The organism is Halonotius pteroides, assembly GCF_003605635.1.
GTDB classification, from domain to species: Archaea; Halobacteriota; Halobacteria; order Halobacteriales; family Haloferacaceae; genus Halonotius; species Halonotius pteroides.
Genome location: NZ_QMDW01000008.1, coordinates 54,743 through 110,559, shown reverse-complemented (window position 1 = coordinate 110,559; position 55,817 = coordinate 54,743). Strand labels below are relative to the sequence as shown.

Here is a 55,817-nt window from a genome sequence, read left to right as displayed (position 1 = left end):
CTGTAACCAGATTCGAGTGACAAGCAAGAGCGCGCTCACGGCGACAGCAACCCCGAAGCCAGGCACTTCGATCTGGGTAGGCACGTTGATCGGCGGCCGCGTTGTCGTTGCGTTCTCCGTTGCTGTCACACGAATCTCTTCGCCGCCGACAGCGATCCGGTAGCTGCCGGACTCAGTAAACCGCTGGTCAAAACGATGTGTTGTCGTCTCCCCCGGTGACAGCCGGCCCGTCTGTGTCGTCTCGTAGTCGCCGACATTGAAGGGAAGTTGATAGTCGCCGGTCGTCCCGCCGACGTTTTCGACGGTGACTCCCACCGAAACCGTCTCGTTGACAGCGACAGTGAGATTTTCGCCAGCCGCTGGGAGCGGGCGACTCGTTCCGTTAACGCTGAGCGGTGTGTCGTCAGCAAACCGGAAGGCAAAGCGAGCAGGCTCGCCCCCGAAGGCGGCGACGTGGGCGTCGCTGCCCCACATATCGCCGACGGTTGTTGCGGTCGTCGCCGCGTCAGTTTCGCTGGCGACCCCCTCGCCGGCGATGCGGTCGATATACCCCGAAACGTCTCGGGCCGTCAACTCGCCCTCGTGGCTGTTGATCGCCCGGATGACGGTATCGAGGCTGGCCTCGCCGTCGGTCGCCACCCTGATCCGGCGGTCAAGATCGCCGGCGACGAGGGAACCCTTGCGGTAGTTGGCGAAGTTTTCCCAGGTGTCAGGGTCGGTCATCACTGCTGATGCTTGGGGTTCGTCTTCTCCTTGGGCGAGAAACCGCTGGAAGCGATCGAACTCAACCCGGTCGGCCTCCAGCGTCAGCAACGCGGCGTAGTAGGTCGCTGTCGCCTCGGTGATCCACCGGGCATCTGCTGCCGCGCTGTAGTCCTGCCGGGTGTGGACGTACTCGTGAACCCAGTTGTTTGCCGGCGTGTCGAGTGGCTCGTCAGCCCGCACCCAAAAGTCGCTGTCGCCGGTCTGAATCCCCCGAACGGCCCACTCGATGTCGCCGGTTGGGGCGGCGATCATCAGCACCTCGTCGTCGCGGGCTCCGACCCGAAGTCGGTCGGAGGCGGCCGTCACCGACTCGAAGATCTCGCGTGGCTCAGCTTTGAGGTCGGCGGCTTCGGGAACGACGAGCGTGAACCGCTGGCCGTGGGCTGTCTGTGTCCGCTGCTCGGAGGGGCCGAGGAACGCGATCCGGTCGCCGGCGACGCCGGGGCCCGCAACGGTTGTTTTCCGGACGATCTCGGGGTCGTCGCCGACGATCCGGCCGCTGATGTCGCCGACCGATGGGATCTGGACGAGCGACCAGTTGGCGGTGTCGGCAAACCGGTAGCTCCCCTCCGCCCCAGGCTGGTCGGCCCCACTGCGGACGGTTGCATCGATCCGATAGGTGACCGTTGCCGGGTTGCTGTTGCTGTCCCACGCCACGTCGCCGTCGGCGGTGCGGGTGAAGCCGCTGGTCGCAACCACCTGCGCCCCTGCTGGCAATTCAAGCGTCAGTTCGGTAAACTGCGAGGGGATCTCGGCGGTGACAGTGGCGGTGATCTCGCCGACTCGATCCGGCGTTCGATCCAACGCTGTCGTCAACTCCAACTCGTTGTGTGTCGACAGCGGTGTTGGTGACGGCGTGTTGGTGGCCGGCACCGATTCAAGCGGCACCGACGCGCTTGATGTGGCTGTTGATGAAGCTGGTGTTGCTGTTGGACTCGTTGGAGCGACCACAGCCGGTGCTGTGAGCAGACTCGCAAGTATGAGGCAGACAACAGCTGAGGCCCGCCACGTCAACATAGCTGATACAACGCCTCGGAGCCGCATAACGGTTCCCGACGACGAGTGGCGGTACGTGGGAAGTTGGCGTCAGAACGGGGGCGGGGTTAGGTTGCGGTCACGCGACGGTAAATCCTTTATCGCGGAGGAAATCCTCCACGCGACCCTGGTGGTTGCCCTGGAGTTCGATGGCATCGTCCTCGATGGTGCCACCGCAGGCGAACTTGGATTTGAGATCCGACGAGAGACTGCTCATATCCACGTCACCGGGGTCGAATCCTTCGATGACCGTTACCTCCTTCCCGTAGCGGCGCTCGTCGATGCGGATGTTAATCTGTTGAGACTCTTTGGCGACGTCCTCGCAGACGCAGAGTTCATCAGGCAATCCGCACGTCGAGCAGACTTCCGACATTACAATCGGTTCTACAGCATAGTCATATTAAACAGTGTCGGGATTTCCAACCCCGCTGTGCCGGCCACTCTCGGTCACAGGCGTTTGATCGCGACCTCCTCGGGGGTTCTCTTTGCCGCTCCACGGCTGACATCCGAGCGATTATACCGCTCGCGGACGGCCTCCCGGCTATGACCGCGGTGACGGGGCTGCCACCGACGATGGCTGACCGCAAAGACGAGGTGACGCCCATGTTGGGCCAGTACGTCGAGTGCTGCGAGCAACACTCCGATGCACTCGTTTTGTTTCAGGTCGGCGACTTCTATGAAGCCTTCTGTGAGGCCGCCGCGGAAGTCGCCCGCGTTTGTGAGGTAACGCTGACCCAACGCGAGGATTCCACCGGCGAGTATCCGATGGCGGGGATCCCGATCGACAACGCGGCCTCCTATCTCGAAGCCCTCGTCGAGGCCGACTACCGCGTTGCGCTGGCTGACCAAGTCGAAGACGCTGAGGCGGCAAGCGGGCTCGTTGACCGCGCTGTCACGCGGGTTATCACACCCGGCACGGTCGTCGAAGACGCGTTGCTGGCGGCGGGATCGACGACCTACGTCGCCAGTGTCGTCGAACGAACTACAGCTGACAGAGTTCGGGACGGGTATGGTATCGCCGCCGTCGATGCCTCAACCGGCGCGTGTTTCGTCACGACGGTGCTGACCCGCGGCGACGTGCGCGAAGAACTCGACCGTATCCAGCCCAACGAACTGCTTGTCGCCGACGACGCGCCGACGGTCGCCCCTGACGGCGAGTGGATGGAAAGCGCGGTCGACGCCGAGTTGTTCGACCCCACCATCGCCCGCGATCGCTTAACCGAGTACGTCGCCGACCCCGACCGCCGCCTTGACAACGACGCCGAACAGCGGGCCTGCGGCGCGGTGTTGGCCTACGCCGAGTATACGCAGGGCGACGACGGCCCGCTCGAATACGTCTCGCGGATCCGGCGACACGACCAGCGCGACCAACTGCGGCTCGACGCCGCCGCGCTCCGGGGCCTCGAACTGTTCGACAATCGAGGCCCGGGCTCCGGCGAGACGGTCTTCGACGTACTCGACGAAACCGCAAGTGCGCTCGGTCGGCGGTGTCTCGACCGCTGGCTCCGCCGACCGTTGGTTGACCGTGCCGCCATCGAGGATCGACTCGACGCCGTCGAGGCACTTGTCGGCGACAGCGTCGTCCGCAGCGACCTCTCGGATCTATTAGCAGAAGCCTACGACCTCGAACGCCTCGCCGGCCGCGTTTCGCGGGAACGCGCCAACGCCCGTGACCTCCGCGCCCTGCAGGCGACGCTGTCGATCGTCCCTGACCTGAAGGAACGTATCGCCGACATCCCCGCGCTCAGTGATTACCATGACCGCCTCGACGAACTTCGTGACGTGGCGACGCTGATCGACGAGGCGATCAGCCCGGAGCCACCGATGGAGCTCACCGAGGGCGGTGTCATCAAACAGTCCTTCGACGACGAGCTCACTGATCTCAGAACGACCGAACAGCAGGGCCGTGAGTGGGTCGCCGACCTCGAAGCCGCCGAACGCCGGCGAACGGGAATCGACTCGCTGTCGGTCGGCCACAATCAGGTTCACGGCTACTACATCGAGGTGACGAACCCAAACCTCGATCAGGTACCCGACGACTACACCCGCCGTCAAACGCTGAAAAACGCCGAGCGGTTCTACACACCCGAACTGAAAGAGCGCGAAGACGAGATCTTCGGAGCCGCCGAGCGCGCCGACAGCCTCGAATACGACCTGTTCTGTGAGGTTCGTGAGACCGTTGCCGCCGAAACCGACCGGATTCAGGCGTTGGCGACGGTGATCGCCGAACTCGACGCGTTGTGTTCTCTCGCGACTGCCGCCGCCGAGAACGACTACGTCCGTCCGAACGTTCAGGCCGCCAGCGACGATGGCCGCATCGCGATCCACGGCGGTCGCCATCCGGTTGTCGAAACCACGCAAGCGGAGTTTGTTCCGAACGATACCGACCTCACCGGCGGCGACGTGGCGATCATCACCGGCCCCAACATGAGCGGGAAATCGACCTACATGCGGCAGGTCGCGCTGATCTGCCTGCTCGCCCAGACCGGGAGTTTCGTGCCGGCGGAGGCCGCCACCCTCCCGATCCTCGATCGAATTTTCACCCGGGTCGGCGCGAGCGACGACATCGCCGGCGGCCAGTCGACGTTCATGCGGGAGATGAGTGAGCTGACCGAAATCCTCCACGACGCGACCGATAGGTCGCTGGTTCTACTTGACGAGGTCGGCCGGGGGACGAGCACGGCCGACGGGCTGGCTATCGCCCAAGCGACGACCGAGTTCATCCACGACGAACTCGACGCGACGACGCTGTTTGCGACCCACTACCACGGCCTGACCAACCTCGCCGACGAGCGCGAGGGCGTCCACAACCTCCACTTTGCGGCGACCCGTGATGGCGACGACGTGACATTCCTCCACCGTGTTGCCCCCGGCGCGTCGTCGGCGTCCTACGGGATCGAAGTCGCCCGGATGGCCGGTGTGCCGACACCCGTTGTCGATCGCGCCCGCGACGTCGTCGCAACGACAACCGGTGACGCCAGCGACGGTACTGTTGTTGACGACGCTACCGGCAGCGCTGCCGCCCCGACCGCCTCCGACGATGATACCGCGACCGACCCGCCCGCGAGCGCGACGGCTGACGACGCTGTCTGCGACGCGCTTGACGAACAGACACTCGACGCGGAGGCCGTCGCAGCGGTCGCCACTGAACTCCAGGATCTCGACATTGCGACGATGACGCCGCTGGAAGCGCTCAATACACTGGATGAGCTTCGCTCACAGCTTGATGAAACGTGACCGGGATTCGCCCGAAGCGGCTAAACCGGTCGCGCGTTCACCCACGCTACAACAGTATGCCGCCACAACTCACCCGGCTCGACGACGCGACGGTCGCCGAAATCGCGGCCGGCGAGGTCATCAGCCGGCCCGCCCGCGTCGTGAGCGAACTCATCGACAACGCGCTGGACGCCGGCGCGAACCGAATCGATGTTGCGGTCGACGGCGACGGCACTGAGCAGATTCGCCTCAAGGATGACGGCCACGGCCTCTCTCGTAGCGACGCCGGACTCGCCGTCCAGCGGCACACGACGAGCAAGCTTCCAGCCGACGCCGGCGCGTCGCTGACGGCGGTCTCGACGCTTGGCTTTCGCGGCGAAGCGTTGGCGGCGATCTGCGATTGTGCCACCGTCGAGATCAGTACCAACGACGGCGACGCCGTCGGCACCAAACTCCGCGTCGAGAACGGCGAGCCAACCGTCGCCGACGCCGCCCGCGGGCAAGGCACCACCGTCACCGTCACCGACCTTTTCGCCGACCGCCCAGCCCGCCGAGAGTCGCTTTCGGGGCCGGCCGCCGAGTTCAGCCGGATCAGCGACCGCGTCGCGGCCTACGCGCTTGCCCAACCCGATGTCGGGTTCTCGCTGCGCCACGACGGGGCGAAGACGTTCTCGACCCCTGGCGGCGGCCTGCGCGACGCACTCCTCGGCGTCTACGACGCGGATGTCGCTCGCAACGCGACCGTCGTCGAACACGCGACAGATATCGATATCAAGGACGGAACCGGATCGTTCGATCTCCGCGGGATTCTCACCTATCCATCGGTCACGCGATCGACCCGCGACCATGTCCGGGTCAGCGTCGCCGGCCGGCCCGTCTCGGATTCCGGGCTCCGGCAAGCAGTTATCGACGGCTACGGATCGCTGTTGCCCGGCGACCAGTTCCCGATCGCCGCGGTCGATATCGAGCCGCCGACCGGTGCCGTCGACCCGAACGTCCACCCGGCGAAACAACGGGTCGGACTTCGGTATCGAGACGACATCGAAGCCGCCGTCGAAACCGCTGTTTCGGGGGCGTTGTCGACGGCCGACGCCCGCCGGGTTGAGGCGGCCGCGACCGATCTCACGACCGAACTCGATGGTGTCGACCGTAGCGATCCCTTCGCCGATCTGCAAGTTATCGGCAGCTTTCGAGACCTCTATCTGCTCTGTGAGGACGACGACGCGCTGCTCGTGATCGACCAGCACGCCGCCCACGAGCGGGTCAACTATGAGCGACTGCAGGCCGCCGTCGGCGACGACGCGATTCCGACGGCGACACTTGAGCCGGCGGAATCCGTGTCGGTGTCGCCAGCAGCCGCATCGCTCGCTGAGGAGTACGCCGACCTGCTTGCGACCCTCGGCTTCGATGTCGAACCGTTCGGCGGCGGGACGCTGCGGGTGTCGGCGGTGCCGGCCCCGTTCGGTCGCGTCGCCGACGCCGCGGCGTTGCGAACGACCCTCGACGAGTTGGCTGCCGGTGAGTCGCCGGCCGATCCACGCGAGACGTTGCTGGCGACGCTGGCCTGTCAGCCGTCGCTGAAAGCCGGCGCGGAACTGTCAACGGAGGATGCAATGTCGCTATTGGCACGGCTTGGCGAGTGCGAGCACCCCTTTGGATGTCCACACGGGCGGCCGACCGTCTGTTCTATCGAGGAATCGACGTTGGCCGCCGGCTTCGACCGCGAATCGACGCGTTTCGAATAAAAAGCGACGACGTTACCACGCTTTGCAGTCAGCACACACGAACCCGTCATCATCGCGCCACTGTCGTTCGGTTGTCGTGCCACAGCGAGCACACGCCGCGCCGTCAGGCTGCCAACGGTACGTGACAGTTGCCGGATCAGCCTCTGTAGCTGTCGGTTCATCATCAGCCGTCGGTTCGTCGTCAGTCGTCGGTTCGTCATCACCCATCGATTCGGTGCCAGTCGTCGGTTCGTCGTCACCAGTGGGTATCACACTGTCGCCGCTGTCACTCTCGCTGTCGCCAGAACCTCTCTCGGCGTCAGTAAATTCCGTCAGTGGCCGATCCTTACTCATCGGCTGCTGTTGGTCGGCGAGATAGTAAAGCCGGGCGATCAGCTGCCGTCACCGGCGACCACGCTCAGCGTTCGCGGCGGAGCCGCCCGACGACGAACTCCTGTTCGAGGTCGCCGAGGAACTCACCGAGCCGCGGCCCCTGTGTCTCATCGAAGAACAGCCGGTAGCCGGCCTCGAAGAGGGCACCGGGCTCGATACCGTGCTCGCGGGCGGTGTCGTAGATTTCGGACTGGATCGTCTCGCCGTCGTGGCCTGCGGCGACGACATCGGCCAGCGAATCGAGGGCGTCACTCGTTGGGTCGTCGAACTCGGAATCGGGGAGGTCGGCCTGTAGCCGGTAGTTGTAGGCGTTGTCCATCCGCTCGGCCCAGGTGCGGGCCTGCTCGACGCGAGCGAGGGCGGCCTCAACGGTCGCCGCGTCGGCATCGTCGGGGATGTGGCCCTCATCGCGGGCGAGCTTCTCCCGGAGTGCCTGATCCTCGACCATGCCGAGCACCGCGGCGAAGGTGTAGGGGAGTCGAACCGGCCGCTCGTCGGCAACCGCGTCGACGACGTAGGGGTAGGCCGCCTCGGCAAAGGCTGTCACCGATCTGTCGTTGACGCCCTGATAGTAGGCTTCCTCGAAGCGATCGAAGTCGTCGACGAGTTGGTCAAGCTGTGAGAGATCAAGATCGCGGGCCGTCTTCGGATGCAGCGCGAAGAAGTAGCGGATGACCTCGGGTTCCAGTAGCTCAAGCAGTTCGGGGACGGTGACGATGTTGCCGGCCGACGACGAGAGGGCCTCGCCGTTGAGCGTGAACCACTCATAGACCATCGGTTCCGGCGGCTCGATATCCAGCACGTTCTTGGCGATGTCGACACCGGAGGGCCACGAGCCCTCGGCGTGATCCTTGCCGAACGGCTCGAAGTCGACATCCAGCACCTGCCACTGGCCGGGCCACTCGAACCGCCAGGGAAGCTTGCCCTCACGGAAGGTGGCGGTGCCCTCGTGACCACAGCCCTCGATTGTCTCGTCGCCGACAGCCATATCCGTGCAGACGTAGTCGACGGTCTCGGCAGCAAGGTCGATGTCGGTCACCGTCTCGGTCAGTTTGCCACACGCCTCACAGATCGGATTAAACGGGACGTACTCGTCGTCGGCCTTTGCTTGGTACTCGCTGAGCACCTCGCGGGCGGTGTCGACGCGATCAAGCACGCGCTCGACAACCGGATCGAAGGCTCCCTTGCCGTAGAGCTCGGTGTTCGAGTACATCTCGATATCGACCCCAAGCCGATCGGCGTCGGCCTCAAGCAGCGCGGCGAAGTGAGCGGCGTAGGAGTCGCGCTCGCCGAAGGGATCGGGAATGTCGGTGTAGGGCTTGCCGAGGTTACGGCCGAGCGCGCCGGCGTCGACCTCGCCGAGACCGACGATGTTGCCGTCCGAGTCGGCCAACTTGCGAGGCAGTTTACGCAGCGGATCACGGTCGTCGCTGGTGAACACCTGTCGCACCGCATGGCCGCGATCGCGGAGGGCTTCGGCGACGAAATAGCCCCGCATAATCTCGTTGACGTTGCCGAGGTGAGCAACTCCCGACGGCGAGACGCCACCCTTGATCACGATCGGATTGTCGGGCTCCCGCTGCTCAATCTCGTCGGCGACACCTTCGGCCCAAAAGTCGTGGTGGGCACCGTCTGGTTCGTCGACCCCGGTGTCGGAATCAGTGTCGTCGGTGCTCATTCTGTCGTGATCCACTCCGCTGGTTCCTCGCCGCCTTCGGGGATGATATCGGTGCCGGTGTGGCTTCCGTTGAGTACCGCGTCGGTGACATCGCCCGGCTCGGTACCGTCGAAAACGATCGCCCGCATCCCTGCCCGCTCGATGAGTTTCGCGGCCAGCAGATCGACCGGTGCCGAGGAGCCCGCATCCCGGCTCATCGGGACGACCAACTCCACGAGTTCCGCCGGCGACATCGTCGTATAACGGATCGCCTCTGGATCCTCGTTGGGGTCGGCGTCGTAGACGCCGTCGGTGCTGGTCGCGTAGGCCAGCAGGTCAGCATCGACATACTCGGCGAGGGCGGCGGCGACGGCGTCAGTTGTCTGGCCGGCCATCACCCCGCCCATGATCGCCACGTCCCCGCGGTTGAGTGCCTCGCCGGCCTCGGCGTAATCGGTAGCCGGCGTTGGGTTTGTGCAGGTATCGAGGGCGGCGATCAACAGCCGAGCGTTCAGTCGGGTCGCGGCGATCCCGAGTTCGTCGAGTTCGACCTCGTTGCCGCCGAGCTCGCGGGCGGTCGTGATATAATCGCGGGCGACCTCGCCGCCGCCGACGACAACCCCGACCGCAAACCCGGCGTCGACAAGCGATTCGATCGCCGCGGCGTGGGCCGCCACCTGCTCGGCGTCGAGATCCGGCGCGAGAACGCTCCCGCCAAGTGAAAGGATGACCTTCATTGCCATCCGATACCCCCGAGTCGGCCTTAAGCGTTCTCACACGGGGAGCCGTGACCGGTTCACCGCGATTGTCAGCCGCTATGCGTCGTCGCCAAACCGATCGGCGAGGTCGCTGAACGCATCGATAACAAGGATCTCGATCGGGGTCGGCGCGCCGTCGGCACCGAGGCCGACGATGATGTGTTGGTCGTCGGTGTTGTCGACGGTGACACTCGCCTCTCGGTTGCTCGTCCCGTTGATCGCGCTGTCGAGGGCAACCGTGACAGTGTACTCTCCGGCGTCGGTAAACACGTCGTCGTAGGCCGGTGTCGACCGCTCTTCGTCCGTGCTTTCCTCGTTGTCGCTATCGCTTGGCGCGACCGTGAATGACTCCGAGAGCTGTGTCTCGCCGTTCGGATCGACGACGGTGACGCTGCCGCTCTGTTCCTGATTGGTGCCGTTGAGCACATTGACATCCTTGAGAATCGCCCCAGCGATGCTGTTCATGATGTCCATACAGCCGGCCACCCCCGCGAGAGCTGTCGCCCCGCCGGCCGCCAACAGCCGGCGACGGGTTGTGTGTGTTGCCGTGGGACTCTCGGTCGCTTGGTCGGTAGGTGGGCTGTCACTGCGCGGCGATCGGTTCGAATCCATTGGTGTTGTTGAGGCTCCCTCGGCTCAAAAACCGGGGCGGGGTGTTTCTCGGTGTGAAACAGTGGCCGTTGTGGCGGCGGGTCACTCAGGACACTAACACTCAAGCACATCGGGGGCGGTAGATGGCCCATGCAAACGCTCTGTGTGGTCGGCGGCGACGCCTCAGCGGTCGCTGGCGCGCTCGCTACCCGCATCGCCGAGACGCACGAGGGCCGGGTCGCCACCGTCGACTACGGCGATGCTGTTGACGATGTTGCTGTCGCTGAGGGTGCGTCCACTACCGCCGACGGCCGATTCAGTCTCACAAGCGACGGTCGGTGGGTCGGCCGCGGCGACGACCGCTCGCTTGTCGACCTCCTAGATTCGCTTGCGTCCGACTACGCGTACGCCGTCGTTGCCGGCACAAGCCATCATCGACTGCCAACGGTCGTCGTTGGCGACAGTACCCCCGAGCCAGCGAACGTCGTCGCCGAGGCACCGACCGCCGACGCCGCTGACATCCCAGACCTCGCTGCCCAGATCGATGATGTCGAGCCACACGTCACCCTGGAGACGCTCATCGACCGGGTTGAGGCCTCGCCGCTGGCCGAGCGATCCGGCGCGATTGCGACCTTTACGGGTCGGGTTCGCGTCAAAGATAGCCCCGAGGACGACCGCACCGAACAGCTCGCCTTCGAGAAATACGAGGGTGTCGCCGACGAACGGATGGCCGCCATCAGCGACGACCTCACCGACCGCGAGGGCGTTTTCGAGGTGGTGATGCACCACCGCGTTGGCGCCATGGGCCCGGGCGAGGACATCGTCTTTGTCGTTGTGTTGGCAGGCCACCGCGAGGAAGCGTTTCGCACTGTGGAAGATGGGATCAACCGCCTGAAAGCCGAGGTGCCGATCTTCAAGAAGGAAACAACCGAAGCCGACGAGTTTTGGCTCCACGAGCGGGGGGAGTAGACGGCGTCGCCGTCGGCAGGCATGGCGACGACGACAAGCGTTTATGCCTCTCTGCCACGTACTCGTTCGTAATGGGTGACGATGGCTGAGCCGGAGTCGATCCCCCGCCCGGAGGGGCTTGAAACGTGGTACCAGCTCAGTGATGTGCGGATCGACGGCGACCGGATTATCTACTACGGTGAGCCGTTGATCCCCGAACAACGACTTCACAAGGAGCTGTGGCCGGCGTTTCAGGAAGCCGGCTACGAGCTCAAGCTTGCGACCCCCAGTGGAGCCGATGGCACCGCTCTCGTCGCCATCGAGTCCGGCAGCGTCGGCAACGAGGGCGTGCCGTGGACAAACATCGCGCTGTTTGCCGCGACGATCATTTCGACGCTGATTGTCGGGGCCGTCGGCTGGTATTTTGTCCCGTTTTCGGAGATCGTTGCCAACCCGCTGGCGGTGCTGCAGGCGTGGCCCTTTAGTGCCGCCGTTCTCGGCGTGCTCATGACCCACGAGTTGGGCCACTACGCGATGGGCCGGTACCACGATGTGACCGTCTCGCTGCCGTATGTCCTTCCCTTCGTATTCCCCTTCGGCACGCTGGGGGCGATCATCAAGATGAAAAGCCGGATGCCGGATCGGAAAGCGCTCTTCGATATCGGCGTTGCCGGCCCGATCGCCGGCCTTGTCGCCACCATCGCTGTCACCGCTATCGGGCTCTCGTTGGGCCCGGTTGAACTACCGGCTCGCGTCGTCGAACAGTCCCAGTCTGCCGAGTCGATCGTGTTCAACAACCCGCCGTTGATGGATCTCATCGCGTGGGCGATCGGTGAGCCGGTGGTCTACAGCGATCCGGGCCTCAATCCCCACCCGGTCATCATCGGTGGCTGGGTTGGGATGTTTTTCACCTTCCTGAATCTGCTCCCGGTTGGCCAACTTGATGGCGGTCATATGGTACGCGCGATGGTTGGACAGCGACAGGAGACGATCGCCGCGCTGGTGCCGGCTGTTCTTGTGACAATCGCCGGCTACCTGTACTACGTCCGTGATCTTGGACTCAACGACTCGGTCGGACTCTGGGCGTTTTGGGGGCTGTTCTCGTTGGTTATCGCCTACAAGGGGCCCGCCGATCCGGGCGATGAGACGGCCATCGGGCTGCCACGTCTGGTGGTCGGCCTGCTGACCTTTGCCCTCGGCTCGCTGTGTTTCATGCTCGTGCCGATTCAGGTCGGCTGACGATCCAAGACTGGAACGATCAGCTTGGTGTTCGCAGAACAGATCCGTTCGGTACGTGATGCCGCTGCCCTACGCGTGTGTGTAACCACGATCGGCTAACGGCTCGCCGTCGACACCGACACCCTCGTCGTCGGCGACAACGCGACCGATCTCAGTCAGCGGTGTCGGCGAGGCCGCCCGCACATCGGCAACAGCGTCGGCCGGCACTGTCGCCACCAACTCGAAGTCCTCGCCGAAGTGGACGGCTGCCTCCCAGCGATCCTCGCGGTCGTCGGCAACCTCGCTGAGGGCGTCGGCGACGGGGACGGCCGCGCGATTGATCGCGAACCCACAGTCGCTGGCCTCGGCGAGCTGGTGCAGCGACCGCGCTAAGCCATCACTGGAGTCCATCATCGCCGTCGCTACGCCGGCAAGCGTGCGGCCGGTGTCGACCCGCGGGGTGAACTGAAAGAGATCGTTGGCGGTGTCGAACGCTTCCTGCTCGAAATACCGGAGGGCGGCCGCGCTCCGCCCGAATCTACCGGTGACGACGACCCGGTTGCCGGGGGTTGCCCCCGCGCGGTCGACCGACTCGTCGACGGCACCGATCGCCGTTGTCGCTATGGTGAACTCGCTGTGGGTATCGAGATCGCCACCGACGTATTCGGCATCGACAGCCGCACAGACTGCTTGCGCGCCGTCGATGAACTCGCTGAGTGTCTCACCGTCGAAGGCGGTGTCAGCGTAGGCGGCGACCGCCGCGGTCGGGCTTGCGCCGACAGCCGCGAGATCCGACAGCGAGGCGGCGACCGACCGCCAGCCAGCGGTGTAGCGTGTCGTTCCCGCGGGAAAATCCGTTGTCTCATGGAGCATGTCGGTCGTGATCGCCGTGTCGTCAACGACGGCGGCGTCATCGCCGGCATACGGGAGGGTCGCCGCGAGCTGTCGGAGCGCCGCACGTTCGTCCATCAGGTTATCTATCGTTTTCGCCTCGGCGACAAAAGCGTATGCTCTTGAGCCGCTCCCGGCCACGCGTCCGATCGGTGCGTTGATTGTCGCCCTGCCCGACGCCTCGGTATGGCACGCGACCGGTTGCGGACGACGCTGGCGGGCTTTCTGCTGGCAGCCGCCGTCATCACCGTCCTCGCGTGGGTTGTCGGCATCGACAATGTCGTGCAGTCGCTCAAGCAGGCTGACCGTAGCGGTGTCGCCACCGTCGCCGCCCTGATCGGTGGCTGGGTCGCCTGTTGGGGGTTAGGCATGCGCGCCGCGCTCCGGAGCTATGACGCGGTCATCTCGCCGTGGACCGGCCTGTTGTTGTCGGCCGGCGCGGGGTTTGCAAACAACGTTACCCCCTTCGGCAACGCTGGCGGCGAGCCGTTGACGACGTTGTTGGTCGCCGAGCGCACCAGCGTTCCCTACGAGCGCGGGCTGGCGGCAATGGCTGCTGTCGACGCGGTCAATATCGTTTCGTCGGTGGGCTTTGCGCTCGGTGGGCTGACATGGCTCGCGGTCGCCGGCTCGCTTGCGGGCCAGCTCACCGTTGCAGCCGCCGCTGTCGTCGCCGCGGTTGTCGTGGGGTGCGGTGGTGCGGTTAGGCTTTGGCGTCGCCGCCGCGGCATCACAACCCGATGTATCGATGGGCTGACCCAGCTTCTTTGCTGGCTTGCGGCGATCGTCCCGCGGCTCTCGGCCCCGGATCGGGCGACTGTCGCCGACCGCGTCGCGGGCTTTGTCGATGATCTCGAACACATCGCGGCTGACCGCCGATCCCTCCTGGCTGTTCTCGGCTACTCAGTGGCCGGCTGGCTGTGTCAACTGCTGGCATTGTGGGCCGCTTTCGCGGCCATCGGCACGCCGATCTCCGCGGTGGCCGCCTTCGTCGCGCTGCCGCTGGCGTCGGTCGCGTTGGCCCTCCCGTTGCCGGGTGGAGCCGGCGGCATCGAGAGCGCGCTGGTCGCCGTTCTCGTCGGAACGCCGTTGACGACGGTGTCGCCGGCGACGGCCGTCACTGGGGTCGTCTTGTTTCGAGGATTTGCCTACTGGCTGCCGACGACACTGGGTGGGCTTGTTTTCGCGGAGTCGGCCGTCGGCTGGTATCGTCAGTCGCGTCGCTGAGGGATGATGATGAACCCATCCACAAGATCCTATTAGATTAAGATTGAATTGTACGTAATAATTTAAGAATAGTGAGAGGCTGAGGGTTTCTGTTTGAGTACTTTGAGATGATTTTGACTACCCACTGTTTCATTATCGTGTGGTAGGTAGAGTCACTGTACAAGTAGTTAGCTTACGGTTAAACGACAACAATTAGGACAACCTCGGTATGGTAGTGACGGTGTTACATACTGAAGCCTATTTAGGAGTAATTATTATTATGTTTGGTCAGATATACTGCGGTGTTCCGGGCCATGAGTGACGATCCGTCAGAAGTAATAACCGAATCGGTGATTAGGGCGACGGGCAATCAAAACAGGGAGGCCATCGTGGTAGATGAGACTCTCACAGTGAGAGAGCGCAGTAATACCATAGATTTCAATATCGCTGTTGACGCTCCGCTGCCGGAACTGTGCCAATCGGGCCGGGTCTTCGAGTTGCCGTCAAATAGTGATCGGGAACCGAGCGAGGAACTAGATCTGTTTGATACGGTTCTCAAGGATAGAACCCCGCTGACCGGACAGTACGCCATCACCGGCGATAATGGATTGACTGAGTACGTGACGATCGACGGTGAACCGCTGACGGGCAAATCAGACGCCACACTTGGGTTGTTCATCGTTGACATCACAACCAGACAGGAAGGGCTAAGAGAAGCGCACAACAGACTAAATACGATCGTTAAGGCACTCGGTGATCCAGTTTATGTCTGCGACTCTGATCCGAAATTCACCTACGTCAACGATGCGTTCGCTGACCTCACCGGGTACACCAAAGACGAGCTGATGAACTCTCACCCACACCTGCTCAAGTCACACGAGTCACAAAAGCGGGTTCGAGAGGCTATCCGAGACATCCTCTCAGATGACGGCCCAGCAGACAAGACCGTTGAGGTGGAAATCAAAACAAAAGGAGGAGATGTGATCGTTTGTGAAGACCACATCGGAGTACTGCTGCAGGACGGGCTGTACAACGGTGCAGCGGGTGTTCTGCGTGACATCTCAACTCGCAAAAAGCAACGTGAACAGGTACGCCAACAAAAGGAGCAGTTAGAGCAGTTCGTCTCTATTCTCACCCACGACATCCGGAATCCGCTCAATATTATCGACGGCTACTCTCAACAGCTTAAAACAGAAGAGAATGCCAGTCAGGTGATGAAAATTGAGCGTGCTGCGGGTCGCATGCGAGCATTAATTGACGACACACTTGCGTTGTATAACGAATCAGGTGCTGCCGAAGATCTAAGTTATGTGTCTATTTCGGAGATTGCTGATAGAGCGTGGCAAAGCGTCGAGACAGCCGATGCTGACCTGCATATCAGAGATGAACTCACTATCGAATGCAACCCTGACCGAATGTGTCGAATGTTCGAGAACCTGTATCGAAACGCTATCGAACACAACGACGAATCGGTCACGATTGAGGTCGAGGAGTACTCCGCAATTGGGACGTCGACACGAAGCAACTGTGGCGGGTTTTATCTCGCAGACAACGGCACTGGCATTGATCCTGATGACCGCGAGAAAGTCTTCGAATATGGGGAGACATCCTCACAGAACGGCACAGGACTGGGATTGCCAATCGTGAAACGCGTTGCTGACGCCCATGGATGGGATATTAAGATAATGGATAGTTCAACTGGTGGGGCAAAATTTGTTTTCATGGGTGTTGAGGTGGGTAAGTCAAATACGAGTTGATAATAATATGACCTTCAGACATAGTACTAGCAACCACCTCAACTATCCATCAGTGAAGTGTAATTACTAGTGCTCTGTGTGATACTTATATTTTCGGTATCGGCCACTCAGCTACCTATCGGCTACTGGATAAAATGTTCTGCCGAGTTATGAATAGACAGCGCGTACCCTTCACGCAGTTCTACTCATCGGATTGCAGCGTGGATTAGCTCAGAGTAGTATATCTGGGGTAGTGTTAATCAGCTTATCGAATCCTTACTTCGACAGGACGCAACTGGATGATGTGGTAGATATAGTGTCGCTACAGGGGCTCTTAGCCGTTATTTTATGGGTAGCACTACTTATTTATCTCTTCTCATCAGCCTGGTGAATTGTTGAAGTGGCTCTGCTCTCACGTGGCTGGAAACGAGATACTGAGGAAGTCTGAGGGCTTGACGATATCTAAGTTTGTATCCTCACGATAGATACCGAGCCTGTTGTCCAACAGACCCTTAATGAAATCTCCGGTGGAATCGTTAATATACGTGTCATTTCCGAGGCACGGCCGTTCGGACTCATCTCTTCAAATCAAGTGGATTCGGATCTGAAAACAATCATAATGTCTGATATTTAACGGGTAAGGTCGTGTCAAACGGTTAGTTCGTCATGATAACGGACATTAGTTTATCGAAATAATAATGAATGATGCTACCGTGTGGTGACCAATGTCCGAAGCCGGAGATCTTCCTCCACAAGATGTCCACCAACGAATAGTGGAACGAGTATCTGATGCAATCGTTTCTATTAATCAAGAGTATCGGTGTACGTATTTAAACAAAAAGGCAGAAAAATTGCTAGAAAGATCCGAAGTGGAACTCCGCGGACAGACTATTTGGAAAGCATTTCCTAAAACCGTTGACACAATCGCCGAAGATAAAATCAAAAAATCGCTTACTGAACAGACTCAAACTAGTTATGAGCGATACAATACAGAACTTGACCGTTGGTTCGAGGTGCGGATCTATCCGAGCAACGACGGTGCTTCAATACTTTTTACCGATATAAGCGACCGAAAACAACGAGAGATTGAACTCACACGTTATGAACAGATAGTGGAGAATCTGCCGGTGGCAGTTGGCCAAAATGAGTTGGAAGCTGATGGCGAATTTAGTTTTGTAAATAGCGCCATGGTTGAGATGTTTGACGCTGAATCAAAAACTGAGGCAAAAAACCACTCGGTACAAGATTTGTGTGCAGACCCCAGCGATAGAGAAGCACTGCTCAAAGAGGTTCATGACTCTGGTTCAGTTCAAGATAAGGAGTTCAAACTAAAAACAGTAAACGGTGATACACTTTGGGGGTCGACTACAGCAAGCATTGAAACAATTGGTAACGAGAAATATCTCCTTGGTATTATCCAAGATATCACTGAAAGGAAACAATATCAAGATGCGCTAAACGCCTTGTTAGATGCAACCCACCAGATGGCTTCCGCGACAACAGTACAGGAGGTTGCTGAGGTGGTTACGACCACGATTAGAGAGTCGATCGGCTTTGCGATGAATGGTGTTCATTTGTATGATGAAACCGCCGGGGGGCTGGCTCCTGTAAGCGTCTCCCACAAGAGTAAACAAGTTATTGAGGAGCCACCAGTTCTCAATGAGGGGATTGGCTGGCAGGCATACAAAACAGGGGAACCACAAATCTATCACGACCTCCAAGCCGCTGACGAGATCTACAACGATCAAACAGAGATTCAAAGTGAGATCGCATTTCCGTTAGGCGATCAAGGCGTGCTCTTGGTTTCGTCTACCGAAACTGATGCATTCTCTGATCGAGATATAACGTTAGCTAATACGTTAGCTACGAACGCAACAGCGGTGCTCTCACGAATCCAAACGCACGAACAATTGCAACAACGTGAGAAAACAGTTGAAGAGCAGCGAGACAATCTCAGAATCGTCAACAAGATCGTTCGCCATGACATTCGGAACGACCTACAATTAATCTCCGCGTACGCAGACCGATTGGCAAACAGAACAGATGAATTTGAGGAGCCACAGAAGATCAGTAAGTGTGTCACCAATGCGGTTGAAGTAACAGAAACCGCAAGAGACGTGACAGACATGGTTCTTCAGGCAGGGCAACCTGATGAGTTTGTAAATCTTAATAACATTCTACCCCAACAGATCAAGAACATAAACAACAGCTACCCAAGATCCCAAATTGAAACCCGTGGTCAGATTCCTAATATCGATGTCGTAGGTAGTGACATGCTGGAATCAGTCTTCAGAAATCTATTGAGCAACGCAATTCAGCATAATACCAAAGAAGTTCCTGAAGTAACCGTCTCGGTGAGCCAAACAGCGTCAGATGCAATAATTGAGATTGCTGATAATGGCCCGGGGATTCCTGATCGTCATAAAGAGGCCATGTTTGAGGAAGGCAATAGCGGGCTAGAAAGTGACGGAACCGGTCTAGGCCTCTATTTGGTGAAGAAAGTTGTCGGACGGAATAATGGAAGAGTCGAGGTAGTTGACAACGAACCAGAGGGATCCGTGTTTGTTGTTAAGCTTCCCAAGCTGAATAGCTAATAGCCACTTTCAGTTTTCAAACTGACACACTCTGCATCTTCTCTGCCTCCCGCTGATACCTGTATAAGATGCAATCTCTGTCTTTTGGAGCGTTCGATCTCTCAGCCTCGAGATAGCCATCAGCGTTTCACTGTCCTTGGTAAGGGTCGCGCTTGTGACCGTCTCGCACGAAATCGGCCGGCAGACGGCGGCTGCGGCGTCGATACGATGCCTTTAAACGCACCAAACCGGAATACGGCCCTATGGTAACTCTCTACGACGTGCCGCCGGAGGAGCTCATCGAGGAGCTCGCCGACCGGCTTGCAGACCGGCTCGAAACGCCGGAGTGGGTTGAGTACACGAAAACGAGCCACGACCGCGAACTGCCACCCCAACAGGATGACTTCTGGGAGCGACGCGGGGCCAGCCTCCTCCGAAAGGTTGCTATCGAGGGCCCGATCGGCGTCGAACGACTTTCGACCGGATACGGCGGTACAAAAGGCGGCTCGAACCGCTACGCCGTTGCCCCTGCTACACAGGTCGATGGCTCGACAAAGATCATCCGTGAACTCCTGATCCAACTCGAAGACGACGGGCTCATCCAGACGGCTCAAGGCGAGGGTCGCCGCACCACCGCCGAGGGCGATGCCTTCCTCGACGAGGTCGCAAAAGATGTCTTCGATGACCTCGACAACCCCGAACTCGAACGCTACGCCTGATTTGATTGTCCGAAACCGTTTTTGGGGCTGCACGACGATATATCATGTATGAGCAACAGCCCTGACGACGATCGACTCGAAGAACTCCGCGAGCAGAAGCGGAAGGAACTCAAACAGCAACAACAGGGCGGCGAGGGCGACCCCGCTGAACGTCAGCAAGCTGCCCAACAACAGGCCGAGGCCCAACGTGAGGCCGTCCTGAAAAAACATCTGACCGATGGGGCGCGCCAGCGGCTCAACGCCGTCGAGATGTCGAAGCCACAGGTCGCCAAACAGGTCAAACAGCAGGTTGTTGCCCTCGCCCAGAGCGGCCGCGTCCAGGATCGAATCGACGAACAGCAGATGAAAGAGCTGCTAAAGGAACTCCAGCCGGATTCGAAATCCTACGATATCCAACACCGCTAACATGGAGTTAGCGCTGCTGTACAGCGGTGGGAAGGACTCCTCGCTTGCAGCCCTCCTTTTAGACGGGTTTTACGACGTTCGGCTCGTGACGGCACACTTCGGCGTCACCGACGACTTCCAGCATGCCCGCGATGCCGCTGCCGAGCTCGGCTTTCCGTTCGAGACGATCACACTTGATGAGTCAGTCGCCGACGACGCCGTCGAACAGATGATCGACGACGGCTTTCCGCGCAACGGCATCCAGCGGGTTCACGATCACGCGCTCGAAACCGCGGTTGAGCTCGCTGTCGACGCTATCGCCGACGGGAGCCGCCGTGATGACCGTGTGCCTACGGTCTCGCGGGCGGCGGCCCAAAGTCTCGAAGACCGCCACGACGTCGACTACATCGCGCCGTTAGCAGGGTTCGGTCGCCACGCTGTCGACGACCTCGTCGCCGCGAATCTTGAAGTCGAAACCGGCCCCAGTGAGACGGTGCCAAAAGCCGACTACGAAGGCGAGTTGCGGGCGATCTTAGCCGACCGCCACGGTGATGACGCCGTCGGTGAAGTCTTTCCCGATCACGAGCAGACCTACGTTCACGGGCGTCGGTAGCGACGCGCCACATCGCACACTGAGATCACACAGCCGTACGCCGAGACCGAACGCTTGAAGCGGCTCCCGGGGTTCAATGGGGTGAATGGTCGGTGGGATCGTCATCGCGGTGGCCGCAGCCGTTGTGTGGGGTGGGTACCTCTACTATCTCAAACGGGCCTTCGAGGGGTATGCAGCCTCGCTGTTGACCGTCGGGATCAACAGCTTCGCGCTGGTGTGGTATCTACCTGTGTGGTATTTTCGCGTCGGTTCGGCGACGACAACTAAGGTGCTAATGACGTTTGGGATTGGTGAACTCGGCATTATCGTGGCGACGACAACGATGATCGCCGGGGCGATGATCGCTTTCCTGCGCGCGTTAGCCATCGGGGAGGTCTCCTATGTCGCGCCGATCAGCAAGATCGTTCCCGTGTTTGTGCTCCCGATTGAGGTTGTCGTCCTCGGGCAGGTGTTGACGCCGCTGCAGGTCGCTGGTGTCCTCGTTGCGACCGCCGCGGTCTACGTCGCCAACTTTCGTGGTGGCTCCTTGCTTGAGCCGTTGCGCCAAGCAACCACATCGACCGCGGCGCGGCTGGCGATTCTCAGCGCGATGGCGTTTGGTGTCAGCGATGTTGCCAGACGGATCGCCCTCCAGGAGCTGGCGATCCCGGTCGGCGTCTGGATCCCGATCGTACTCGGCGGCGTCGCGGTCGTGTTGCTTCCGGCCGCGTTTCGAGCGACCCTGCCGGCGACGCTGCGGGCGGATCTGCCGAAGCTTGCGGTCGGCGGACTGTTCGTTGCGGCCGGTGAAGGGCTGACCAACGTCGCCTTCTCGCTGGTGCCGGCGAGTATCGCCTCGCCGATCGTCAACACCCAAGCCATCGTCGCTGTGTTGCTCGGCGGGCTGTTGCTTGACGAACAGCAGTTTAGGATCCGGACTGTCGCCGCCGTGCTCGCGGTGATCGGCGTGACGATGATCGCGGTGTGAGACACTTGGCTCGCAGTGTGAGTCTCTCAACGCTCGATGTGCATGAAATCCACACGTCGAAAAGGTGATAGATAGGAAGACAAATATACGCGCTCGGCGTACCACTCGTATGACGACGCTCGTCTCGGTGCGCTATCCCCTCACAGCGGATAGCTATCGGACGATCCAACGCGGGCGTGAGCTGACCGACGACGGCGGGTCGCTGATTGTGCTTCATATCTCACTGCTGCAGAACGGCGAGCGAGCCACCCGGAGCGAACTCGGCGAGATCGGTGCCCACTATATCGTCCGACAGGGGTACGTCCTTGAGGAAGCGATCATCGACGAAGCCGCCAGACAAAACGCCGACCGCGTTCTCGTCGGCAAGACCAAACGCGGGCGGTTCCGTCGTTGGGCGGGGCAGCTGCTCGGGCTGTATCCGGATCTCGAAGCCGCGCTTACCGAACACCTCGGGACACGACTCGAAATCGTTGCGTAGTCGACATCCGGCGGCAACGGCACCTACGAGTTATTACTCGTCGCTGATCGAACCGCCAAAGGACAGCATTCAAGCGCGGCCCTCGCAAACGCCCGGCTATGTACGACCGACTCAAAGGGTTTCGTGACTTCTACCCCGACGAGATGACCGCTCGCCGGGAGGTCATCGACACCGTTGAGACCGCCGCCGCCCGGTATGGCTTCCGCGAGATCGGCACACCGACCCTAGAGGCGACCGAACTCTACACCGACAAATCCGGCGACGAGATCGTCGATCAACTGTATAACTTCACCGACAAAGGTGGCCGTGATGTGACGCTCACTCCGGAGTTGACGCCGACGGTCGCCCGGATGGTCGTCGCCAAACAGCAAGCGCTCTCGAAGCCGATCAAATGGTATTCGACGCGTGCGTTTTGGCGATACGAACAGGTTCAACAGGGTCGGTTCCGAGAGTTCTACCAGACCAACGTCGATATCTTCGGCTCGGGTGAGCCCACCGCCGACGCCGAGATCTTAGCGTTTGCGGCTGAGGCACTGACCGATCTCGGTCTCACGAGCGACGATTTCGAGTTCCGCGTCTCACACCGTGATCTGCTCGGTGGTCTCTTGGAGGCCTTCGACGCCGATGTCGACACCGAGGCGGCGATTCGCGCGGTCGACAAATCCGCAAAGATCGACGATCAGGAGTATTACGGCCTCTTACAGGACGCCGGCCTACGCTACGAGCAGGCCGAAACGTTCGATGAGTTGCTCGGGACTGACGACCTCAACGATCTCGTCGATTTCGCCGACACCGAGCGCGTCGCCGACGCCGTCGCCAATCTTGAAGCCGTCCTTGCGGCGGCCGATGATCTCGGCGTCCGTGAGTACTGCGACGTGTCGCTGGAGACCGCTCGCGGGCTCGATTACTACACCGGCGTCGTCTTCGAGTGTTTTGACTCGACGGGCGAGGTCTCGCGGTCGGTCTTCGGCGGCGGTCGCTACGACGACCTCATCGAGAGCTTCGGTGGCCAACCGACACCTGCCGTCGGCGTCGCCCCCGGCCACGCCACCCTGCAGTTGCTCTGTGAGCGCGCTGGCGTCTGGCCCGAGGAAGCCCCCGCAACCGACTACTACGTCCTGAGCGTCGGCGACACCCAGGCGGTCGCCGCCGATGTTGCTCGCCAACTCCGCGGCCGTGGCCACGTCGTCGAAACCGACATCGCCGAACGCAGCTTCGGTGCCCAAATGAACTACGCCGACTCGATTAACGCCGAGACGGTCGTGATCGTCGGCGAGCGCGACCTCGAAAACGGCGAGGTGACGGTGAAAGAGATGGCAACCGGCGACCAGACGACCGCACCCGTCGACGACTTCCCGGGTGATCTGGAGCGGCCGACCTACGAGGACTGGGCGTAAGTCGGTATCACGCCGATAGCGTACGTCGCTGACATATAGGGCATAACCCAATACTTTTATTTCATATAGGGTACTACCCAATAGTACGGATGGCCGACGGCGATGTGCTCGTTGACACGGCGATGATGCTGCCCAACGGAGAACGTGTCAGGCTTTTCGCCGTCGAGAGTTCGGAGTACCCCGGTGGTGTAAACTATCGGTTCCAACACTACGATCCCGAGACCGGAGCCGAGTTCCTCCGCTACGACAACACACGGATACCAACCCACGGCGCGGGGTACCACCACCGACATGCTTGGATTGGTGGCGAGGAGTCGGTGATAGCTATCGAATTTGTTGACCTCGAAACACACCTCACCCGCTTCGAAACGGAGATACGAGCCAATGACAGAGAGTAATCCCACGGAACTGGCCGCGAACGGTGCTGAAAGCTACCCTGAGACGCTTCGAATCACGGTCGGTTCGGTCGCGTCGATGGTTGATGCCGCGGTGACACAGCTTGACGGAGAGGATTCAGCCGAGGAGGCCATTCGGTCATTCGACAGGGTGGCCGATATCAGACAGTTGCTCACGGAGCGACGCCTCGAAGTCATGCGGTCGATCATGACCGCACCGCCGGACAGCATCAGCGACCTTGCTGACCGCCTCAATCGGAACTACTCGGAGGTTCACAGTGACGTGGCAGTGCTGGCCGATCACGATATCATTTACTTCGAGAGCGACGGTCGAGCGAAACGCCCTGTCATCCCTTATGAGCGCGTCCATATCGATATCGAAGTCGTCGGCGACACGAGCAGCGAGCGAGCGGCGATCTCGTGAGCACCGATCTCAGTAGCACAGTTGCGCGTGAGCTAACTGTACGCATCGACGTATAAGCTGTTAGGAGGATTTGTTTCGTATCTCTGCTATGAGCAGCCGCGACACATACGAGAAGGACTCCGGTGTCGGGTCGACACGGCTCCTGAAAGCGTCTCTGAGCGGTTTGGGGGTCGTTGTCGGACTGCTGACGATGTATCAGTCGACCGCTGGCACTGACGCCCCATTCGTTGTCGGTGCGGTGCTCGCCGCCGGCAGTGCGATCTCTCTGGTTGCTCAGCTATGGGCTACGCACTAGCCGTCTCGTAGTCACTCGGTTCGACGACATGCGTGTACTCGACCAGCTCTTTTTTCGCCCCCGCGGCGGTGTTTTAGAGAGCCGACTGCACGAAGGACGCAAGCGCATGCACCTCGGTGTCCTCGTCGGCCGTCTCGAACACCGATTCGATCTCGGAGTCCACCTCGGTGCTTTCAAGCTGTGTCAGGCTGGCTGCGGCGATCTGTCCGAGATAGGCATCGTCCGTCTGGAGGGCAGCAATCAAATATGACGCTGCATCCTCGCTCGAACGTGCGCTGCCGAACCGAATGACCACGTTCTATAGCCTCGTTGTGTCGCCGCTGCACTTGGCCATGGGTGTGAGCGTTTTCACTTCGACGCCTCGCTTATTCGGATGAGGTGTAGTCGCTGGGGCTTGTGACGTGGGTATACTCAACTAACTCCTTTTTTGCCTCCGCAGCAGTGTCATGGAGATTCGACTTGACAAATGAGGCCAGTGTGTGCGCCTCAGTGTCCTCGTCGACCGTCTCAAGGAACGTCTCGATTTTCCCCTCAACCGTGGCTTGATCAAGCTTAGTGAGGCTTGCTGAGGCGATCCGTCTGAGGTCAGGGTCGTCGTCGTCCAGCGTATCGACCAACGAGTCGACCGCTTTCTCACTCGACCCCTCCAGTTGGCCCAGCAGCCAAGCGGCGTTGCGCTGCTCTAATCTGTGTGGCGACTCCTCGACGATCGAGGCAAACTCCTCGGAGACATCAGTTGAGACATCCTCGGCGATCTTCTCGATGGCCTGCTGGCGAACCGCATCACCCTCGTCGAACTCCGTTTCGGTGAACGTCGTGATAACGCCTTCCGCCGCCTCCTCGCGTATCGACTCATTCGAGTCGTCGTCCAGCTCGTCGACGACCAGATCAACCGTCTCTTGGGCTCCGAACCGCCCGATCTTGCCGATTACCTGCTCTTTCAGCTCGTCGTCGGTGCTTCTGGAGGCTGTTACGAGGGCCTCATAGGCTGCGTTGGTGCCGATCTCGACGAGGGCTTCGACCGCGGCCTCCTTGACCGCCGCAATCTGCTTGCTGTTGGCGGCCTGCTGGAATTCGTCGTTGTCGGCCCGCAGGTGATCTTGGATCGGGCTCACAAATGTCTCATCGCCAACGGTGCCGGCCGCTTCGATCGCCCGTCTGAGCACGCGGAGATCCGTCTCCCGTGAGAGGGTCGTGCGGAGTTTGTTGATCGTGCTTTGACTTCCCACGCGGCCGAAGCCAACGACGGCCAGAAACCGCAGCGACGGCCGGCCTGACGAATGCCACTTCGTCAGGATGAGCGGATACGGTCTCTCCGTCGGCGTCGACTCCGGGTCGGCCTCCAGCCGCGTAATAATGGTATCGAACGTTGATTCGTCAACGGTGAGCAAGACGTTGAGGATGTTGGCCCGAACCGCATCGGATGGCTCGGAGAGAACACAGCCGATGAGTGCCTGTTGGGTTTGTGGCGTTACCGTCTCGGCGAATGCGTCGGCCGATTCGGCTACGATCCCGGCCGCGCCGTAGCGGACGTGTTGGTTGTCGTGATCCCGGATATGACGGATCAGCTCCCCGTACTCGCCGCGGTTTGCGAGCGAATACAGATAGTCTGCTGTGTCCGGTGAGGGAGACTGTGCCATCTTACCATACTATGGGAGTACTAATGAAAAAGATAATGATTTTGGTCTAACATGTTTGTATGTGTGAATATTTATGCGGTCATACACGCCACAGCTGATCCCGTTGTCGCCGCGATCAAGCCCAACAGCGTCGGTAGCGTGACCGACACCCAACTCTACTGACCAGCCTGTGGTCGGCTGTCGTTTCCGCATCGACCATTTCTATTCGTGAGCGTGTAACATACAACTGACCACACAACGGCGGTAGTCGTTAGCCGCCCCGAACGAACTTGTTTCGTGTGTCTCGCAACACTTCACGGGCGTGTCCCGATGGATCAGCCACATCCGGATCATACACCGAGACCACTTCGCCGTCTGCGAGCACGACCGTTCGGCGGTCGGTGTGTCCGTTGCCGGTAGCGAGGCCAAAGGCGTCAGCGAGGTCGCCGTCAGGATCGGCGAGCAGGTCGAAGATGATCCCCTCCGCATCAGCGAAGTCAGCGTGGCTTTCGACGCCATCCATTGAGACACCATAGACGCCGATGCCAACCTCCCGAAACTCTGGGAGGGCCGCTTGGAACTCGGTTGCTTCGACCGTACAGCCGCCGGTGAAATCCTTTGGATAGAAGAAGACGACCGTTGGGTCGTCAAAACTGAGCGATACCGTCTCGCCGTGCTGATTGCGTGCTGTGACTGCCGGGGCTGAATCGCCGACTTCAAGCATACGCCATTTTCACCCGCGCCCGTCATACCGGTTGTGATCGGGCCGGCCGAACGACCGTATCCGGTGTAACACCGCGAACGAACGTGCTTTTAGGCGTTGGGGCTGTAGGCTCCAGAAATGATTTTCGAGAACCTCCCTACAGCTCCCCGGTCGGAGGAGCTCCTTGATAAGGCCTTCTCGCGGGCCGCCCGCGCGGGCAACGCCAAAGGCGGCCTTGAGGCACAGCAGTCGATGCTGACCGTCGCGGTCAACATTACCTCCGATAACCTCGAAAACGTCGTCACGGCGTGGCCGGATTTCGACTACATTGATCCCTTCTATTACGAACTCGCCGACGCCATCGTCGATGTCAACGAGCTCCGCCAATCGCTTTCTGAGGTCACCTGGGCCAGCCGGCAGATCGAGGAGTTGGGCCGTGAGTACCAGTCAAAACTCCGCAAAACCGACTCTGACACCGCCCGCAAGCATCGCAAGCAGGCCTTCGCCCGCATCGCCGACATCATGGACGAGATCAAAGCCGACCTCCGGGCGGTCGGCGACGCCCGCGACCAGCTGAAGACGATCCCTGACATCCGCCCTGACGAACCAGCGATCGTCATCGCCGGCTACCCAAACGTCGGCAAATCCTCCTTTGTCAACCACGTGACGCGGGCCTCAAACGAGATCGCGGAGTACCCCTTCACGACCCGCGGCGTCCAAGTTGGCCACCTCGAACGCGACCACATCCGCTATCAACTGATCGACACGCCTGGGCTGCTCGATCGCCCGGAAGACGAGCGCAACGATATCGAGCGACAGGCTGCCGGCGCGCTTGAACATCTGGCCGACACGGTGCTGTTTTTCGTCGATGCCTCCGGCGACTGCGGCTACCCATTGGACGTACAGTTGGAACTGCAGGCTGCCGTCGTCGACCGGTTTGCCGACCGCGATATTCCGGTGCTGACGATCTGCAACAAGAGCGACCGTTCGACCGATGTCGAGGCTGACGCCTACATGAGTATCACCGAGGAGGAGGGTATCGATGAGGTGCTTGCGTTAGCGATTGATGCGGTCGGCTACGAGCCGGAACTCCCGTCGCGGGACGCCTGAACACGGCGACACGCTCTACTCGGGCTGGAGCCGTTCCAATACGGGAATCTCGTCGATTTTCTCGGTAGCGATATCATCCCAGTAGAGCCCGGCCGGCCGCTCGGCGGCCGTTTTAGTCGAAATCGTTCGTGTCGGCGTCACGACCAGATCTAGCGGTACGTCGTGACGGTCGGGCTTAATGTCGCCATCGTTGACAATTTGACTATCGTGGACGGTCGTGGCGACGGTGGTATCGGCGTCAACGCGGTCGAAGCCGCGCAAGACGGCGAATTCGAGATCGCTGAATCCCTCACCTTTGCCGACGCGATTGCCAGCGGTGTCAACGGCGACGCTGCCGGCGACGATGAGGTCGATCTGCGGCATCGCCTCGGGATCGACGGGGACGCCGTGTTTCGATGAGCCTGAGACCGTCGTCGCATCGTCGATGTCGTCGACCTCGTCGGGTGCGAGTCGAAGAAACGGTTTGGCCTCGCTGAGCCGCGGGACAGCCATGTAGACCGTTTTCCCCTCGCGGAGGGCCTGACGGCGCACCGGCAACTGCGGGGCGTCAGGATTGCATTTCAGCGTGTCGGCGGCGGCCCACGCGTCGGTGTCGGCCAGTCGGTCGGCGGCGTCGCTGGCGTCGGCGACGTTGGGGATGCGGCCGTGCGGCGGAAACGGAAATCGGGCGATTCCTTCGGCTTCGAGGAGATCCCAGATGCGTTCGCGGAGGTCAGGTTTGGATAGATTCACCATAGGTGGGGGTTCGGAGCCGTTACTCGTACTCACGGCTGCGTTCGCGGTTGCTGCTGTCGATATCAAGGCCATCAAGCTCCCGCTCCAGTTGGCGTTCGAACTCGGCGTCTGAGAGCTTACCGTCGGCGTAGCGTTGTTTCACTGTGTCGATACGGCTCTGTTGGTTCGGTGCCGGGCGGTTCGCGTCGTTCACGTCGCCGGTTCCGGCACCCGCGTTGTTGTCTCCACGGTACCACGAGACGAGTCTGAACCCACCGTAGAACATCGCCCCGACGACAGCCAACGTGAGAAGCGAGCTGGCGATCGCCCACGCAATGCCGATGATCGTAGCGATAACCGAGAAGATGATCTGAATGGCGACAAGCACGCCGAGCCCGAGAAGCGTATACAGAGCGACGTTCCGCCAGTTCATATCCACTGATAGGCCGGCGATCGGCAAATATCTGTTTGCTTCCGAGTAACAGGCTCTCAAAACGACCCAGCGACCGAACACAACCCGTTTCCCTGCCGGTCGCCGAGAGCCGGTATGTTCGAAGCTCGCCCTGACTGTGACGACGAGATCGCGTTGGTCGGCCGGTCAAACGTCGGGAAATCAACGATCATGCGGGAGCTGACAGGTCACAGCGTGCCGACAGGCCAGAAACCCGGGGTAACCCGCGAGCCCAACCACTTCGATTGGTCATCTCAGAGCTTCATGTTCACCGATCTACCGGGGTTCGGGTTCATGTCCGGTGTTGAGGGCGAGCACCGCGAAGCGATTCAGACCGACATCGTTCGCTACATTGAGGATAACGCCGAGTCGATTCTGGCGGCCGTCCTCGTTGTCGACGGCAAGAGCGTCATCGACATCATCGACCGCCACAGCGACCGCGGCGAGATCCCCCACGACGTGGAGATGTACCATTTCCTGAAGGAAGTCGGCATCCCAACCGTTGTCGCGGTCAACAAGATGGACAAAGTCGACGACACGGACGACCGGCTCAACGACCTCTGTGACCGCCTTGGGCTGTTTCCGCCGTGGCAGCAGTACGAGGAGGAGGTCATCGCGCCGATCACCGCCAAGGCCGGCCGGATCGACAGCCTTCGAACCGCGCTACAACATCACATCCGGGCTGCCAAACGCGATGAGCTGCTACAGTTTGTGACTGCGTAGTCGACCACCTGTCGATACTGTTGAGCGGATCGCGTTGTTGTCGCATCACACCTGTGCTACGAACCGGTCGTGTCGCGTTCGAAAATTGCAACATTGCACGACGCCCGCTCGTGAATCTGCTCGGCGATCGAGCCGGATCGATCCGCACGGAGAGCAGACCGATCCGACAAGCCGAGACAGACCAGATCCTGTTTGTCGAGTGTCTCGCTGACAGCCGATTCGACGGTTTCGCCGGCCAGCACCGACGGCGTATACTCCTCGGGGTCGAGGCCGGCCCGTTGGGCCACGGCTGTAATCTGTTCTCTCCCCTGTTGTCTCGCAGTAGCACTCGGTTCGGGTGCTCCTGTCTCCTCGTCTGTCAGCTGAACGGTGAGCAGTGTCGGTTGTGTGTTCCCCTCACTGCGGGCGGCGAACTCGGCGGCTCGTCTGACGGCGACCGGGGTATTGGGGCCGTCGCCGACAAGTGCGGTCACGTTGCCGACCGGGAGCTGGCCCAGACTGGCAAGCGTTACATCCGCGGGGGCGTCGGTGAGCACGGGATCGAGATTTGAGCCGAAGGCGTACTCACCGCCGGCAAAGGAGCCACGCCAGCCGACGACAACCTGATCGGCGTCTTCCGATTTGACTTCCTCCAAGATCGTCTCGCCGACATCCTGCCCGATCAGGGCCCGTGTTCGTAGGGAGACATCCATCTCAGCGACGGTACTTCGGGCGGTCTCCAACAGGTCGCGTTGGTGGTCAAGCCGGTCGGCCTCAACGTTCTGCCGGTCGTCACCGGCAACCCGGAGCACGTTGAGCACGACCAGCTCTGCCCTCCCGTCGTCGGCGTTGGCCACAGCGGTCGCGGCGGCAAGCTCAAGCAGTCCACGCTGTGTCTGGGGATTTACCACCGGGACAAGGACGGTATACGCCGACTCGTCTCCGGGAAGTGCCTCCCTGAGCAGCCCGCTTTCGACATTGTTTGTTCTGGCGTAGACGAGATACCAGATCGCACCAAGGGCGACAATGCCTGTTCCGACAATCTGGACGGGACGTGTCATCTGTGCGATGACAAACACCGACAGGGCGACCCCGAGGATCGGGACGATCGGATAGAAAAGCCCGGGAACGGCGAAGTCGGGATCGTACGCCGGCGGGTCAGCCCGCCGGAACACGACCAGCGAGACGTGGACAAGCCCGTAGGTCACCAGAAAGCTGAAACTCGCTACCTCGGCCAGCAGCGCGACGATCGCCTCGACCTCGAGGCCGATCCCGATCAGCCCCGCGGTCACCCCACCGGTTGCGATGATCGCCCGGTGAGGTGTGTGAAACCGGTCGTGGGTCGCGTTCAACCAGTCGCTCATCAGGTTGTCCCGCCCCATCGCAAACAGCACCCGCGAGGCCGCGAGGATCGAGGAGTTCGAGCTCGAAATCGCGGCGATAACTGCCGCAAAGACGATCGCCACCACGCCGATCGAACCCAAGAACACGACCGCAACGTCGGCAACCGGAACCAGCGAGCCGCCGAGTTCCTGATACGGGATGACGCCGGTCGAGACGATCATGATGAGCATATAGAGGATCGTCACCCCAACGACCGACAGCACCATCGTCAACGGGATGAGCTTCCCCGGTTTCTTGATCTCGCCGGCGACGGTCGCGATGATCTCAAAGCCGAGAAACGTCACGAAGACGGTGCCTGTTGTGGCGACGATCCCCGAGGGGCCGGTCGGCGCGAAGTCAACCAAGTGTGCCGTCTCGATGAAAAACAGGCCAACCCCGGTGTAGATCAGCACAATGAGGAACTCGGTGCCGATCATCAGGTTCTGGGCACCGCTTGACTCCTCGGTGCCGTAGTAGTTCATGCCGACAATGAGCCCGAGCCCGAGAATCCCGATCAGGACGATTAGAGCCCGACCGTCCAGAAAGCCGACCGATTCGACGATATACTGGCCGAAGCCGACCATATAAAACGCGCTGGCGAACATAAGCCCGGTCCACATCCCCCAGCCGACGATACTGCCGAAGAAGCTCCCCAGTCCGCGGTTAACGTAGTGGTAGCTGCCGCCGGAGATCGGCATTCCGGTCGCCAGCTCCGCAAGCGAAAGAGCGGCCAACAGCGCGACAAAACCGGCGATCCCAAACGAGATCGAGCTTGCCGGTCCAGCCCCCTCAGCCGCGATCGCTGGCAGGATAAAGATCCCCGCCCCGATCATCGTCCCGCCGCCCAGCGTCATCGCCTCGGTGAAGCCAAGCGTTCTGTCAAGTTGGCTTTCGGCCACGTTACCACGCCGGACGGCGGCCGAGTTGGTCAGGGGAACTGAGATACGTGTTGCTCACCATGTGATCGTACTCTAACGGATGTGCCGGCCGTATTTATATACCGGGACGCCCACGGCGACGGCTAGATCCCCGGTGTTTAATCCGAACAGAGCCTATTTTAAACGCATGGCCACGCATAAGAGCAACGACAACGAGGGGAAGCCGACGGTGTTAATCCCGGTAAACGCCGCCGACGGAAAGACGTTACCGGTGGCGTTGGTCGATATTCTGTCGCCGCTCCATGTTGTCGTGTTGGGCTACTACCCGGTTCCGAGTCAGGCACCGCCGGAACAGCTCCGCGCGAACCACGACGAGGCGGCAACCGCCGCCACCGAGAGGGCGGTTGCGCAGTTTGCCGACCGGGGTGCGGCGGTCGATTCTGTCGTTGTCTTTACTCACGATCGCGCCGAGACCATCGACCACATCGCGGTCGAGTACGGCGTCGATGCGGTGCTCACACCCGGCGATAGCGATGAGACGTTTGCTCGTCTGCTGGTTCCAATACGCGGCGACGAGAATATCGAACGGATCGTCTCCTTTGTGGCCGACCTGCTGGGCGCGAGTGATGCGACCGCAACGCTGTACAACGTTGCCGACGCCGACGATGAAGCCTCCCACGGCGAGTTTCTTCTCAGGGGAGCCTGCGATCGCCTCGCAGAGATCGGCATTGACCCTGACCGTGTTGACTGGCAGGTCGACCAGCGCGGCTCGCCCGGCGATGCGATCGTCGAGACAGCCAAGGGGTATGATATGCTCGTCGTCGGCGAGTCCGAGCCGTCGCTCCGTGAGCGTATCTTCGGCCGGATGACCGGACAGCTCGTTGATCGGGCGCGCCGCCCGGTGCTCGTCGTCCGGGATGCGTGAGCTGTTGTGCGATAGCTTACCCTGTGCCTGCCGATCAGTGTCTTGTGATTACGCCTCGTCCGCCTCGGCGATCGGGAGTTCTACGACAAACACCGCCCCCTCGGGATCGTTGTCCTCAACCCACACCGAGCCGCTGTAGCTGTCGACAAGCGTATAGACGAGATACAGCCCGATCCCGGAGCCGTCGCTCTCTAAGCCTTTCTCGCCTTTGCCGAAGATCTCCTCGCGTTGGCTCTCGGGAACGCCAGGGCCGTTGTCGGCGACGGCGACCCGGACGGTGTCGTCGCCGTGGTCGACGCTGACGGTGATCTCGGGGATCTCCGTGTCGTTGTGTTGGATCGCGTTCTGCAAGAGATTCCGAAAGACGGCATCGAGCATCTCGTTGCCGTAGACGGTTACCGACGGGATCGAGCCCTCGACGTTGATCACCGCGGCGGCATGGGCTGTTCGGATGGATTCGATCTGCTGTTCGAGCGGTCGGGCAAGCTCGATTGTCCCCCGCTCGTGCTGTTGGAGCATCACATCGGCGAGATCTCGGGCGGTCGCGGTTAGATCGACCGCGTTGCGCGCGCTCTCACGGATCGATTGGAGATACGCCTCGGCGTCCGCATCGACACTTCCCGTCAACATCTCGCTGTAGGCGACAACGATCTGGAGGTCGTTGCGGATGTCGTGACGCACTACCTGATTCAGCAACTCGAGATTATCCCGCTGTTCCTCCAGTCGGCGTTGATACTGCTGTCGATCGGTGATATCCCGACAGACCGAGACGGCCGCGGGCTCGCCCTTGTAGTGGACGCGGCTCACCGACAGCTCGACGGGCACCAACTCGTTGTCGACCGTCTGCAATGCGACCTCATACTGGTTGGGGGCGGGATCGCCGCTCATCCGGGCAAAATGGTAGCCTTTGACCAGCTCACGGTCGTCGGGGGCGACGATATCTAGCTTTGCCATTCCATCAAGTTCGTCCGGGTTATAGCCTGTCAGCTCACACAGTCGCTGATTGGCGTAGGTGATCTCGCCGTCTTGGGCGAGGAAGATCCCGTCGTTGCTGTGTTCAACGATCGATTCATATACCGACTCGCTCATACCAGCACTTGATCGGGTCTGGTGATAATCACCATGGTTTGCTACCCGGCGGGCATCCGACCCCCGGCCGCATCGACATGGTTCGACGAGGGCTATACGCTCCAGCAACGGGGATCTGATGGTCGCCCCGATACTCCGAGAGGAGTGGTCTAGAGCCTCCGTTTCGTCGTGTTCCCCCGGCTGGAGCCGCGGGTTCTCTCACTCCGGGGTTTCAGAGCGGTTGATAGAACGGTACCGGCAGGTGTGGCAACTCGATCCCCATGAGCATCAGCGCGTGTTGAAACGGGATATACCCCAACACGAGAAAGCCAACGCCGAGTACCCGATGGAGTTTCACCCGGGTCGACACCGACACCGACTGAAACAGCGTTCCATAGAGAAACAGCGACGGGATCGTGCCGAGCCCAAGCGCGGCCAGCGATAGCGCACCCCGCACCGGCGCAGCCTGGGCAAACGCGTACAGAAACGCCGGATACAGCAGCGGACACGGCAACAACCCGTGGATCCCGCCGAGCAGTGCGATCCGTGGCCCACCGACGTAGTCGTCGACCCGCACCATGAGCCGCGATTGCACCGCCGTCGTCACCGGCGTCACCAGCGACTCGCCGGGCAGCGACATGACCTGGCCGCGAATCAGATAGCTCACGCCGGCGGCCATGATAAGCAGCCCGATGCTGAAGCCGACGACGATGTTGAGCTCGCGGAACGCTGTCGTCACCTGCCCCGCCGAGACGACGACCAGCGAGCCGGCCAGGCCAAAGAGGCCGCCGATCAGCGTGTAGCTCACCGCCCGCCCGAGGTTGAACAGCCCGTGTTGTTTGACCATCCCGACAGAGAGCCGGCCGCCGCCACGGCCGCCACCGCAGTCGTCCTGTTCGCGCATCCGGTCGGCGTAGGTCGTCACCAACGGCCCACACATCCCCAGACAGTGGGCCCCACCAAAGAGCCCGATCAGCAGAAACACCCCCAGACTTACCGGCTGGCCAGCAAGGCTGCTGGCCGAACTCGGCGCGCTGCAGCTGTGTTGGAGAAGCAGGCTCACGATCAGGTATCCTGAGAATAGGCGTTCTGGACGGTGAGACTGTCGTCGACGAGACGGTCGACAGCCGGCTGTTCGCCCCGATAGGCGCGTTCGACCACCCCGTCTGGGTTGACAAGGAAGGTGACGCTGATATGGGTGAACTCGTAGGCATCGCCGTTGACATCACCGATTTTCTCGTAGGCCAACCCGAGTTTTTCCTCCACGACCTGTTTGGCGGCGTCGGCCGATCTGGGTCGCAGATAGTACCACATCGGATGCTGGTAGTTGATGCCCCGCCGGTCGGCGTTTGTCCGCAACGTCTCGGGTGTGTCGCGTTCGGGATCGAACGTGATCGCCAGAAGGCCGATCTCATCGGCTCGATCCGCTTCGAGCAGCCGCGCCTGCACCTTCCCAAACGAGTTCAACAGCAGGATACATTCGGCGGGACAGAACGCATAGAACGCCGTACAGAGAAACGGCTCCCCGAAGTCGGCGACCGAAAACGACGCCTCAGCGAACGGATTTGACAGCGTAAACGTCGGGAACGACTCGCCGTAGGCCGGATACGCCAGCGAACTGCTGTCGGCGAGCTGGTCGTCCGGTTCGGACAACACGACGTTTTCCGGCCCGTTGTCGAAGAGGCCGCCGAGACAGCCGGCGGTCGCACCCGCTGCCGCTACCGCCGCGCCTGCATTGAGATACGACCGTCGATCCATTACTCATCTGTACTGGTGCCGGCTGAAAGTAGCCTCTGGTGTGGGCCTCGAAGTAACTCCGTGACGCGCTTTTTGCCATCTACCCACCCACATCGACCGCTGTTTGATGGCTACACCAGACCGGTTTTGCTCGACCGACCCATACCCGTCTGTATGTCACACCCGCCTGATCGATCGATCCCCGACCGCCTGCTGTCGCCATCGCTGTCCCGGCGGTCGATGGTTGCTGCCGGCGGTGGGCTGGCAGCCACCGTTGTCGCCGGCTGTCTTGGCGGCTCCTCGGCTGGCGGCGAGGTTCCAGCCCCCGTCTCACTCGGTGCGGGCCAGGCCTGCGATGAGTGCGGCATGATCATCCAGGACTACCCTGGGCCAACCGGTCAGGTCTACTTTGAATCACTGCCTGACGACCGTGATGGCCCAGCATGGTTCTGCAGTGGCATCTGTGCCTATAGCTACCGGTTCGACCGTGTTGATGAGGGTGCGACGCCGATCGGTACCTATCTCACCGATTACAGCCAGGTTGAGTACGACCTCAGCGACGACAGCGAGCCGTTTATCTCGGCGGCACTTGATGCCGACAGCTTCGCGCTTGAATCCGAACTGTTCGTTGTCGCCGGCAGCGAGGTGCGGGGCGCGATGGGGTCGGATGTGATCGCCTTTTCGGTTCGTGAGGACGCCGACTCGTTTGCGTCGACTCACGGGGGAAGCGTTCGGCAAGCGACCGCTGTCGACCGCGATCTGATCGACGGTATCAAAGCGTCGACCGGCCGGTAACGGTCAGCCGGTCGGCTGCTGTCGCGCAACGACCGCGACGAGCAGTCCGAACGTCACCACCAACGCCGCCGTGGCGATGTCGTAGCCGGCGGTTGCCACCGCGGTCGTCGCCTGTGTCCCACCGACTGCGCCGATGATCGCGACCAGCAACGGGCCGGTGCAACTTACACAGGAGAACACACCGACCGCAGCCGCTCGAATCGAGCCACGATGTGCGGCCACGAGGGCGTAGATGACATAGCCCAAGGCGAGATACGCGATCAGCTTGAATGGGACGATCGACAGCCGAAGGAGCCCGCTGTCATAGAGGATGATCGGCCCCCACCCCGGCGGTGCCGCATGCACCCCCAGCGGGAAGCCGCCGGTCGTCGCTCCGAGCAGGCCGGTGAGCCAGGCGATCACCAGCGTGTAGCCGCCGCCGACAGCGATTCCTCGCCACCGCCGCGGGCGGCCCTGCACTGTCTGCCCGATCCAGACCGCCGCCGCGAGGCTGACGCTGATCCACACAACCGGATACGCCAGCGCTCGTAGCTCGGTAATCGCCGCGTTGGTGCCGTTGAGATACGCCATGATCGCGGCCACGAGCATCACTGCCGCGACAACCGCGATGCTCACCGCGGTTCCGACCGGCGACCAGATGGATGCTGTCTGCGACATGAGAAGGGGTTGTCGACCCCGATTAGGATCGACGCTCGTTGAACACCATCGCCGACACCTGAAACAGCCCGACGCTCAGGCCGAAGGCGACGAACGCAACGACGATGACCGTTCCGATGAAGTACGCCGCACCGTTGGTGTCGACGCCGGCCAGCAGGCCGAGCGCGCTGCGGATCTCCCAGAGAACCACAAACAGGACGCCGCTTCCGAGCAGGATGCCGCCGGGGGAGGCGTCTCTCATGGAACCACCCCCACGATCGCCACACTCAGACGGCTGACCGCCTCAGTGACCGCAGTAACTGGATTGAGCCCTGTGAGGAGATCGATCATCACCGGTGCGGCGGAGACGCCACGGTCAATGACACCACTGTCGCCGACAATGCTGGCCAGCGGGAGCATGTATGCCAAGACGACCAACACCATAGCGATCCCAAACCAGAGCTTGAGATTGTCCAGCACCTCCGGTGAATCAGCCGCCGGCGACAGCGGCTTTGAGAGCGGTTGTCCGAGCCCTGTCCGCGTCGGCGACCCGGTTGAGAGTGCGATGTTGCTCACGAACAACACCGTCGAGATGAACAACAGGGTCGCTCCGAGGGCAAGCTGCATTCGCAGCTCGGTAATCGAGCCGAATGAGGCGACGAACTCAAAGCCCTCGTACTGTGGCTCGGCGGTGCGCCGTGGGACACCGAACAGCCCCATAACGTGCATCGCATTCGACATCAGTGCCATGCCGACAAACCAGACGACAGTTTGTGTCAGCGCGATCGGTCGGCTGAACAGCGGTTTGTTCGTGAGCTGTGGCCACAGCCAGTAGCTCGCTGCCATGAACGTCAGGGCAACTGCTGTGCCGACGGTGAGATGGAAGTGACCTGGCACCCACAGCGTGTTGTGTATAAGATAGTTGATGTTCATCCCGGCGTTGATCATGCCGCTGAACCCACCGGCAGCAAACATCAGTCCGGCAAGAGCCATGCCGGTAAAGGCCGGATTCCGCCACGGCAGTGCGCGCAGCCAGCCGAAGAGGCCACTCCCGCCGCGCTGTCGCGCACCGTGTTCCATGCTGGCGACGACAGTAAAGGCAGTCAACAGACTCGGCAGCAGGAGGAACATCGTGTTCGTCATGGCGATCAGCTTGAACCCTTCGGCGATGCCCGGATCAACGTACTGGTGGTGGATGCCCACCGGCGTCGACAACAGGAGGAACAACACAAAGACGACGCGGGCGAGTGGATCGCTGAACAGCCGCCCACCCGAGATACTCGGCAGCACCGTATACCACAGCAGGTACGCCGGCATCAGCCAGAAGTAGACCACCGGATGGCCCCAGAACCAAAACAAGGTTCGGGTCAACAGCGGATTGACACTCTCGATGAGCCCCAGCGACCACGGCAGCAGGAAGCCGACGACAGCGATCGCAATCCCGATCGTGGCGATATACCACATCAGCATCGTCGTCAACACCATAAACGTCTGCAGCGGAATGCGTTCGTCGGGATGCTCCTGTTTCCAGGCGTACCACGAGCGGAACCAATCCGCTCCGGCGAGCCAGGTGCCGATGATGAAGATGGCTAACCCACCATAAAACAGCGGATGGGCCTGGAGCGGGGCATAGAACGTGTACAGCACGTCGGCACTCAGCTCCGTTGAGGGGACAAACCCGCCGAGAATCGCCACAACGGCCATCAGTGTTCCAACCACCATCAGGCCATACCAGGCCCACGTGTAGCGGATATCCTCGACCGGCCGATCAAGGCTGCGGACAACGGCCCAGGTGAAGATCCCAACGAGAAAAAAGATGGTAAACGAGACGACCATCAGCACACCGTGGGCTGTCAGCACGGTGTAGTAGTACTGTGAATCGAGGAAGCGAAAAACGTCGGTTCGGTGTAACCCCTGAATAAGCCCAAACACCGCGCCAAGGAACAGCGCGATAAATGAGCTTGTCAGGGCGGCTTTGACGACTGATGCCTCCTGTGGGAAGCGATCAACGAAGCTTGGTGTACCAGTTTCGAGTGCTGACCCCATTATTCGTCACCTCCGGGTTCAAACTCATCCTCGGGTTGTACCACAACGGAGCCTTCCATCGTGTGGTGGCCGCTCCCACAGTACTCGTGACAGACGATGCCGTACTCCCCGGGGTCATTGAAGTTGACCGTGATCTTTGCGACCTGCCCGGGAATGACCATCGTGTTGGCGTTTGTGCCGACGATCTCGAAGCCGTGGATCACGTCCGGCGAGGTAATAAAGAACGTCACCGTGCTGTTGGCCGGCACCCTGATCGGATCAGGGTTGAAGATATACTGCTGGGCGATGACATACGCCTCGTACTCGTTGTCACCAACCTGTTCGACCCGTGGCTCGCTAAACCGTGGATCCTCATCGAGCGCGCTTGCATTGACTGTGCCACCCTCATCGTCGACCATATCAATCCCGACGGCCGTCGCGCCGTACGTGACCGTACTGATGAAGCCGACGATCAGTAGAATCGCGACGACAAGCCAGATCTTTTCGTAGCTGTGAATGTTCATCTATCCCACAACCGTTAGTTCGTTGCCGAGGAACTCGACGAAGTACATAAAGACCCACATCGCGAGTAGGATCACGAAATACACCGCAATGAGGGCTAGCGTTCCGTTTGGATCAAACTCGTCGTGGCTGAGTTCGCGAACTGTTTGCTCCTCTTCCATATCACGCCCGTCTTGCATAATTCAACCAATAAACGTAGTGGGTGTCGCTCACTGAGTGGGAACAGCCACAAAGAATTAACACTGATGAAACAAAACTGCGGGCAACATGGTTTCACCACGGGCTGGTACACTGGTCGCGCTCACCGCGCTGCCGGCGATGGGATACTATGCGGTTGTCAAAGAGCAGATTGCTGTCATCTCGCTTCTCAACGTTGCGATCATCGCCGCCGCGCTGTTTATCGCCTTTGGGCCGCTGTCCGGCGATGGACAACACGGCCACGACCACGCATAACGGCCGTTGTCGTCCGCGGCTGACCGCCGGCGTCGGTCGTCATCGAACGGCAACCGCCACACCACCGCATGAACACCTGTTCGCTCTGTGAGCTGCCGACGCCAGATCCGCCGATCACCGACGAGGCTGTCGACGGTGAGTTCTGTTGTCACGGCTGTCTGGAAGTTGCGCGCTCGGTCGGCTCTCTCGAAGCGACAAGCCCCGAAGACGCACGCGATGAACTCCACCCCGACACCGATCCTGACGACCTCCCGGACGAGTACGACGAGCAGTATCTCCATGTCGATGGCATGCACTGTGCTACCTGTGAGGCGTTTCTCGAATCAACCGCCGTCGAGAATGACGGCGTCGGTGCGGCAAGTGCGAGCTACGCGACGGACACGCTGAAACTCCACTACGATCCCGACGCCATCGACGGCGACCGGCTGCCGGCGTTGGTTTCGGGCTACGGCTACGACGCCACCGAACGCGCCCTGAGCGACGACACCGCGATGGCCGGCGATGTCGCCGTCGCCAAGTTCCTCATCGGTGGCGGGTTCTTCGGAATGATGACGATGATGTGGTACGTGTTGTTCATCTATCCCAAGTACTTCGGCTTTGAGCCGCTGATCGATCTCAGCGGGTTTGATGGGCTGTATCTGTTCACCCAGCTGTGGCTGTTGGCGTCGCTTGTGTTGTTTTACACCGGGTATCCGATCCTCCGGGGGGCGTATGTCAGCCTCAAGGCCGGCGAGCCGAACATGGATCTCTTGATCGCTGTCGCCGCCGTGGGCTCCTACGGGTACAGCACGCTGGCTTTGGGCTTGGGCCGTACCGACCTCTATTTCGATGTCACCGTCGCCATCATCCTGGTTGTCACCTTCGGCAACTACTACGAGACCCGGATCAAACGCCGGGCGTCGGATCTGCTCTCGGAGCTGACGGCGATTCAGGTCGACGAAGCTCGGCGGCCGGATGGCACGACTGTTCCTGTTGCCGAGGTGCAACCAGGCGACAAGCTCCTTGTTCGACCGGGTGATCGGATCCCGGTTGACGGCACGGTCGTCGACGGTGTCGCCGCCGTCGATGAGGCACTGGTGACCGGTGAGTCGTTGCCCCGCACGAAACGCGCCGGCGACTTTGTCCGCGGCGGCACCGTCGTCACCGATCAGCCGCTGACGATCGAGGCCGGCGATGACGCCGACAGCACGCTGGATCGGCTCGTCGAACTCCTCTGGGATATCCAAAGCAGTTCCCCGGGTGTCCAGCGATTCGCCGACAAGTTGGCGACGATCTTCGTTCCACTCGTGTTGACGATCGGTGCGGTCGCCACGAGTGGCCTGATCGCAATCGGCACGCCGCCGACGGCCGCGCTGCTCACCGGGCTGACCGTGATCATCGTCTCCTGTCCCTGTGCGCTCGGGTTGGCGACGCCGTTGGCGGTTGCCCGCGGGATTCAGACAGCTGCCGACCACGGGTTGGTCGTTGCCAGTGACACCGTTTTTGAGCGGCCGATCGATCTCGATGTGATCGCCCTGGATAAAACGGGCACGCTGACGACCGGCGAGATGGAAGTCACCGAGACGGTCGCCGACGACCCCGAGACCGTCCTGTCGGCGGCTGCCACCCTCGAACGCGCAGCCGCTCATCCGGTCGCCGATGCGATCGTCGCGGCAGCCGCCCCCGATGTGTCGGCAGCAAGCCAGCCAACGGATGAGGAGCCGCCGTCGACGGCGACTGATGGCGGTGTGGCGACCGCCGGCTGGGCCGACACCGACGCCTCGATCGAGACGGTCGACACCTTAGAGCGTGGCGTCCGCGGCGAGGTCGACGGTGCGGACACACTCGTTGGCCATCGATCACTGTTCGGCGAGGGAGAGTGGAACGACCCCGCGGAGTATCTGGCGGCCGCCGACCGCATCGCCGAAAGCGGCGCGGTCGCTGTCGTCGTCGGCTGGGACGAGATGATCCAGGGGGTGATCGCTGTCGGCGATGAGCCGAAAGCCGACTGGGAGGGCGTCGTCAGCGAGCTTGCGGCCGACGACCGCGAGATCGTTGTTCTCTCCGGTGACAACGAGGCCGCAACCCAGAGGTTCGGCGAGCATCCGGCTGTCGACCACGTGTTCGCCGGTGTGCCGCCGGAGGCGAAGGCGGCGACGGTGCGGGAGCTCCAGTCAAAGGGTCGGGTGGCGATGATCGGCGACGGGAGCAACGACGCCCCGGCGTTGGCGACGGCAGATCTCGGAATCGCGTTGGCGACGGGGACGAAACTCGCAACCGACGCCGGCGACGTGGTCGTCGCCGATGGCACCCTTGAGGCGGTGCCCTCGCTGCTAACAATCATCAAGAAGACAAATAGCCGCATCACCCAGAATCTCGGCTGGGCACTCTGTTACAATGCGGTGGCGATCCCGCTTGCGGTCGCCGGCCTGCTGAATCCACTGTTGGCCGCGGTGGCAATGGGAACGAGCAGTCTGTTGGTCGTGGTGAACTCGACGCTCCGCCCGCTGGATTGATCACCTACAGACGGCTGGAGAAGTATGCTGCAGCCGTATGCGTCGTGTCGCTCTGTCCGACTGTGAGTTTCGTGCCGTCGTGTCGCCGCGTTTTGCCACGATCCGAGCACTTCTCAAAAACAACAAAGTTGGAGGTCTCGACTGATCGAATCTTGTATTCGTGGATTTGACATCCTCCCCGCGCTAAAGCGCGAGGATTCCTCCGTTGGGGGTTCGGCTACCGACCCACGGAGGCAACTTGCGGGTTCGTGCGCACTTCTTTGGGACTTTCATGAGGGTGTGGTTTCCCCGACCAATCGTGGTCGTCCCACTCGAATCGCACGGGCCGTGCCATCGGCCTGATTTTGCAATCGCTGTTTTCCCGAAGGAACGTCTCTGACGCCGTGAGGTCGGCGTGTCCCTCGAAACCGCACGAACACGTCAGCGTATCTCTGTGGCGAACCGTCGCGTCTTGGTCGCCACATTCGGGGCACGTCTGACTCGTCCACGCTTCCGACTCGGCTTCAAGAGAAATGCCGTACTCCTCACAGACACACGAGAGACGGTGGATGAACTTCTTGAACGCCCAGAAGTTGTGCGTCTTCTCGTTCACCCTGACCGACCAGTGCGTTTCCAGCACGTCGGTTAAGTCGCCCACGTACACCGTCGCCACGCCCTCGTCGTACAGCCGTTCAACGAGGTCGCGTACCAGCGCGTTCTGTGCGTGGTCACGGCGTTTCGTCCGCTGTCGGTACAGCCGTCGAATCCGCTTGGAACTGTAGCGTCCCTCTCGGAGTATTGACTGTAGGCGGGCGATTTCGTCGGTCGTCTCGCGGAACCGTCCGAACAACTCCCGCCCGTCGTAGAGGTACTGGTTCCCAGTGGTCGTTGAACAGGCGACGAGATTGTTCGCGCCAACGTCGAGGGCGGCTTCTTCCGAAGCCAGTGGTGAATCCAGCCGAGAATCAGGCACGGTGACTGGTTGAAAAGCCCTGAACGTGTCGCTCACCTCGTCGTATTCGAGTTCCAGACGACCCTGTTTGCCGTCCCACTTCGGGTTGCCTCGGATTTCGAGGCGGAGTCGTTCGTGGTAGCCGAGTCCGTATTCGTCTTTCAGTTCTTGCCCGACAGGGATTTCGAGACGGCTACGCTTCCCCCACTGAATCGTGTACTGGTTGTTTCGGATGTAGGTACGGAGTTCGCGTCCGTCTTCCTCGTTGCCCCAGTACGACGGTGGGTTGGCGTCCTCGCCTTTCTCCTTGAGGGCGAAGAACGACCGCCACGCTTCGCTGTTCTTGCGCGTGACTTGTTGGACAGTTGCGCTTCCGACGACGCCGTTGTAGCGTCCTCGGTACTCAGAGGTGTCCCATACGTCGCCGTCATCGAAGTAGTTCTGACGGCGTTCGTAGGTGAGTTCGTTCCACAGGGAGGCGGGGGCGTCGAGTAGCCGTAGAAGGCACTCTTTGTCGTTCTCGGTCTGTGGAACCACCTCGAAGGTGTTGACGCGCTTCATTCGTCGCCACCTTCCTGTTCAGCGATGTACTGTTCAACTGCGCCCTTCGACGCGCTTCCCGCTGTTCCGACGTAGTATGAACGAGTCCACTTCACGCGGTCGTCGTATCGGTTGTTGTACTTCCGCGCTGAGATGCCCTTGAGCCAGTTGACGATGAGTGACGGGGCGTTCTTGGGTGGACTCCCGATGAACAGGTGTACGTGGTCGGGCATGACCTCGGACTCGGCTAGTTCGAGGTCTTTGTCCTCACAGATTTCTGCGAAGATGGTTTCGAGACGTTCCTTCGTCTTCCCCGTCAGGTGCGAACGCCGATATTTCGGCACGAACACTATATGATAGTAGAGTTCATATTTCGCGTGACGGGTACTCTTTACCATCTATGCATACTATCACGGCCAGACGGATTAAAGATTGCGTTGGAACCCCGTCTGTGCCATCGTCGGCGGTTGAATACTGTTGGTCGGCTTCATCCCCGCCCTGAAGGGCGAGGCTTTCGCCTCGAATCTTCCGTAAAGCGGAGCAACATCAAACGAGGGGGCGAGTACGTAGCCGCTAGCGAATCCAAGGGGATCGAAGACCACTGCGAGAATAATGAGTTGCACGGCAAACTTCTTGGATTGAAACCACCGTATCATACTCCAACTGTACGCGGATATAGTATATTTCTTGCACAGCGGAGTCTAATTTTACTATGATAACGTATTTGACGTATAAAATTCAAAAAGTTGTTCGTGTAAAAGACGCGCCTCCAGCCTTGCATACAGCAAGAAGATGATACCCAATCGAACAGGTGTCAAAACACGCGGTCACGAAACTGAGTAACACGCTTCACATCTCCCGATCATAAAGTCGACCGCGATTTACCACGCCACCATGCCCCACGACACACCCAATCAGGACAAATCGCTTCGCTGGTGTTCTCACTGTTAACCGGCTGTCGAACCGACCAAGAAGCCGGATCCGACCTGTCACGCCTGTGGCTGTGACCGTTCCTCAATCGGATCCCGGTCGCCCTTCGGATCGCGTACCACACGGGCTAAGTCCGCGAGGTGATGAATCGGGGTATGGACTGGCGGCTCCCCCGACGGTGGCAGGTCGGACTCATGCTGTTCGTGCTTGTGGTCGTCATTCCGGCCGCGTTGTTCGGGATCCCTGTCGATTCGGCGGCCCCGGAGCCGGTACCCTTCGAGGACACCCGCGCGATCGGGGTCGCCTCCGCCGAGGAGGTCGCTGCCGACGACACCGCGGCAATCCCCCGCGTCCAGGTGTTTTACTCCCAGTACCAGTATGTCATCGGCTACTACGGGTTGCCGACCGCGCTGGCGGCGATCACCGAGCCGGCGACCCGCCAGCAGTACGGCCACCCGCTTGTGACCTACGTCACCGACTACAGCAGTACGACACCCAGCGTCGGCGACGACGGCCGGATCGACACCGAGCGATACCCCGCCTGGACGGCCGCCAGCGACGCCGTTTTCGTCGTCGACAGCGGCGCGACGACGCCGGTCGGCGAGGCGATCGTTCCGTTTAGCGACCGCGATGACGCCACCGCATTCGCCGACGACACCGGTGGGCGAGTCGTCTCATGGACAACCCTCAGCGAGCAGTCCTTTGAGGCCGACGACGGCGCGGTCGTCCGTGACCGCGTCTCAGAGCAGCGGGCCGACGCTGACGCGTGGGTCGCTAACAGAACCGAACTCCTTGATCGTGAGCGATCAGTCATCGTCGGGTCGGACGATGATCTCCAGACTGCCATCGACGACGCGCCAAACGGGACAACAGTCGCCGTCGCCCCCGGGCAGTATCCGGGGTCTATCGAGATCGACCACCCGATCACGCTTCGCGGGCCGGGCGCGACGATCGCCGGCGACGGTGAGGGCAGCGTGATCAGTGTCACCGCTGACAGAGTGGCGATCCAGGGGGTGACTGTCACCGGCGTTGGCAACCAAACCCGCAACCCCGACGCTGTGGCTGGCGACACGTGGGATGCGAATATCGAACTCGGCTACGGCCACGGCGATGCGGCGATCAAGGCAACCGGGGCAAACGACACGCTCATCGCCGACGTGACCGTGCCACACACGCCCGCAAACGGCGTGTTGTTGCGGCGCAGCCCCGGCGGGGTCGTGACGAACCTCTCGGTGGCCGGCCCCGAAGATTGGCATGACGGCTTCATGGGCGTTATCGCCATGTACTCACCGACTGTCATCGAGGATTCGGCAGTTACTGACGGCCGGGATGGCGTCTATCTCCACCGCTCTGACGGCACGGTCATCCGTAACAACACCTTTCGGGAGAACCGCTACGGCGTCCACCTGATGTATAGCTCCGAGACGCTGGTCGCTAACAACCGCATGGCCGGCCAGGAGTACGGCGGGATCACGGTGATGACCGATCCGACCCGCACCGCGATCGTCGGCAACCTGGTTCGCAACACAGCGACCGGAATCTCGACCAGCGGCTCGAACGCCTACATCGCCCACAACGGCGTCACCGACAGCCGGATCGGGATCACGACGACGGCGATCAATTCGCTGTACGAGCACAACGTCGTCCGACACAACAATCAGGGAATGCGAACCGGCTCGGTTGTGGCGACAAGCAAGGTGACCGGCAACGATTTCATCGCCAACGACCGCCATGCCGGTGCGAGTGCCGGCCCGTTGCGGGTCTGGCGCGGCAACCACTGGGAGGACGCGCTGGCGACGCCGAGTGGCCGAACAGCCGAGCGAGCATACATGCCAACCGACCCGGTTGACGGCCAGCGACACCGCTCGATGGCCCGCCGGACGGTCGCCGCCTCGCCGGTGTATCAGGGGCTCCGCGAACTCACCGGTGCCTCGCCCGGACTTCGATCCGGGAGCATCCTCGATCCTGATCCAGTTGAGGCCTCACAGAATCAAGATCTTGTTGAGACAACGGAGACGCTCCACACCGACGGGCTTGCCGGCGTCCCCGCAACACCGTCACCACCTGACCGATGACCCCACTCCACAGCAGCGATGGCAACGGCACGCGCAAAGATCGCACGCGGCACGCGCACTCTCCTCTCCTATGACCAACTTTGACAGCACCGACTCACAGCAGCATCACGCCACCGGTGACGGAGCCACAGCAGTCGTCACAACGACCGGGCTCACGAAAGCATACGGTGACCGACCCATCTTCGACGACGTTGACCTCGATATCGCCGCTGGCGCGATGACCGCCGTGATCGGCCCCAACGGGATCGGCAAGACAACGTTGTTGAAGACGCTGTTGGGCCATGTCGACCCCACGGCTGGCACGGTGACGTACACCGGCCCAGACGTGGATCGACCGATGGGGTATCTGCCACAGGAGCCGGCGTTTCGGCCGCAGTTCACCGTCAGCGAAACCGTCGATTTCTACGCGTCGCTGGTTGACGCCGCCGTCGACACGGAGGAACTCCTGTGTGAGGTCAATCTCTACGAGGCTCGCAACCGGCGGGTGTCCGCGCTCTCGGGCGGGATGCGCCGACTGCTCGCGGTCGGACAGGCTGTTCTTGGCACCCCACCGGTCGTCTGTTGTGATGAGCCCGCAAGCGGCCTCGACCCAAGCATGGCTCAGCAAGTCTTCGAGAGTCTCACCCGGCGGGCCGCCGACGGGATGGCGGTCGTCGTCGCCTCCCATACGCTGTCGCTGGTCGAGATGTACGCCGACCACGTCGTCATCCTCGAATCAGGCGGTGTGGCCGCGGCCGGAGCACCCACAGACCTGATCGGGCGGTACGACGCCGCCGACCTCTGGGCGGTGTACGACGCTGCCATCGATCCGGCAGCCGGCGACGGTTCGGCGACGACCGTGGGAGCCCCTCGTCGCGGCGACAAGCCTACCGATCAGGACACGGCGGTGTCCGGTGGGCCCACCGACTCGGGAGGCGACCGATGAGCTCTCTGGCGATCATCTCTACGTTGATCCGGCGGGAACTCCGCACGGCTGCCCGAACGCGGGGCTACTACCTGCTTGGGATTGTGGTTGCCGGAACCCTGCTCGGGCTGACAGTTAGCGGCGGCGGGGCCGCAACGGGGTACATCCCAACTGTCGTCGACTTACTGTTGCCACTGGAGGTGCTTGTCCCAGCTGTCGCGGTTGCCATCGGCTATCGGGCGATCCCCTCGGATCTCGGCCGTGGCGAGGTGGCGATGTTGAACACCTACGCCGTCTCGCCGTCTGCCTACGTTGGGGCGGTCTATCTCGGTCGTGCGGCTGTCCTGTCAGCGATTGTTGGTGGTGCCCTCTTTGTGGTTGGGCTCGTCGTCGCCGTCGCCGCTGCCCCCGACACCGGCGTGTTTGCGACACATTCCGGCGTCGACTCGCCGATCCTCTTTGCCCGGTTTCTGGTGGTGACGCTGCTGTTTGGCAACGCCGTTGTGGCTGTCGTGCTCGTGGCCTCGATCGCTGTGGCCAGCACGCGAACGGCGATCGTTGCTGCGATCGGGGCCGTTCTTGTCGTTGTAGTCGGCGGCGAGGCGGCGATCCTGCTTGGTGTGCTTGATGGGGTGTTCAGTGAGGCGACGCTGCGGCTGGTGCTTGGATTCATCCCGAACAGCGCGTATCGCGGGCTTGTCTTCGAGACCGTTGTCGGCGTGTTGTCACCCGGTGCGTCCGGCTACGCGTCGCCGCTGGTCAGCGTGGCCGGCCTGCTGTTGTGGACGGGTGGCTCACTCGGGGCGGCGGTAGGACTGCTGCGGTGGCGGATCGAGTAAAAAATGTGGCAGCGGTCGCTCAGACGACGAGGTACTCTTCGAGTTGGTCGCGCTCGGAGACCGCATCACCGGTGATCTCGTCGACGATGGTGCCGTGGTCGATGGCGTAACACCGCTCGGCGAGCCCCTGAATGACAGAGAGGTTCTGTTCAACAAAGAGGATTGTCGTGCCGAACTCGTCGTTGATCTGTTTGAGATCCTCGGTGATCGACTGAACGATCGAGGGCTGGACACCCTCTGAGGGCTCATCAACTAACAGCAGCTCAGGGTCGCCGACGAGCGCACGCGCGATCGCCAACATCTGCTGTTGGCCGCCGGACATCGTGCCGGCGTCCTGATCGGCGCGCTCTTCGAGGATCGGGAAGTAGTCGTAGACCTGCTCGTAGCGTGTTTCGTCACCGTCGCCGACCGACTCGCCAACCAGCAGGTTCTCTTTGACCGTCAGATCCGGGAACACGTCACGGCCCTGTGGAACGTAGCCGATACTGCGTTTTGCGTGTTCGTCGGGTGAACGACCGGTTAGCTCCTCGCCGTTGTACTGGATGCGTCCAGTTTCCGGCTCAAGCAGCCCCATAATCGACTTCAACAGCGTCGTCTTCCCGACGCCGTTGCGGCCGACGATGCCGACGATCTCGCCGTCGTCGACGCTGAACGCCACGTCTCTAAGGATCGGTGTCCCGTCGTAGCCGGCGTTAAGATTTGCGATCTCAAGGCTCATGCGTTCTCACCCAGGTAGATCCGCCGAACCTCCTCGTCGTTCTCGATGGCTTCAATCGGGCCCTGTGTGAGAACCGACCCCTGATTCAACACGGTGACCTGCTCGGAGATCTTCCGAACAAACTCCATGTCGTGTTCGACGACGAGGAACGTCATCCCGTCGTCGTGCAGCGACCGGATCAGCTCGGCGATATCGGCCGTTTCGTCGACTGACATCCCCGCAACGGGCTCATCCAGCAGCATGAGCGCTGGATCAAGCGTCACCGCCATCCCGATCTCAAGCCGCTGTTTCTCGCCGTGGGAGAGATCACTGGCCGGCTCGTCGGCCTTCTCGGCCAGCGCGATCCGATCAAGTGTTCGTGCCAACACAGCCTCGATATCGCGGTCGGTTCGCTGCAGCGGCACCCGAAGGTTCTGCTCAACGGAGAGGCTCTCGTAGATGTGTGGCGACTGGAACTTGATGCTGATGCCGGCGTCCATCCGCCGGTGTGGCTCCATGTCGGTCAGCTCGTTGCCGTCGAAGTAGATGTCGCCGTCCGTCGGCGTGAGCTGTCCCGTAATCAGTTCAAGCAGCGTCGACTTGCCGGCCCCGTTAGGACCGATCAGACAGCGGATCTCACCCTCATCAACGGTGAAATCAACGCTGTCGACGGCAGTGAGGCCGCCGAACTTCTTGGTGAGCCCGTTCGTCGAGAGGATGGCATCGCGGCTGCTTCCGGTGGCGGCGACCGCCGGCTGCTCTCTGACGTTGAGACCTTGTGGGGTGCTCATTCACGAACCGCCTCCGAACTGGGTGGCGTCTCTGTTTCAGATCCACCGACACCGACCGACTCCAATCGCGCCTGAATCCGTGTTTGAATCGTTCCTCGGCCGCGTTCGATCCCCTTGCGGATCCCGTGTTCGCTGAAAAACACGTAGCCGTCTCTGATTCCTGGGAGAATCCCTCGCGGAACCAACAGTACCGTTGTCATGAGGATCACGCCGACAAAGACGATCGCGAACTCCGAGGCGTTAACCGAAAACCACAGCCGGAGTCGCTCGATGATGATCGTGCCGACGATCCCCCCGAGCAGCGATTCGCGGCCGCCGAGGGTGACCCAGACGATAGGGATGGTAGCGAAGACGATAGTGAACACGCTTGGATCCATGTAGTTGCCCCATGTTGCATACAGCACGCCGCTAAGCCCGGCGAGCGCGCCGGACAGCGTAAAGACAGCCAGCTTCACCCGTTTCACGTTGTAGCCGAGCATCGTTGTTCGCTCGGCGTCTTCCCGGATCGCAACCAGCGTGTAGCCGAAACGGCTGTTTACGAGTATCCGGCTACCGAGGTACGCAACGAGCAACAGGGTCAACACAAACCAGTAGAACCCCGAGCCTGACAGGCTGAACGAGGCTCCCTCAACGCCGAGTGCGAAGTTTCGAATCCCGGGGATCCCGTTGAACCCGCCGAGTTGGACGCTTCCGATCGCCCACTCGGAGCCGGCGGTCTGGGCCATGAACGTCTCAAGAACGAGTGTCACGACAAGCGTGAGGATGGCAACATAGACGTTCTTTACACCCCCGTAGAACATGAAGTAGCCCAGCACAAACGCCGCCAGCGTTGCAACCCCGACAGCGACCGGCAAAGCCACCGTTTGCCCGAACGCGCCGCCGAGATTGAGGCTCACGATCGCGTAGGTGTAGCCGGCGATCCCGAAGAAGGCGACCTGTCCGAAGCTCAGAATGCCGGTGTACCCCCAGATGAGCGACAGCGACAGCGCGAGCAGCCCGTAGACCAGAAACAGCGAGGTCTGTCCCGCCGCGTAGGAGCCACGGACAAGGGGGTAGGCGATCATCCCGACCATCCCGACAGCGAAGGCGAGCCAGAACGCCTTCGAGTTGCCGAGCGTGTTCGGCCCGTTTAGTTTGCGAGCGATCCCGTCGAGTCGTGACGGCAGGCGTCCATCGGTCATTGGCGTTCACCTATCTTTTCGCGGATCGTGGCTGCGAGTCCGGTCAGCCCATCCGGCAGCAGCCGGATCACGATGATCGCCGTGATGAGCAGCGCGATCTGGCCGATGAAATTCCCGTACAGATTCGAGAAGATCGCGTTGATCGTCCCAAGGATCCCACCAGCCAAGGCGGTGCCGAGCAGCACCGACGATCCGCCGGTGACGACGGTGACGAAGGATTCAACGAGGAACGACTGTCCCATCCCCGGCACGATCGTCGCTGAGGGCGCGTACAGCGCGCCGGTCAACCCGGCCAGCCCGGAGCCGATCGCGAAGGTGATCGTGTACATGCGATCCGTGTCGACACCCATTGCCCGTGCTGTCTCTGGATCTTGAATCGTCGCCCGTGCCTGCACGCCGAACTCGGTGCGGGTGAACACGAGATAGACAGCCCCCAGCACGGCGATTGCCGCAAACAGCAGCAGGACACGGTAGCCGGAGTAGGTGTAGCCCGGAACGTTACCGAACGGTGTGCCGATCGACTGCAGGGAGTTGCCAAAGATGATTCTGGTTCCCTGCGTGAGGATCAGTCCGAGCCCGAAGGTGACGATCATCGAATCCAGCAGCCGGCCGTACAGCCGCCGCACGATGGTGCGCTCGACAATCGCCCCGAAGACGGCGGTGCCGAGCGCGCCGAGGAGCATCGCGACCGGCAGTGGGATCGACGCCACGTTGACCGACAGCGTTGTGATGTAGGCACCCATCATGATGAACTCGCCGTGGGCGAGATTGATCACGCCCATCATCCCGAAGATGATCGTCAGGCCGATCGCCGCCAGCGCGATGAAGGCGATGTTGTCGGCCATCTGTAGGAGCTGTGGGATCGGAACGCCAACGCTATCGAGTGCCCCTAAGACGTCGCCGATGACGAGGGGGGTGAGCATGCCGGCTGCGCCGAAACCCGTTGTCATCAGTTACTCCCCTGCGGCGTCGTAGTACTCGGTTGGCGTGAACTGCTCTTCCAGCTCGCTATCCGGCCCTGAGAGGTCGATCCCGACGGTCTCCGAGAGGAACTGCTCGGGGATGCGCCGCTGATCCTCGACAGTGATATTATGTTCGGCGTCGCACTTCATAACACGCATATTGTGTGTCATGTGGTGGACTGGCCCCTGCAGACTGATGTCGCCCTCTGGCGATCTGTCGCCGGTGATCTCCATGCCGCCGTTCAGTACCTCTTTGACGGCTTCCTGATCGGTCGTACCGGCCTCCTCGACGGCCTTTTTGTACATGTAGATCGAGAAGTAGTTGTTGATCGACTCCTCGTTGGCGTAGCCGGCATCCGGCCACCGATCGTAGTAGCGGCTGACGTAATCCTCGTTGCGATCGGTCGGGATCTCCTCCATGTAGTTGAACCCGCCGTAGACATCCTTGAGCGCCGGCGCATCGAGCCGTTTGTGTTGGTAGCCCTGGGCCATCACCGTCGAGGTGCCCATCGGGATTTCGAGGCCTGCGGAGGTGCGCTGGTTCCAGAACGAGGAGTGGTTGTTGCCGACGAGAATCGCCATCACGAAGTCGGGGTCGGCCTCCTGAATGTTGCTGATCGTTGAGCCGAAACTCTGGTTCGACAGCGGGATGAACTCCTCGTTGTTGACTGACGCACCGTTCTCCTGAGCGATAACTTTCACCCAGTCGGCCGACAGCTGCCCGAAGTTGTAGTCGGCCGCGATGGTGTAGATGTCGGTGCCGAAGTTCTCGATCATGTAGGGGACGACACTGCCGAGCTGCTGGCGGGCCGTCGGCCCCATACAGTAGACGTTTTTATCGGCGACGCCGCCCTCATACTGAGTCGTATAGAAGTACAGCTGATCCTCGCGGTCGATGATCGGCCGGATCGCCTCCCGTGTCGCCGAGGAGTAGCCGGCCCACAGCGCGTCGACCTCCTCCTGTTGAATAAGCCGCTCGGTGAGCTGCTGGTAGCGTTGGTTATCCGACTGTGGGTCAGGGTCGAACAGCTCGATCTGTTGGCCCATGATCCCACCGTTGTCGTTGATCTCCTCGATGGCGAGCTTGCTGGCACGCCATTTTGGCGTCCCAACAAGCGAGAAGTTGCCTGACTGATCTTCAAGCACACCGATCTTGATGGTATCACCTTCGGAGCCGCCACCACCGCCGCCGGAACAGCCGGCAAGTGCCGCCCCAACGCCGGCCGCACCGGTCGCGAGTACTGATCGCCGAGAAATACGATTCTCGCTCATTTGTTTCCTCCCACGTATTCAACAGTTTCTTGTGCATATACAACTTGGTCAGCCGCATTCCGAAGCGTTTGTCTGCTCATCGTCGACATTCCCCTTGAGATAAAGAGTGTATATAAACGCTTCTATCTTAATCAATACCAGACAATATACCATCAGAGGAGATGATTACACTAGTTACATCCTTATATACTACACATATGTTCGAATAACTCTAACCCACGCCGGACTAAAATGCGGAACAGGGAACAAATAGATCGCTGAGTAGTTATTCGCCCAATAGTGGTCACAGCCGACTCACATTCCTGTGCTCACCGGTTGGTCTCGCGAATCTATCAACACTAACACCATGAGGGATCTTCGAGCAGATATTGCGATATCGTCAATGATTATCCCTCTTGTCCGAAAAGATACGATCGAATACGATACATGAACAGAGAGACACAAATTCCACGACTGTCCGCAACAGGCGGCCGATCCTATCAACAGCGACATCCTAACCCCCGCCAGCACGTGAGGGACGATGGTTGAGCCACTGACCGACCTCGGGCTTGGGCTCGGGGTGACAGCGGGTGTCGGCTACCTTCTCACGGCCGGATTGTTGGGGATCACCCACGGGATCGAACCCGATCATATCGCGGGGATCACCGCGCTCACGCATGAGGCGGGCGATCCGAAGCTCTCGGCATTGGTCGGTGGCTGTTTTGCCGCCGGCCACGCCCTGTTGGTCGTGGCGTGGATCGCTGCCGCTCACGTGTTGTTTGGTACGACCGCCTTTCCACCGGCGCTTGAACAGGTGGGAACGCTGTTCGTCGGGGTCGTCCTCGCGGGGTTGAGCCTGTATCTCGGGGTGACCGGCACACGGAAGCTCATTCACCGCCATCGCCACGACCACGGAAGCGAGCCCCATTCGCATTATCACCTCCATCTACCGGCATCGATCCGGCCTTCCACCGACGGACACGGCTCGCACGCACATGATCACACGACGCTTGAATACCTCAAGATCGGTACTGTTGGCGCGTTGTTTACCCTCTCGCCGCCGGTCTCGATGATCGCGTTCATCTCAGTGACGATCCCCACCGGTGGTCAGCCACTCCTGATCGGGATCGTTGCCGCCTACACCGTGACCATCATCGCGACGATGGCACTCATCGGCGGCGGGGCAGGTTCGTTGTTCCGCCTCTCGAAGGCACAAAGTGAGCGAGTCCATGCGATCTCACAGGTGATTGCGGGTGTGGTTGTCCTTGGCTTTGCGGTCAACATTCTTGCCGGGCTCGCCCCTGGGCTGGTGGGCTGACCGCCTGTTTTTTCCCTCGCTGCTGACCAACCTCCCTCTGTTGACGACCTGTATTACTGCTGGATGTGGTCGTATCCTTCTCCAGCCAGCGGTTCCGACAGCCGTGTCGTCGACTGTTTCGGCGTCTCGATGAGCTGCTTTGGAGCGCGGGAAAGTTTGCATACAACGAATTTACTACTGGTTTCGACGGGCAAAACCAAATATTGTTTACTTTTTTCTCGCTTACGAATTTTTGTTTTCCTTCTCGTGGTAACAGTGTTCATAAATACACTAAAGCCAATATTTTTAGCAGTGTTGTTCGAATCTGCGGATGTCATGTCTGTTTGTTCACCAGCCACACTGCACTGGCCCACACGGAGGGAGCACATCGATGAGTGAGATGGTTCCCGGGGAGTTGCTGACAGCCGACGAACCGGTCGAGATCAACGCCGACCGCGAGACGGCATCGGTCACCGTCGAAAACACCGGCGACCGACCCTCGCAGGTCGGCTCACATTTCCACTTTTTCGAGGTGAATCCGGCACTCGATTTCGACCGCGAAACCGCCTACGGCATGCGACTCGATATTCCAGCCGGGACGGCGATCCGGTTCGAGCCGGGCTGTGAGGAGGATGTCGATCTTGTCGCCTTCGGCGGCGACCGAATCATCAAGGGGATGGGCGGCCTCGTCAACGGCGAGCTTGACGACGCCGATGTCAAGGAAGCCGCACTCGAACGCGCCCGCGAAGCGGGCTATATGGGGGCTGGCGAATGAGCCGCGAACTCTCGCGTGAGGCCTACACTGATCTGTTCGGGGCGA

The 55,817-nt window shown here is 60.9% G+C and carries 57 protein-coding genes (2 of these 57 running past the window's edge); 28 read left to right on the top strand and 29 right to left on the bottom strand.

Translation table 11 applies throughout. The annotated features are described in order from the left end of the window. Together DP106_RS07480 and yciH are read right to left on the bottom strand one after the other, a co-directional pair. On the bottom strand, positions 1 to 1,782 hold the 5' portion of the coding sequence (locus tag DP106_RS07480; protein WP_133305114.1) for a hypothetical protein. 12 nt of this gene lie to the left of the window's left edge; the window shows 1,782 of its 1,794 coding nt (coding positions 1-1,782); it begins with the start codon at positions 1,780 to 1,782; its stop codon lies off the left edge, out of view. A gap of 97 nt (positions 1,783 to 1,879) precedes the next feature. Continuing rightward, the gene (gene yciH / locus DP106_RS07475) at positions 1,880 to 2,173 is read right to left on the bottom strand and encodes a stress response translation initiation inhibitor YciH (protein WP_120084435.1); all 294 of its coding nucleotides are present in this window, start codon (positions 2,171 to 2,173) and stop codon (positions 1,880 to 1,882) included. A 170-nt stretch (positions 2,174 to 2,343) separates the two neighbouring features. On the opposite strand from yciH, the gene mutS reads away from it, so the two are divergent. Further along, positions 2,344 to 5,037, top strand: a complete 2,694-nt coding sequence (gene mutS / locus DP106_RS07470; RefSeq protein ID WP_120084434.1) for a DNA mismatch repair protein MutS — start codon at positions 2,344 to 2,346, stop codon at positions 5,035 to 5,037. 56 nt (positions 5,038 to 5,093) lie between these two features. After that, entirely contained in the window at positions 5,094 to 6,761 is a 1,668-nt protein-coding gene (mutL, locus tag DP106_RS07465) for a DNA mismatch repair endonuclease MutL (protein ID WP_120084433.1), read from the top strand. A 12-nt stretch (positions 6,762 to 6,773) separates the two neighbouring features. Here mutL and DP106_RS07460 read toward each other — a convergent pair whose 3' ends face one another. The 4 genes from DP106_RS07460 to DP106_RS07445 all read right to left on the bottom strand — a co-directional run bounded on the left by DP106_RS07460 (position 6,774) and on the right by DP106_RS07445 (position 10,160). After that, positions 6,774 to 7,094 (bottom strand): DUF7573 domain-containing protein, encoded by a 321-nt coding sequence (locus DP106_RS07460; RefSeq protein WP_120084432.1) that lies wholly within the window; start codon positions 7,092 to 7,094, stop codon positions 6,774 to 6,776. Between the two features lie 64 nt (positions 7,095 to 7,158). Further along, the gene (gene lysS, locus DP106_RS07455; protein WP_120084431.1) at positions 7,159 to 8,811 is read right to left on the bottom strand and encodes a lysine--tRNA ligase; all 1,653 of its coding nucleotides are present in this window, start codon (positions 8,809 to 8,811) and stop codon (positions 7,159 to 7,161) included. After that, positions 8,808 to 9,527: a UMP kinase gene (gene pyrH / locus DP106_RS07450; protein WP_120084429.1), complete on the bottom strand. Its 720-nt coding sequence runs from the start codon at positions 9,525 to 9,527 to the stop codon at positions 8,808 to 8,810. The genes lysS and pyrH overlap by 4 nt, the downstream gene beginning before the upstream one ends. 78 nt (positions 9,528 to 9,605) lie before the next feature. Beyond that, the gene (locus tag DP106_RS07445; protein WP_120084428.1) at positions 9,606 to 10,160 is read right to left on the bottom strand and encodes a hypothetical protein; all 555 of its coding nucleotides are present in this window, start codon (positions 10,158 to 10,160) and stop codon (positions 9,606 to 9,608) included. Between the two features lie 129 nt (positions 10,161 to 10,289). Here DP106_RS07445 and DP106_RS07440 point away from each other — a divergent pair, with 129 nt between their 5' ends. Both DP106_RS07440 and DP106_RS07435 read left to right on the top strand, forming a co-directional pair. Then, the gene (locus DP106_RS07440; RefSeq protein ID WP_120084427.1) at positions 10,290 to 11,108 is read left to right on the top strand and encodes a molybdopterin synthase; all 819 of its coding nucleotides are present in this window, start codon (positions 10,290 to 10,292) and stop codon (positions 11,106 to 11,108) included. 81 nt (positions 11,109 to 11,189) lie between these two features. After that, positions 11,190 to 12,326, top strand: a complete 1,137-nt coding sequence (locus tag DP106_RS07435) for a site-2 protease family protein (protein WP_120084426.1) — start codon at positions 11,190 to 11,192, stop codon at positions 12,324 to 12,326. 69 nt (positions 12,327 to 12,395) lie between these two features. Here DP106_RS07435 and thiL read toward each other — a convergent pair whose 3' ends face one another. Continuing rightward, a complete protein-coding gene (gene thiL / locus DP106_RS07430; RefSeq protein WP_276310068.1) occupies positions 12,396 to 13,286 on the bottom strand; it encodes a thiamine-phosphate kinase in 891 nt (296 codons plus the stop codon). A gap of 96 nt (positions 13,287 to 13,382) precedes the next feature. Between thiL and DP106_RS07425 the strand changes: the two genes are divergently transcribed. From DP106_RS07425 to DP106_RS07370, 12 genes are all read left to right on the top strand, one after another. After that, entirely contained in the window at positions 13,383 to 14,423 is a 1,041-nt protein-coding gene (locus DP106_RS07425; RefSeq protein WP_120084423.1) for a lysylphosphatidylglycerol synthase transmembrane domain-containing protein, read from the top strand. Positions 14,424 to 14,716: 293 nt separating this feature from the next. Continuing rightward, positions 14,717 to 16,159: a two-component system sensor histidine kinase NtrB gene (locus tag DP106_RS07420; protein WP_120084422.1), complete on the top strand. Its 1,443-nt coding sequence runs from the start codon at positions 14,717 to 14,719 to the stop codon at positions 16,157 to 16,159. Between the two features lie 704 nt (positions 16,160 to 16,863). Beyond that, entirely contained in the window at positions 16,864 to 18,732 is a 1,869-nt protein-coding gene (locus DP106_RS07415) for a sensor histidine kinase (protein WP_120084421.1), read from the top strand. Positions 18,733 to 18,974: 242 nt separating this feature from the next. Next, positions 18,975 to 19,430, top strand: coding sequence for a 30S ribosomal protein S19e (locus DP106_RS07410; RefSeq protein WP_120084419.1), 456 nt, complete (start codon positions 18,975 to 18,977; stop codon positions 19,428 to 19,430). A 48-nt stretch (positions 19,431 to 19,478) separates the two neighbouring features. Further along, positions 19,479 to 19,835 carry a DNA-binding protein gene (locus DP106_RS07405; RefSeq protein ID WP_120084417.1) on the top strand — a complete coding sequence of 119 codons (357 nt, stop codon included), beginning with the start codon at positions 19,479 to 19,481 and terminating at the stop codon, positions 19,833 to 19,835. A gap of 1 nt (position 19,836) precedes the next feature. Beyond that, positions 19,837 to 20,427 (top strand): DUF7411 family protein, encoded by a 591-nt coding sequence (locus tag DP106_RS07400; RefSeq protein ID WP_120084416.1) that lies wholly within the window; start codon positions 19,837 to 19,839, stop codon positions 20,425 to 20,427. An 85-nt stretch (positions 20,428 to 20,512) separates the two neighbouring features. Continuing rightward, positions 20,513 to 21,394, top strand: coding sequence for an EamA family transporter (locus DP106_RS07395; protein ID WP_120084414.1), 882 nt, complete (start codon positions 20,513 to 20,515; stop codon positions 21,392 to 21,394). Positions 21,395 to 21,503: 109 nt separating this feature from the next. Beyond that, complete coding sequence (locus DP106_RS07390; protein WP_120084412.1) at positions 21,504 to 21,872, top strand: hypothetical protein; 369 nt, start codon at positions 21,504 to 21,506, stop codon at positions 21,870 to 21,872. A 98-nt stretch (positions 21,873 to 21,970) separates the two neighbouring features. After that, positions 21,971 to 23,269, top strand: a complete 1,299-nt coding sequence (gene hisS, locus DP106_RS07385; RefSeq protein WP_120084411.1) for a histidine--tRNA ligase — start codon at positions 21,971 to 21,973, stop codon at positions 23,267 to 23,269. Between the two features lie 89 nt (positions 23,270 to 23,358). Next, entirely contained in the window at positions 23,359 to 23,667 is a 309-nt protein-coding gene (locus DP106_RS07380; protein WP_120084409.1) for a toxin-antitoxin system TumE family protein, read from the top strand. Further along, the gene (locus DP106_RS07375) at positions 23,654 to 24,088 is read left to right on the top strand and encodes an HVO_A0114 family putative DNA-binding protein (protein WP_120084408.1); all 435 of its coding nucleotides are present in this window, start codon (positions 23,654 to 23,656) and stop codon (positions 24,086 to 24,088) included. Before DP106_RS07380 ends, DP106_RS07375 begins: the two co-directional genes overlap by 14 nt. 88 nt (positions 24,089 to 24,176) lie before the next feature. Beyond that, the gene (locus tag DP106_RS07370; RefSeq protein ID WP_120084407.1) at positions 24,177 to 24,383 is read left to right on the top strand and encodes a hypothetical protein; all 207 of its coding nucleotides are present in this window, start codon (positions 24,177 to 24,179) and stop codon (positions 24,381 to 24,383) included. Between the two features lie 73 nt (positions 24,384 to 24,456). On the opposite strand, the gene DP106_RS07365 is transcribed toward DP106_RS07370, so the two are convergent. The 3 genes from DP106_RS07365 to DP106_RS07355 form a co-directional block, all read right to left on the bottom strand. Next, complete coding sequence (locus DP106_RS07365; RefSeq protein ID WP_120084406.1) at positions 24,457 to 24,678, bottom strand: hypothetical protein; 222 nt, start codon at positions 24,676 to 24,678, stop codon at positions 24,457 to 24,459. 70 nt (positions 24,679 to 24,748) lie between these two features. Further along, the gene (locus DP106_RS07360; protein ID WP_120084405.1) at positions 24,749 to 26,023 is read right to left on the bottom strand and encodes a HEAT repeat domain-containing protein; all 1,275 of its coding nucleotides are present in this window, start codon (positions 26,021 to 26,023) and stop codon (positions 24,749 to 24,751) included. 250 nt (positions 26,024 to 26,273) lie between these two features. After that, positions 26,274 to 26,726 (bottom strand): peroxiredoxin, encoded by a 453-nt coding sequence (locus DP106_RS07355; RefSeq protein ID WP_120084404.1) that lies wholly within the window; start codon positions 26,724 to 26,726, stop codon positions 26,274 to 26,276. Positions 26,727 to 26,843: 117 nt separating this feature from the next. Between DP106_RS07355 and DP106_RS07350 the strand changes: the two genes are divergently transcribed. Then, entirely contained in the window at positions 26,844 to 27,815 is a 972-nt protein-coding gene (locus tag DP106_RS07350; protein WP_120084402.1) for an NOG1 family protein, read from the top strand. Between the two features lie 15 nt (positions 27,816 to 27,830). Here DP106_RS07350 and DP106_RS07345 read toward each other — a convergent pair whose 3' ends face one another. After that, positions 27,831 to 28,550: a 5-formyltetrahydrofolate cyclo-ligase gene (locus DP106_RS07345; protein ID WP_120084400.1), complete on the bottom strand. Its 720-nt coding sequence runs from the start codon at positions 28,548 to 28,550 to the stop codon at positions 27,831 to 27,833. 19 nt (positions 28,551 to 28,569) lie between these two features. Next, a complete protein-coding gene (locus DP106_RS07340; protein WP_120084399.1) occupies positions 28,570 to 28,962 on the bottom strand; it encodes an SHOCT domain-containing protein in 393 nt (130 codons plus the stop codon). Between the two features lie 114 nt (positions 28,963 to 29,076). Here DP106_RS07340 and engB point away from each other — a divergent pair, with 114 nt between their 5' ends. Further along, positions 29,077 to 29,703 (top strand): GTP-binding protein EngB, encoded by a 627-nt coding sequence (gene engB / locus DP106_RS07335; RefSeq protein ID WP_120084397.1) that lies wholly within the window; start codon positions 29,077 to 29,079, stop codon positions 29,701 to 29,703. 56 nt (positions 29,704 to 29,759) lie between these two features. On the opposite strand, the gene DP106_RS07330 is transcribed toward engB, so the two are convergent. Next, complete coding sequence (locus DP106_RS07330; protein WP_120084396.1) at positions 29,760 to 31,964, bottom strand: amino acid permease; 2,205 nt, start codon at positions 31,962 to 31,964, stop codon at positions 29,760 to 29,762. Positions 31,965 to 32,130: 166 nt separating this feature from the next. Here DP106_RS07330 and DP106_RS07325 point away from each other — a divergent pair, with 166 nt between their 5' ends. After that, a complete protein-coding gene (locus DP106_RS07325; protein WP_120084394.1) occupies positions 32,131 to 32,868 on the top strand; it encodes a universal stress protein in 738 nt (245 codons plus the stop codon). 48 nt (positions 32,869 to 32,916) lie between these two features. On the opposite strand, the gene DP106_RS07320 is transcribed toward DP106_RS07325, so the two are convergent. The 3 genes from DP106_RS07320 to DP106_RS07310 form a co-directional block, all read right to left on the bottom strand. Beyond that, positions 32,917 to 33,957 carry a two-component system sensor histidine kinase NtrB gene (locus tag DP106_RS07320; protein WP_120084392.1) on the bottom strand — a complete coding sequence of 347 codons (1,041 nt, stop codon included), beginning with the start codon at positions 33,955 to 33,957 and terminating at the stop codon, positions 32,917 to 32,919. Positions 33,958 to 34,168: 211 nt separating this feature from the next. After that, positions 34,169 to 34,999, bottom strand: coding sequence for a sulfite exporter TauE/SafE family protein (locus DP106_RS07315; protein ID WP_205738899.1), 831 nt, complete (start codon positions 34,997 to 34,999; stop codon positions 34,169 to 34,171). 2 nt (positions 35,000 to 35,001) lie between these two features. Beyond that, on the bottom strand, positions 35,002 to 35,694 hold the full coding sequence (locus tag DP106_RS07310) for an SCO family protein (protein ID WP_120084391.1): 693 nt from the start codon (positions 35,692 to 35,694) through the stop codon (positions 35,002 to 35,004). 153 nt (positions 35,695 to 35,847) lie between these two features. Here DP106_RS07310 and DP106_RS07305 point away from each other — a divergent pair, with 153 nt between their 5' ends. Beyond that, positions 35,848 to 36,468, top strand: a complete 621-nt coding sequence (locus DP106_RS07305; RefSeq protein ID WP_120084389.1) for a nitrous oxide reductase accessory protein NosL — start codon at positions 35,848 to 35,850, stop codon at positions 36,466 to 36,468. A gap of 3 nt (positions 36,469 to 36,471) precedes the next feature. On the opposite strand, the gene DP106_RS07300 is transcribed toward DP106_RS07305, so the two are convergent. From DP106_RS07300 to DP106_RS07280, 5 genes are read right to left on the bottom strand one after another with little or no spacing between them, the layout of a single operon-like run. Continuing rightward, entirely contained in the window at positions 36,472 to 37,125 is a 654-nt protein-coding gene (locus DP106_RS07300; protein ID WP_120084388.1) for a DUF7546 family protein, read from the bottom strand. A gap of 22 nt (positions 37,126 to 37,147) precedes the next feature. Beyond that, positions 37,148 to 37,366 (bottom strand): hypothetical protein, encoded by a 219-nt coding sequence (locus tag DP106_RS07295; RefSeq protein WP_120084387.1) that lies wholly within the window; start codon positions 37,364 to 37,366, stop codon positions 37,148 to 37,150. After that, positions 37,363 to 39,150, bottom strand: coding sequence for a b(o/a)3-type cytochrome-c oxidase subunit 1 (locus tag DP106_RS07290; RefSeq protein ID WP_120084385.1), 1,788 nt, complete (start codon positions 39,148 to 39,150; stop codon positions 37,363 to 37,365). Before DP106_RS07290 ends, DP106_RS07295 begins: the two co-directional genes overlap by 4 nt. Continuing rightward, positions 39,150 to 39,653: a cytochrome c oxidase subunit II gene (locus tag DP106_RS07285; protein WP_120084384.1), complete on the bottom strand. Its 504-nt coding sequence runs from the start codon at positions 39,651 to 39,653 to the stop codon at positions 39,150 to 39,152. Before DP106_RS07285 ends, DP106_RS07290 begins: the two co-directional genes overlap by 1 nt. Then, positions 39,654 to 39,830: a cytochrome oxidase gene (locus DP106_RS07280; protein ID WP_120084383.1), complete on the bottom strand. Its 177-nt coding sequence runs from the start codon at positions 39,828 to 39,830 to the stop codon at positions 39,654 to 39,656. Between the two features lie 88 nt (positions 39,831 to 39,918). Between DP106_RS07280 and DP106_RS07275 the strand changes: the two genes are divergently transcribed. Then, a complete protein-coding gene (locus DP106_RS07275; protein ID WP_120084381.1) occupies positions 39,919 to 40,104 on the top strand; it encodes a hypothetical protein in 186 nt (61 codons plus the stop codon). A gap of 68 nt (positions 40,105 to 40,172) precedes the next feature. Continuing rightward, positions 40,173 to 42,599 carry a heavy metal translocating P-type ATPase gene (locus DP106_RS07270; RefSeq protein ID WP_120084380.1) on the top strand — a complete coding sequence of 809 codons (2,427 nt, stop codon included), beginning with the start codon at positions 40,173 to 40,175 and terminating at the stop codon, positions 42,597 to 42,599. Positions 42,600 to 42,816: 217 nt separating this feature from the next. Here DP106_RS07270 and DP106_RS07265 read toward each other — a convergent pair whose 3' ends face one another. Next, a complete protein-coding gene (locus tag DP106_RS07265; RefSeq protein WP_120084379.1) occupies positions 42,817 to 44,091 on the bottom strand; it encodes an RNA-guided endonuclease InsQ/TnpB family protein in 1,275 nt (424 codons plus the stop codon). Next, positions 44,088 to 44,468 carry an IS200/IS605 family transposase gene (gene tnpA / locus DP106_RS07260; RefSeq protein WP_120084377.1) on the bottom strand — a complete coding sequence of 127 codons (381 nt, stop codon included), beginning with the start codon at positions 44,466 to 44,468 and terminating at the stop codon, positions 44,088 to 44,090. Before tnpA ends, DP106_RS07265 begins: the two co-directional genes overlap by 4 nt. A gap of 687 nt (positions 44,469 to 45,155) precedes the next feature. On the opposite strand from tnpA, the gene DP106_RS07250 reads away from it, so the two are divergent. From DP106_RS07250 to DP106_RS07240, 3 genes are all read left to right on the top strand, one after another. Beyond that, positions 45,156 to 47,075 carry a NosD domain-containing protein gene (locus tag DP106_RS07250; protein ID WP_165857845.1) on the top strand — a complete coding sequence of 640 codons (1,920 nt, stop codon included), beginning with the start codon at positions 45,156 to 45,158 and terminating at the stop codon, positions 47,073 to 47,075. A 70-nt stretch (positions 47,076 to 47,145) separates the two neighbouring features. Beyond that, on the top strand, positions 47,146 to 48,000 hold the full coding sequence (locus tag DP106_RS07245) for an ABC transporter ATP-binding protein (protein WP_165857844.1): 855 nt from the start codon (positions 47,146 to 47,148) through the stop codon (positions 47,998 to 48,000). Next, a complete protein-coding gene (locus DP106_RS07240; RefSeq protein WP_120084372.1) occupies positions 47,997 to 48,818 on the top strand; it encodes an ABC transporter permease in 822 nt (273 codons plus the stop codon). The genes DP106_RS07245 and DP106_RS07240 overlap by 4 nt, the downstream gene beginning before the upstream one ends. A gap of 19 nt (positions 48,819 to 48,837) precedes the next feature. Here the strand turns inward: DP106_RS07240 and DP106_RS07235 are convergent, their stop codons facing one another. Genes DP106_RS07235 through DP106_RS07215 form a run of 5 tightly spaced genes read right to left on the bottom strand, consistent with a single transcriptional unit; the run spans position 48,838 to position 53,721 of the window. Continuing rightward, positions 48,838 to 49,536 carry an ABC transporter ATP-binding protein gene (locus tag DP106_RS07235; protein WP_120084371.1) on the bottom strand — a complete coding sequence of 233 codons (699 nt, stop codon included), beginning with the start codon at positions 49,534 to 49,536 and terminating at the stop codon, positions 48,838 to 48,840. After that, complete coding sequence (locus tag DP106_RS07230; protein ID WP_120084370.1) at positions 49,533 to 50,306, bottom strand: ABC transporter ATP-binding protein; 774 nt, start codon at positions 50,304 to 50,306, stop codon at positions 49,533 to 49,535. Before DP106_RS07230 ends, DP106_RS07235 begins: the two co-directional genes overlap by 4 nt. Then, the gene (urtC, locus tag DP106_RS07225; protein WP_120084369.1) at positions 50,303 to 51,487 is read right to left on the bottom strand and encodes an urea ABC transporter, permease protein UrtC; all 1,185 of its coding nucleotides are present in this window, start codon (positions 51,485 to 51,487) and stop codon (positions 50,303 to 50,305) included. The genes DP106_RS07230 and urtC overlap by 4 nt, the downstream gene beginning before the upstream one ends. Then, positions 51,484 to 52,437 carry an urea ABC transporter, permease protein UrtB gene (urtB, locus tag DP106_RS07220; protein WP_240625346.1) on the bottom strand — a complete coding sequence of 318 codons (954 nt, stop codon included), beginning with the start codon at positions 52,435 to 52,437 and terminating at the stop codon, positions 51,484 to 51,486. The genes urtC and urtB overlap by 4 nt, the downstream gene beginning before the upstream one ends. 3 nt (positions 52,438 to 52,440) lie before the next feature. Beyond that, entirely contained in the window at positions 52,441 to 53,721 is a 1,281-nt protein-coding gene (locus tag DP106_RS07215; protein WP_120084367.1) for an urea ABC transporter substrate-binding protein, read from the bottom strand. 520 nt (positions 53,722 to 54,241) lie between these two features. Here DP106_RS07215 and DP106_RS07210 point away from each other — a divergent pair. Then, positions 54,242 to 55,018, top strand: coding sequence for a hypothetical protein (locus DP106_RS07210; protein ID WP_120084366.1), 777 nt, complete (start codon positions 54,242 to 54,244; stop codon positions 55,016 to 55,018). A 53-nt stretch (positions 55,019 to 55,071) separates the two neighbouring features. Here the strand turns inward: DP106_RS07210 and DP106_RS15505 are convergent, their stop codons facing one another. Then, positions 55,072 to 55,335, bottom strand: a complete 264-nt coding sequence (locus tag DP106_RS15505; RefSeq protein WP_133305113.1) for a hypothetical protein — start codon at positions 55,333 to 55,335, stop codon at positions 55,072 to 55,074. 53 nt (positions 55,336 to 55,388) lie between these two features. Here DP106_RS15505 and DP106_RS07205 point away from each other — a divergent pair, with 53 nt between their 5' ends. Together DP106_RS07205 and ureC are read left to right on the top strand one after the other, a co-directional pair. Further along, the gene (locus DP106_RS07205; protein ID WP_120084365.1) at positions 55,389 to 55,772 is read left to right on the top strand and encodes an urease subunit beta; all 384 of its coding nucleotides are present in this window, start codon (positions 55,389 to 55,391) and stop codon (positions 55,770 to 55,772) included. After that, on the top strand, positions 55,769 to 55,817 hold the beginning of the coding sequence (gene ureC, locus DP106_RS07200; RefSeq protein WP_120084364.1) for an urease subunit alpha. It continues 1,664 nt past the right edge of the window; only the first 49 of its 1,713 coding nucleotides appear in the window; its start codon is at positions 55,769 to 55,771; its stop codon lies off the right edge, out of view. Before DP106_RS07205 ends, ureC begins: the two co-directional genes overlap by 4 nt.

What these genes read in the sequence shown, in the direction of transcription:
- yciH (WP_120084435.1), bottom strand. Translation starts at nt 2,173, where the DNA reads ATGTCGGAAGTCTGCTCGACGTGCGGATTGCCTGATGAACTCTGCGTC.
- mutS (WP_120084434.1), top strand. Translation starts at nt 2,344, where the DNA reads ATGACCGCGGTGACGGGGCTGCCACCGACGATGGCTGACCGCAAAGAC.
- mutL (WP_120084433.1), top strand. Translation starts at nt 5,094, where the DNA reads ATGCCGCCACAACTCACCCGGCTCGACGACGCGACGGTCGCCGAAATC.
- DP106_RS07460 (WP_120084432.1), bottom strand. Translation starts at nt 7,094, where the DNA reads ATGAGTAAGGATCGGCCACTGACGGAATTTACTGACGCCGAGAGAGGT.
- lysS (WP_120084431.1), bottom strand. Translation starts at nt 8,811, where the DNA reads ATGAGCACCGACGACACTGATTCCGACACCGGGGTCGACGAACCAGAC.
- pyrH (WP_120084429.1), bottom strand. Translation starts at nt 9,527, where the DNA reads ATGAAGGTCATCCTTTCACTTGGCGGGAGCGTTCTCGCGCCGGATCTC.
- DP106_RS07445 (WP_120084428.1), bottom strand. Translation starts at nt 10,160, where the DNA reads ATGGATTCGAACCGATCGCCGCGCAGTGACAGCCCACCTACCGACCAA.
- DP106_RS07440 (WP_120084427.1), top strand. Translation starts at nt 10,290, where the DNA reads ATGCAAACGCTCTGTGTGGTCGGCGGCGACGCCTCAGCGGTCGCTGGC.
- DP106_RS07435 (WP_120084426.1), top strand. Translation starts at nt 11,190, where the DNA reads ATGGCTGAGCCGGAGTCGATCCCCCGCCCGGAGGGGCTTGAAACGTGG.
- DP106_RS07425 (WP_120084423.1), top strand. Translation starts at nt 13,383, where the DNA reads ATGGCACGCGACCGGTTGCGGACGACGCTGGCGGGCTTTCTGCTGGCA.
- DP106_RS07420 (WP_120084422.1), top strand. Translation starts at nt 14,717, where the DNA reads ATGAGTGACGATCCGTCAGAAGTAATAACCGAATCGGTGATTAGGGCG.
- DP106_RS07415 (WP_120084421.1), top strand. Translation starts at nt 16,864, where the DNA reads ATGTCCGAAGCCGGAGATCTTCCTCCACAAGATGTCCACCAACGAATA.
- DP106_RS07410 (WP_120084419.1), top strand. Translation starts at nt 18,975, where the DNA reads ATGGTAACTCTCTACGACGTGCCGCCGGAGGAGCTCATCGAGGAGCTC.
- DP106_RS07405 (WP_120084417.1), top strand. Translation starts at nt 19,479, where the DNA reads ATGAGCAACAGCCCTGACGACGATCGACTCGAAGAACTCCGCGAGCAG.
- DP106_RS07400 (WP_120084416.1), top strand. Translation starts at nt 19,837, where the DNA reads ATGGAGTTAGCGCTGCTGTACAGCGGTGGGAAGGACTCCTCGCTTGCA.
- DP106_RS07395 (WP_120084414.1), top strand. Translation starts at nt 20,513, where the DNA reads ATGGTCGGTGGGATCGTCATCGCGGTGGCCGCAGCCGTTGTGTGGGGT.
- DP106_RS07390 (WP_120084412.1), top strand. Translation starts at nt 21,504, where the DNA reads ATGACGACGCTCGTCTCGGTGCGCTATCCCCTCACAGCGGATAGCTAT.
- hisS (WP_120084411.1), top strand. Translation starts at nt 21,971, where the DNA reads ATGTACGACCGACTCAAAGGGTTTCGTGACTTCTACCCCGACGAGATG.
- DP106_RS07380 (WP_120084409.1), top strand. Translation starts at nt 23,359, where the DNA reads ATGGCCGACGGCGATGTGCTCGTTGACACGGCGATGATGCTGCCCAAC.
- DP106_RS07375 (WP_120084408.1), top strand. Translation starts at nt 23,654, where the DNA reads ATGACAGAGAGTAATCCCACGGAACTGGCCGCGAACGGTGCTGAAAGC.
- DP106_RS07370 (WP_120084407.1), top strand. Translation starts at nt 24,177, where the DNA reads ATGAGCAGCCGCGACACATACGAGAAGGACTCCGGTGTCGGGTCGACA.
- DP106_RS07360 (WP_120084405.1), bottom strand. Translation starts at nt 26,023, where the DNA reads ATGGCACAGTCTCCCTCACCGGACACAGCAGACTATCTGTATTCGCTC.
- DP106_RS07355 (WP_120084404.1), bottom strand. Translation starts at nt 26,726, where the DNA reads ATGCTTGAAGTCGGCGATTCAGCCCCGGCAGTCACAGCACGCAATCAG.
- DP106_RS07350 (WP_120084402.1), top strand. Translation starts at nt 26,844, where the DNA reads ATGATTTTCGAGAACCTCCCTACAGCTCCCCGGTCGGAGGAGCTCCTT.
- DP106_RS07345 (WP_120084400.1), bottom strand. Translation starts at nt 28,550, where the DNA reads ATGGTGAATCTATCCAAACCTGACCTCCGCGAACGCATCTGGGATCTC.
- DP106_RS07340 (WP_120084399.1), bottom strand. Translation starts at nt 28,962, where the DNA reads ATGAACTGGCGGAACGTCGCTCTGTATACGCTTCTCGGGCTCGGCGTG.
- engB (WP_120084397.1), top strand. Translation starts at nt 29,077, where the DNA reads ATGTTCGAAGCTCGCCCTGACTGTGACGACGAGATCGCGTTGGTCGGC.
- DP106_RS07325 (WP_120084394.1), top strand. Translation starts at nt 32,131, where the DNA reads ATGGCCACGCATAAGAGCAACGACAACGAGGGGAAGCCGACGGTGTTA.
- DP106_RS07320 (WP_120084392.1), bottom strand. Translation starts at nt 33,957, where the DNA reads ATGAGCGAGTCGGTATATGAATCGATCGTTGAACACAGCAACGACGGG.
- DP106_RS07310 (WP_120084391.1), bottom strand. Translation starts at nt 35,694, where the DNA reads ATGGATCGACGGTCGTATCTCAATGCAGGCGCGGCGGTAGCGGCAGCG.
- DP106_RS07305 (WP_120084389.1), top strand. Translation starts at nt 35,848, where the DNA reads ATGTCACACCCGCCTGATCGATCGATCCCCGACCGCCTGCTGTCGCCA.
- DP106_RS07300 (WP_120084388.1), bottom strand. Translation starts at nt 37,125, where the DNA reads ATGTCGCAGACAGCATCCATCTGGTCGCCGGTCGGAACCGCGGTGAGC.
- DP106_RS07295 (WP_120084387.1), bottom strand. Translation starts at nt 37,366, where the DNA reads ATGAGAGACGCCTCCCCCGGCGGCATCCTGCTCGGAAGCGGCGTCCTG.
- DP106_RS07290 (WP_120084385.1), bottom strand. Translation starts at nt 39,150, where the DNA reads ATGGGGTCAGCACTCGAAACTGGTACACCAAGCTTCGTTGATCGCTTC.
- DP106_RS07285 (WP_120084384.1), bottom strand. Translation starts at nt 39,653, where the DNA reads ATGAACATTCACAGCTACGAAAAGATCTGGCTTGTCGTCGCGATTCTA.
- DP106_RS07280 (WP_120084383.1), bottom strand. Translation starts at nt 39,830, where the DNA reads ATGCAAGACGGGCGTGATATGGAAGAGGAGCAAACAGTTCGCGAACTC.
- DP106_RS07275 (WP_120084381.1), top strand. Translation starts at nt 39,919, where the DNA reads ATGGTTTCACCACGGGCTGGTACACTGGTCGCGCTCACCGCGCTGCCG.
- DP106_RS07270 (WP_120084380.1), top strand. Translation starts at nt 40,173, where the DNA reads ATGAACACCTGTTCGCTCTGTGAGCTGCCGACGCCAGATCCGCCGATC.
- DP106_RS07265 (WP_120084379.1), bottom strand. Translation starts at nt 44,091, where the DNA reads ATGAAGCGCGTCAACACCTTCGAGGTGGTTCCACAGACCGAGAACGAC.
- tnpA (WP_120084377.1), bottom strand. Translation starts at nt 44,468, where the DNA reads ATGGTAAAGAGTACCCGTCACGCGAAATATGAACTCTACTATCATATA.
- DP106_RS07250 (WP_165857845.1), top strand. Translation starts at nt 45,156, where the DNA reads ATGGACTGGCGGCTCCCCCGACGGTGGCAGGTCGGACTCATGCTGTTC.
- DP106_RS07245 (WP_165857844.1), top strand. Translation starts at nt 47,146, where the DNA reads ATGACCAACTTTGACAGCACCGACTCACAGCAGCATCACGCCACCGGT.
- DP106_RS07240 (WP_120084372.1), top strand. Translation starts at nt 47,997, where the DNA reads ATGAGCTCTCTGGCGATCATCTCTACGTTGATCCGGCGGGAACTCCGC.
- DP106_RS07235 (WP_120084371.1), bottom strand. Translation starts at nt 49,536, where the DNA reads ATGAGCCTTGAGATCGCAAATCTTAACGCCGGCTACGACGGGACACCG.
- DP106_RS07230 (WP_120084370.1), bottom strand. Translation starts at nt 50,306, where the DNA reads ATGAGCACCCCACAAGGTCTCAACGTCAGAGAGCAGCCGGCGGTCGCC.
- urtC (WP_120084369.1), bottom strand. Translation starts at nt 51,487, where the DNA reads ATGACCGATGGACGCCTGCCGTCACGACTCGACGGGATCGCTCGCAAA.
- urtB (WP_240625346.1), bottom strand. Translation starts at nt 52,437, where the DNA reads ATGACAACGGGTTTCGGCGCAGCCGGCATGCTCACCCCCCTCGTCATC.
- DP106_RS07215 (WP_120084367.1), bottom strand. Translation starts at nt 53,721, where the DNA reads ATGAGCGAGAATCGTATTTCTCGGCGATCAGTACTCGCGACCGGTGCG.
- DP106_RS07210 (WP_120084366.1), top strand. Translation starts at nt 54,242, where the DNA reads ATGGTTGAGCCACTGACCGACCTCGGGCTTGGGCTCGGGGTGACAGCG.
- DP106_RS15505 (WP_133305113.1), bottom strand. Translation starts at nt 55,335, where the DNA reads ATGACATCCGCAGATTCGAACAACACTGCTAAAAATATTGGCTTTAGT.
- DP106_RS07205 (WP_120084365.1), top strand. Translation starts at nt 55,389, where the DNA reads ATGAGTGAGATGGTTCCCGGGGAGTTGCTGACAGCCGACGAACCGGTC.